Source organism: Methylophaga sp., from assembly GCF_965655755.1.
GTDB lineage: Bacteria > Pseudomonadota > Gammaproteobacteria > Nitrosococcales > Methylophagaceae > Methylophaga.
In genome coordinates this window covers 1-46,270 of sequence record NZ_CBFHHW010000008.1, presented here as the reverse complement: position 1 = coordinate 46,270, position 46,270 = coordinate 1, and the positions used below count along the sequence as shown (strand labels likewise).

Sequence of the window (46,270 nt, the reverse complement as noted above, 5' to 3'; positions counted from 1 at the left end):
TTGAGAGCCAATTAAGGAATTCTCGAAGATGACGAGTTTTCCTTGAGACTGGTGTTTTAAAAAAAGCTGAAGGTGTGACAGCGGAGCGCAATCCGAACTGGATTTCCTGAGAATACCCACGATGATTGTTGTTTACCAAAATCGCGTGATTTCGAGTTAAGATTATTGAAAATAAGGGAGATGTTTTGATCTGAGATAAGGTTGGTACCGAGGGCGAGAATCGAACTCGCACTTCCGAAGAAACCGGATTTTGAATCCGGCGCGTCTACCAGTTCCGCCACCCCGGCAACCTTAAGAGCGAAATTATAACGTCCCCACATGCTGATTGGAAGCCTCAATCTGATTAATGTTGAGTATTTAGCCCTAAGCGACTGATTATTTGTCAGATTCACGGATTCAACCTCCTTGATTCAAAAGCTTTACTGCGAAAACGCTGCTCTGTAGACGGACATTTTGCTATGATCGCGCTCATGAAAATGAGCAGAGCCCGATGAAAACAAGCGACTTCCGATTTGATCTGCCTGATGAGCTGATCGCCCAATATCCATCAACCGATCGAACTGCCAGCCGGCTTCTCGCCCTAAATGGGAACAACGGTGACCTTCAAGACCTTGGGTTTACCGACTTGCTAGATCAACTTGATGAGAAAGATCTATTGGTCTTCAATAATACCAAGGTGATACCAGCTCGATTGTTAGGACAAAAAGAAACAGGCGGTAAAGTTGAGGTATTAGTTGAGCGGGTGTTGGACCATGAACGTGTTTTAGCACACGTCAAAAGTAGCAAATCACCTGGCAGGGGCAGACGATTGTTTCTTGAGAATACCTTAGAGGCTGAAGTCGTCAATCGTCATGACGCGTTGTTTGAGTTACGCTTTTTGAATACAGATTCGGTCGTTGAAACACTGGAATCCTTTGGGCGTATGCCACTTCCACCTTATATCGAACGTGATGTGGACAAAGCCGATCGGGATCGTTACCAAACGGTCTATGCAAAGCACCGTGGTGCTGTTGCAGCACCTACGGCAGGACTTCATTTTGACGCGTCTTTATTAGCCGAAATTAGCGCGATGGGAATTGAAACCGCCGAGCTGACGTTGCATGTCGGGGCTGGTACCTTTCAACCTGTCAGAGTGGATGATATTCGTTCACATCAAATGCACAGCGAAATCATTGAAGTGACAGAAAAGGTCTGTCAACAAGTAAAAGCCGCTCGTGAGCGTGGTGGCCGAGTTATTGCTGTTGGCACGACCAGTGTTAGAGCATTGGAATCCGCTTCACAATCGGGCGAAATCAAACCATTTGAGGGCGAAACGGATATCTTTATCTATCCCGGTTATACATTTAAAAGTGTTGATGCGATGGTGACAAATTTTCACCTGTCAGAATCAACCTTATTAATGCTGGTATCAGCCTTTGCTGGCAGAGCACATATACTGAACGCTTATCAGCACGCTGTTGCGCAGCGATATCGCTTTTTTAGCTATGGCGACGCCATGTTTATTACAAGGAAAATTGATGACATCACTGGATAATATTCGCTTCGTGCTTGTCGGGACGACGCATCCCGGTAATATCGGTGCGGCTGCCCGGGCTATGAAAACGATGGGATTATCAAACCTGCATTTGGTTTCGCCGAAGATTTATCCGAGTGCAGAGGCGACTGCTCGTGCCTCCGGGGCCGATGATATTCTGCATAAGGCCCAAGTCCATGACAGTCTCGATTCTGCCTTGGTCGGGTGTCATTACGCCTTTGCAATGAGTGCACGTTTACGTCATCTTCATGTACCGGTAATGAACCCTCGTGAAACCGTAGAACAACTTGAAAAGTTCGATGACAACACTCATATTGCTATTGTGTTCGGAAGAGAACATTCAGGTTTGTCCAATGAAGAATTGGATCGATGTCAGTACCTGGTCAATATCCCGGCGAACCCTGACTATAGCTCACTTAACTTGGCTGCAGCCGTTCAGGTTTTGGCGTATGAATTGAAAATGAGCTTTCAGCCTCAAATTAATTTCGGCCGGGTGGGTGAAGAACGTGAGGCCATTACCAATGATGATTTGGCTCACCTTTATGAGCATTTCGAACGTTCTCTGACGACCATCGGTTTTCTGGATCCTGATAACCCGCGTAATCTGATGCGTCGTATCAAGCGTCTGTTCAACCGCACAGATATGGATAAAAACGAACTGCACATTATGCATGGCATTTTGCGCGCCGCTGAAACCAAAGCGAGGAGCAACAATGAGTGAAAACATAAGCCGCTGGGCACGCTTCAAAGAAGATATTAACTGTGTCTTTGACCGGGACCCTGCAGCACGAAATGTGTTTGAGATTGTGACTACGTATCCAGGCGTTCACGCTATCCAGCTTCATCGTCTAAATCACTGGTTATGGCGCTCAAAGCTCAAATGGCTGGCAAAGTTTATTTCTACCCTGGGCCGTTGGGTAACGGGTATCGAGATACATCCAGGTGCTAAGATTGGCAGACGCTTCTTTATTGACCACGGCATGGGTGTTGTAATTGGTGAGACAGCTGAAATAGGTGATGACTGCACGCTATATCATGGTGTGACTTTGGGTGGTACCTCATGGAAAGAAGGGAAACGCCACCCGACATTAGGAAACGATATTGTTGTCGGTGCCGGAGCTAAAGTCTTAGGTCCGATTACGTTGAATGATGGCGCCCGTGTCGGTTCCAATGCGGTGGTGGTCAAAGATGTTGCCAGCGGTGAAACCGTTGTAGGTATTCCGGGAAGAGTCGTAAAAACCAACCTTACTGAAGACCAAAAACAACAGCAAAAACTGGCCCAGTCAGTGGGCTTTGATGCATACGGTACATCAGGGAAAACAGTCGATCCGGTAGCCAATGCCATTCATGGCTTGATTGAGCATATCCATGCGATGGATAAGCGCGTTGATGTCATGTGTCAGACCATACAGCGACTGGGTGGTGAACTACCGGAAGGTGTTGAAATGCCTGAACTTAAAGACTGTGAACTATCAGAAGAAAGTGATGATTCAAAAAGTTGACTAAAATAGTCAGGCATGTAAAATTACAGGATGAATTTATTACGGATTAACTGATGCGTTTAACCACAAAAGGGCGCTACGCGGTAACAGCCATGCTCGACCTCAGCCTTAACTACGGTTCTGGTGCGATCACACTGGCTGATATCTCAGAAAGACAAGGTATTTCTCTGTCTTATCTGGAGCAATTGTTTGCCCGCTTGCGTAAACAAGGTTTGGTGAGCAGTTCCCGTGGTCCTGGTGGCGGTTATCGTCTCAGTCGCACTGCCGAGAATATTACCGTTTTGGATGTCATCTCAGCTGTAGATGAAAAAGTTGACAGCACGCAATGTGAAGGACGAAAAAACTGTCATAGTGATGAGAAATGTCTCAGTCATGAACTATGGCAGAGCCTGAGTGATCAAATCCGTGTGTATTTGGATGGCATCACATTAGCTGCGGTGGTAAGCACATACGAACAGAAACGCAGCGGCGATCAAGTCATTCAGTTCGACGTCGTATAAGCAGGTTTCCCATTGGCTTTTACCTATCTCGACAATAATGCCGGGGCAGGCCTCGCAGAAGGTGTGCTGGACGCAATGCTCCCTTACCTGCAGCAACAGCAGGGCAATCCTTCCAGCAGTCATCGTTTTGGCCGTTATGCCCATTCCGCTCTGGATAAAGCACGGCAACAAGTAGCTAATCTGGTTAATGCTGATCCGTCGCAGGTTATTTTTACAAGCGGTGGTACGGAAGCGAATAATCAGGCTTTGGCTGGAGTCGCAGAACTCTACCAAGACGGAAAAATCTTGGTTGGTGCCACCGAACATCCAGCTATGTTGGAACCGGCACAGCGGCTTCAGCGGCATGGTTTTGATGTCGAGCTGATTCCTGTGAATTCAGCCGGAGTGATTGATGCTGACACTTTAGAAGCTATGATTGACGACACAACCCGATTGGTTTCGGTGATGTGGGCGAACAATGAAACCGGCGTGATTCAGGATATTCCCGGACTTTCGGCAGTATGCAAAGACAAGGGCGTGCCTATGGTCTGTGATGCTGTGCAGGCAGCAGGCAAACTCTCTCTTGATTTCAAGGCTTCAGGTGTCGATATGATGACCTTGTCAGCGCATAAGTTTGGTGGTCCCAAAGGCATTGGCGCGTTGATTGTATCTCCGGAGCTTAACTGGCCCGGTTATATTCTCGGCGGTGGTCAGGAAGAAGATAAACGCAGTGGTACCGAGAATGTGGCCGCTATTGTTGGTTTCGGTATGGCGGCAGATTATGTGTCAGCCAATCTCAGTGCCTATCAGACGCACTGTCAAATGTTGCGTGACTTACTGGAAAAGCGCTTACATGAGATTGTGGGTGTGACGATATTTGCTGAGCAGAGTGAGCGGTTGCCCAATACAGTATTTTTTGCCCTGCAGGGGTTTGATTCTGACACCATGTTAATGGCACTGGACAAACAAGGCTTTGCTGTATCAAGTGGTTCCGCATGTGGTACCGGCAGACAAACACCGAGCCATGTCCTGAAAGCGATGCAAGTTGATGATTTAACTGCTTTAGGTGCAGTTCGCGTGAGCTTTTCCATGCAAAATACTGTCGAACAGGTAGAACAACTGACAACGGCGTTGGCAAAAGAAGCCGAACGCTTTAACCATTTAATGAACAGGTGAAACATGATTACTTTAACTGAATCTGCTATCAATCGCGTTCGCGATATGATGACCAAACGTGAATCAGGTATCGGTTTACGTATCGGTGTAGTCAAAAGTGGCTGTTCCGGTTACAGCTATGCGTTGGATTATGCTGATGAATTGGGTAACGGCGATGTGATACTCGAACGAGGCGATGTCAAAGTTGTTGTTAACGAGGAAGCTATGCCCATGCTTGAAGGTATGGAGCTGGACTTTGTTAAAGAAGGCTTAAATCAGAGCTTTAAGTTCAGAAACCCTAATGTTACATCTGAATGTGGTTGTGGCGAGAGCTTTAGCGTTACCAAATAAGATTGAAGCTTGCAGGGTTGTTTTAGCCCTGCAAGCGCTCCATTAAATAGCATAAACAATCCTGCTTAATCACTCTTTCGTTCAAGGTCATCATTGATGGCATAGTCGGCCGTTTAAATAACAGTTCCTGATTATGTAGTTCAAAGAAACGCTCACTCACATCTTCACCGTATTCATCACGGGCCTCCACAGGCAATTGCGTTATATTATCCACCCTCCCAATCGCTGTGCCTGCCGGTACTTCAAAGAAATTCATTTTTTCCAGATCCCGATCCAGTAACAACGGCACAGCAATATCATCAAAACTAAATCTAATGTCCTGTTTCACTTTTACCTGCGCCACGGTATGAAACAAATCGATATCCTGCGGATGAACCGGCGTTTTCGGTAGTTCGGCGAGATTCAGGCAGCTGTCAATGAAATCAAACGCATGTTTGACGCCATATGTCTGGTCAGGACGGCCACATTCCAGAGTCACAGCCGGACAAATTTCAGCAAAAGCGGCTGATTGAACCCCTTTTGGGCTGGTGAAATAAACAACAAAGCGAGCAAACAGGGTTGCCAGTTGCTGGTAGGCTGGATCCAATCGGTTAATACAACCATAGTGAGGATTCAGACCGGTATTATTGTGAATATCAACGCTCGCGAATAAATCATGATCCGCCATCACATCCACAATTTGCTGTGCCATTCTGGTCTCATCATTGGCTGCGTATTCGGTACCCGGCCAGATACGGTTGAAATCCGCCTGACCATCAAGTCGCCGCTGTCCCTCTCTGGCGGCCTGTACATTACCGAAGAAGATGGAAACGTTGCGCGGTAACATTTTTGATTGATATTTCTTCAATAATGACTGAACGGCAAGGAGTCCGGTAGTTTCATTCCCGTGCAGCATGACCGAAATGAACAGCGTGTTGTTTTGCTTGCCTTTGAGATGGAGCAGGGTCGGCGTTGGCAATATCTGATATAAATCCTGTGGCGATACATCAAGCAATGCGTCGGGCAGGCTATCCAGTTGTTGCAATAAATTAGTGGTTATATCGGCCATTCGCTTACCACCTCACCTTGCTGTTGATGAAATAAATATTGTTTTGTCAGTTTTTGGAAATCCTTACCATGCTTAGCGATATAGGCTTGTTGCCAGTCACTTCCGGTCTGACGCTTTTCTACCCGTTTTTCAATGATGGCGAGATAATGATCTTTTTCAGATGCCAGAATATTGAGTTTATCGAGACCTTGCGCCGCGAGTGGTAACAATTCATCCAGAATATGCTTCTGAAGTCGTTGATGCTGACCATCGAAATCAACAATGTTTGTATCCAGACCATAACGTGCAGCTTTATAGAAATTGTCACGGGCATCGCTGAAAGCAACTTCAACGCCTCTGGCAATTAAGCGATCACATAAGGCATGGCTGAGACCAAAATAAAATACCGCATTTGCGAGCATATCTTTGATAGTAGGACCTGCAGCGGGTGTGCGGTGTTCAATTCGCACATGCGGTCTGCCACCATTAAAGCCAACAATAGGCCTATTCCAGCGCCAGATCGTACCGTTATGAAGACGTAGATAGTCCAGATTATCTGAAGCTGGGCCCAGATCGACAGGTAGTAATACCGGGAAGTGGGCCAGGTTTTCTTCAAAGCATTCAAATATGGAATGGCGGGCATAATCGCTACCAAAACTCACGCGCTTAACAGGGCCGTGTGCCGCACCATCAAAGCCACCTGATTCGATTGCTTGCTCAAATAAAGGAATACGTGTTTCCTGCCATAAACTATGGCCGAACAGAAAGGGTGAATTAGCTGAAACGGCGACAACTGCCGCCGATGCCATTATGGATGCATTATAGAAATGATGCGCTATATTCAATGGTATTTGAGTGTGTAATTGTAATGAGGTCGCGGCTGATTCCAGCATCACGTCATGATGAGTCAGTTTAAGATGCTCTTCACCACTGATATCCAGCTTCACCGGCTGCCCGCGTGAAGCCAGAATTTGCTCATTCAGTGCACGGTAACGATTCAAGTCTGACATATTGAACGGGTTGAGATCATCTTGTTTCAGGGTCGGTAATATCCCCGTCATCAGTAACTCACTGTTCAGTTTCTGGGCTTGCTGGCTGGCATTGGACCAGGCATTCTGTAATTGTGTATGCAAACGACTGAAACAATTGCCTGTGAGTGGCAACGGCTCAGTATTAAATTCGATATTGAATTTGGCCAGTTCTGCATCAACCATCGGGTCCTGCAGCATCTTAAGAAAAGCATCGTTAATAGGTGCAGGGCGCATCGTTGGATCAATTAGCCAGGCTTCCAGCTCCAACCCGGCATAACGAGTGTCATTCTGATGCTGTATGCGAGCAAAAATCTGCTCAAGACGCTGCGTCTCATCCTGCAAACGCAAACGAAACGTGTCGAAGTCTTTTGTAACAAAATCCGCACCTGCAATTTCTTGGCCCATGGAGGGACACCTTATAATTGCTCTCTTGAGTGTAGCTTATAGCAGGCTTCGTTTTGTTGCCAACTTCTCACATTCATTGGGTAAATGCCTGACTACTGCTATGATCTGCGCATGAAAAAATCTGCCAATTTAGAATTTGATGCCGCGCATATCTGGCATCCCTATACCAGTGTTGCTCATCCGCCTGTGCTACATGAGGTGGCCTCAGCCAAAGGGGTCAGACTGACCCTGGCAGATGGTCGTGAGATTATCGATGGAATGTCATCCTGGTGGTCAGCCATTCACGGATACAATCATCCACGTCTCAATCAGGCGGCTCAGGAGCAGCTGGAAAAAATGTCGCATGTCATGTTCGGCGGCTTAACTCATGAACCGGCCGTCAATCTGGCGAGAAAGCTCATCGAAATTACTGATGAAAGTCTGCAATATGTGTTTCTGGCTGACTCGGGGTCGATATCAGTGGAAGTGGCAATCAAAATGGCCATTCAACACTGGTTTGCTCAGGGGAAAAAACAAAAACAACGTTTGTTGACCATCAAAAATGGATACCATGGCGATACTTTTGGGGCGATGTCGGCATGTGACCCGGTTAACGGTATGCATTCGATGTTTGAAAATGTATTATCCAAACATCTGTTTGCGCCAGCGCCTGAATGTCAGCATGATGAGGATTGGCAGGATTCAGATATTGCTGAATTTAAAACCTTGATCTCTGAGCACCATCATGAACTTGCTGCTGTCATTCTTGAACCTTTAGTTCAGGGGGCCGGAGGCATGCGAGTTTATTGCCCAGAATACTTACGTCAGGTAAGGGCCTTGTGTGATGAGTTTGGTGTATTGTTGATCTTTGATGAAATTGCTACTGGCTTCGGTCGAACAGGCAGCTTGTTTGCCTATGAACAGGCTGGCATCGTGCCCGATATCTTGTGTTTGGGGAAGGCCTTAACCGGGGGGTACATGACATTGGCAGCGACAATCTGTAATCAAAAGGTGGCAGATGGCATTGCCTCAGATGGTAGCGGTGTTTTGATGCATGGTCCGACCTTTATGGCCAATCCATTGGCTTGTCGAGTTGCTGTGGAGAGTATTGAACTGCTTATGGAATCCGACTGGCAAGGGAATGTCGCCAGAATTGCTCAGCAGTTAGAGACGGAACTCCGACCTTATGAAACGCATAACATTGTGAAAGAAGTCAGGGTTAAAGGTGCGATTGGGGTTGTCGATCTCAATCAGCCTCTTGACAACTGTATGGACTGGTTGCCGTCATTTATTGTTGATCAGGGGGTCTGGATACGACCCTTCAGAACCATGATTTACATCATGCCCCCGTATGTTATTGAACAATCCGATTTAACAACGCTCACCGATGCTATTGGTCGTATGCTGGATGAAATAGCCTGTAGAAGCGGAGCCGTTAACTAAGAAAAATCCTGAGTGTATTAGCGGAAACGACTGATTCTTTTGTTTGCTTGTTTTGATTAGAGTAGCGTTACATCACCAGAAATTGTTCCGGTGGTGTAAAACAAAATTACGAGGATTTTTATCATGTGGACTAAACCAGAATATTCAGATATGCGTTTCGGCTTTGAAGTAACCATGTATATCTGCAATCGTTAAGATTACATAACTTCAGAAAAAGCCTTTGGAGCTTCGCTTCAGGGGCTTTTTTTATGAGGCAGTGTTTTTAATCGCTTTTACCAATCATAATAATAGAATTAAGTCGTTGTACCTATCTATAACCCTCGACTACAATGGCTCCTGTCAATAACGACACTTGTCCCCAATTAAAGGAGCTAATAATGTCTACACTGATTAATACAGAGGTTAAACCTTTTAAAGCAACCGCATACCACAACGGCGAATTCGTTGATGTTTCAAGCGATGATCTGAAAGGTAAATGGGCTGTATTCGTATTTTACCCAGCAGATTTCACGTTTGTTTGCCCGACTGAGCTGGGTGATGTTGCTGACCACTATGACCAACTCAAAGAAATGGGTGTTGAAGTCTATTCAGTTTCAACTGACACTCACTTCGTACATAAAGCATGGCACGATGCTTCTGAAACCATCCAGAAAATCAAATTCCCTATGATTGGTGATCCAACTGGTCGCATCAGCCGTAACTTTGAAGTAATGATTGAAGAAGATGGTGTGGCTCTGCGTGGAACTTTCATCATCGATCCTGAAGGTCAGATCAAAGCAGCAGAAATCAACGATCTGGGCATTGGCCGTAGTGCAAAAGACTTGCTGCGTAAAGTTCAGGCAGCTCAATATGTTGCTTCACACGACGGTGAAGTTTGCCCTGCCTCATGGCAGCCAGGTGAAGAAACACTTTCTCCATCACTGGATTTGGTTGGCAAAATCTAAATTGTCCTATGTTTGTCCGGGCAGTACTGCCCGGACAGCATCAGCCATTGTTAATAGATAACAGGTAAATATTATGTTGGATGCAAACATCGCCGCTCAATTAAAAAGCTACTTGGATAATGTCAAACGTCCAATCGAACTGATTGCAGCGTTGGATGACAGTGCCAAAGCTAAGGAAATGCGCGACTTATTGCAGGAAATTGCTGACATGTCGTCTCATATCAAATTCATTGAAGATGCAGACAGTAATTCGCGTAAACCGTCTTTCCAAATCAGGCAGCCACAAGGCGACGAAAAAATTCGTTTTGCTGGTATTCCCATGGGCCATGAGTTTACCTCGCTGGTTCTGGCATTGCTGCATGTGGGCGGACATCCAACCAAGCTAGATGACGAAGTGATCGAACAGATCAAAGGTCTTGAAGGTGAATATCACTTCGAAACGTATATTTCACTGTCATGCCAGAACTGTCCGGAAGTGGTGCAAGCTCTGAATGTGATGGCTGTGCATAACCCAAATATTAGTCATACCATGATCGACGGTGCTCTGTATCAGGAAGAAGTCGATAGCCGTCAAATCATGGCAGTACCTACCGTCTATCTGAATGATCAAAGCTTTGGTCAAGGCAGAATGACTTTGCCCGAAATTGTTGCCAAGCTGGATAAAGGTGCGGTGGAGCGTGAAGCTGCCAAAATTAGTCAGAAAGACGATTTTGATGTACTCATCATTGGTGGCGGTCCAGCCGGTGCATCGGCCTCTATCTATGCATCACGTAAAGGGATTCGGACTGGTATTGTTGCCGAACGCTTTGGTGGTCAGGTAATGGATACCATGGCGATTGAGAACTTTATCTCGGTCAAAGAAACGGAAGGTCCAAAGCTGGTTGCGGCATTGGAAGAGCATGTCAAAGAGTATGACGTTGATGTGATGAATCTACAGCGGGCTAAAGCGTTGACCAAAAAAGATAAAATGGTCGAAGTGGAACTTGAAAGTGGTGCTACCTTAAGCAGTAAAACCGTTATTCTCGCAACAGGTGCCCGTTGGAGACAATTGGGTGTCCCCGGTGAAGATGAATATCGAGGCCATGGTGTAGCGTATTGCCCGCACTGCGATGGTCCCTTGTTTAAAGGTAAGCCAGTTGCTGTCATAGGTGGCGGAAACTCTGGCGTGGAAGCAGCAATTGACTTGGCTGGCATCGTTGGCCACGTGACGCTGATTGAGTTTGATGGTGAGCTGAAAGCGGATGCGGTATTGCAGAAAAAGCTGTTCTCACTGGATAACGTCACTATTTTAACCGGTGCTCAGACAACTGAAATTACCGGTTCTGACGGCAAAGTCAGTGGGTTGGTCTATATTGATCGCGCTACGGAGCAGGAACACACTCTGGACTTGAATGCGGTATTTGTTCAGATTGGTTTGTTACCAAATACTGACTGGCTGGAAGGCACCATTGATTTGAGCAAATTTGGTGAGATTGAAATTGACAATCATGGTCAGACATCGCTGCCAGGTGTATTTGCTGCCGGAGACGTAACCACCATTCCATATAAGCAGATCATTATGGCTATGGGAGATGGTGCCCGAGCTGCATTAGGCGCTTTTGATTACATTATCCGTCATGATTTTGATGATGAAGAAACAGAAGCTGCATAACGTCTATATCTAAGCCTTGTCTTCATGAGCCTCGTCGACCAGCTCCAGCAGGTTGACGAGGTTCATTTTTATGGCGAGTCTTGTTAATTCAATATCACTGCTGACACCCAGCTTTTTCTTAATGATGTAGTGTGAGTTTGAGACGGTTTTCGGGCTGATATTCAGCAACTCTGCGATTGCCTGACTCGATTTCGCATCGACCAATAATCGTAGAATTTCGAATTCCCTCACTGTGAGCTCATCCAGCGCTGCCTGCTCCTGACCGAGTTTTTCCATTGCCAGCGCCTGCGCAATGTCAGCGCTCAAAGTGTGTTTATTATTGGCGACTTCAGCAATCGCTCTGATCAATTCTTCAGGATCACTGCTTTTAGTGATGTAACCAAGCGCGCCTGCACGCGTAGCCTGTAGGGCAAAACTGGGGTTTTGATGCATACTAAAAACCAGAATTCGGGCTTTATTGTCATATTGACGAATCCGCTCAATCGCTTTCAAACCACTTTGTCCCGGTAAGGAAATATCCATCACCACAATATCGGGTTGATGCTGTTTGTACTGACTGTAGGCTTCATTGCCATCACAGGCTTCGGCAATAACTTCAAGGTTATCCTGTTTTTGCAACAGCGAACGGTAGCCTTCACGGACAATGGCATGGTCATCGACCAGCATGATAGTGATTGTGTTATTCATTGTTATTTGGTTCTGAAGGTGAATAATTGTTGACCGGAAGGGTTACGGTAACGATAAGGCCACCCGTCTTTTCGGTACCCAGAGAAAAGGTTCCCCCCAAGGCGGTGACACGTTCGTGTATACCCAGTAAACCGATGCCCAGTGTGTTAGAAAATGATTTGGTATCGGCGATACCATCATCACGTATTAACAGTGTGACTGAGTCTGAAGCAGATAGCTTCAGCATAATATCAGCCTGTGTTGCATTGGCGTGCTTGGCAATATTAGTTAAACACTCCTGCACAATACGATAAATATTTACCGGTATCGGTTCGGGCAATTCATCTACTAAGGGATCAACAGTGATTCCATAATGGGTCTGTTCACCACTGCGTTGATTCCAACTACGAATTAATTGTTGCAAGCTGGTTGTAAGTCCTAAGTCGTCGACTTCCGCTGGACGTAGCCGTGTTAAGAGATTACGCAGAGCGGTCATCATATGGGTGGTGATATGACTGATGGAATTCACCTCTTCTAATAACGCAGGGCAGTCTTTTTTGGCTGTCTGTGCAATGGAGGTGGTCATAGCATTGATACCCGCGAGACACTGACCAAATTCATCATGTAATTCTCGGGTGATGTAGCGGTGCTCTTCCTCCTGTGCATTCATCAATTTCAATGCCAATCGTTTATTTTCAGCCAATGTATCTTGCTGAGAACTGACGAGTGCATTAATGGCCTGACTGGTTCGTTTCCATTCTGCGATTTCAAATGCCGGTAAACGTAAACTCAGTTCACCTTCGCGCATTTTTTCCAGTCCTTTTACGATATGGTGAGCCGGTTTTAACATCCGGCCAATGGTGAAAAAGACTAAAAAACATAAAACAAGAATGGTGGCAGTCATCACCCCGGTCACAGCACGCAGGTTGCTCCAGGCTCTGGCCGTTTCCATGTGTGTATTGAGACTCACCAATACAGTACCGTACTTGATGGCATTGAAATTGACCGATTCCCGTACTTCTAGATCCGGGGTGAAAAATTGTTTGTAAAATGCAGCAAACCAGGCTGGATATTTTTTTTCTGGCTCGACAATGTCATTACATAAACTACGCTGACGACTTTGTGTTCGTGATAGAAACTGGGTGCAGGATCCCGGCACACCGCCTATGCCTCGCCATAAATTCACATCGGGAAAAGAGCGGGAAAAATCATAACGCTGAAACATATCCAGCAGTTGTTGACGTGTCTGACGTTCAATACGTTTCGCAGTTTGCTCAGCCTCAAAAACCGATTGTTGATTTGTCTGATACAACACATACCACGCACTGCATAACAGACAAATGACAGCGATAATTAAAATTCGCACTAAAAGTTGGGCTTGCAGATTCATCTGTGTTTCACAGGTCAAAAGTTTCTTCTAGTCTAGGCACTTAGCGACTTTCTTGAAAGATGTTTAATTAGGTCGGGCAAATTGCCCGTAAATGAAGGGCATATATCTGATGTCAATCATCCTGTGAAAGCGTTTAATAGATGGGTCTCAACACATGGACGTCTAGACCTGCCTGGATAAAGATGACTTTTTTCAATCATGCTTGGTAGAGTAGTCCTGCAATAAAAAATATACGAGGGGAGAGAACATGGCTGAATCTCAGCTTTTACATACAGCAAGAGAACATGCGCTGGCTTTGGAAAGTGTGGTCAACGACGTCGTTGTTGGTCAACAACAGGCGATTCGTTTGATACTGATTGCATTACACGCCCGCGGTCACGTCTTGCTGGAAGGTGGTGTTGGTGTCGGTAAAACCACATTGCTCAGAGCTTTCTCGAAAGCATTGGGTGGTGCATTTGGTCGTATCGAAGGGAGTGTCGACTTAATGCCGAACGATCTACTTTACAGTGCGTGGGTGAATGCTGATGGTAAACCGGTCATCGACCCCGGCCCGCTGATTGCGCAAGGTGAAGATACGGCGGTGTTCTTTTTTAATGAGATCAACCGGGCCAGACCACAAGTGCAGTCTTTACTGTTAAGAGCAATGGCTGAGCGCAGTGTTGATGCATTTGGTAAAGAGTTTCGTTTCCCGCACATGGTGGTGTTTGCTGATAGAAATGCGGTTGAAAAAGAAGAAACCTTTGAACTCAGTGCCGCAGCCCGTGATCGGTTCCTGTTTGAGATTAATATCAGTCGTCCCACCGAGGATGATATCCGCCGTAAATTGATTTTTGATCCGGCTTTTCATGATGTGGATGCCTTGCTATCGAGTATAGGCGAACCGCTACTAGACTATCGCGATCTGAATCAGTTAGATCGGGAAATTCAGCAATCTATTTTTGTTTCCCCCGAAATTGAAAACTATGTGGTTCGTCTGTGGGATGCTAGCTGGGAGCCGCATGAGCTGGGTATCGAACTGGAAGATATTTATGTTGAGGATCTCGTCGTTGCTGGAGCCAGTGTACGCGGTATGTCTGCAATGGTCAGAGCAGCAAAAGTCGCTGCCTGGTTAGAAGGGCGAGATCATGTGCTACCGGATGATATTCATACCGTGTTACTACCGACAATGACGCATCGTGTGTTCCTGTCACCAGTCTATGAAGGGCGTCGCGAGCAGATAATGCCTCTGTTTGTGCGTGCGCTTCGTGATCATATCGCTACACCGTAATCGTTATGGCTATTAGAAACCTGCAACCGCAGGAGTTTGTTTACCGGTTTCCCGATAAGGTGTTCGGGCATGTCCCCGGCGCGCATAGTGGTACTGCTCTGGGGAGTGGTGATCGTTTTGCCGGTTTTGCGGACTTGTTTGATTATCCGGATCCAAGACGACTGGATATACGCGCCAGCCTCCGTAGTCAGGCGGCGGATATTAGTCAGAATGAACGCCAGCGCTGGTTGGTTAAGCGTTATCAGCAACGGGCGTCAATTACGCTCTGGCTGTTGGCGGATATCAGTAAGTCGATGTCTGTTGCCAGTGTTAATCACGAACGGTTGGCCAAACTTGCGCATATGATCGCGCATAGTGGTATTGGTCGGGGTGATCGGTTTGCGATGGCAGCCTTTGATTCTGTCTGGCGTCAGGATGTCACCATCATGCCGACCACACAACGTAGTATGCCTGCGTTTGCAGCAGAGAAAATTATGACAGCCAAAGAAGCGGCATCACCGGGTGCGGATGGACTGTCTCAGGCTGCTGAGTTAGTCAACAATAAACGTGCGATGGTGTTTTTGGCATCGGATTTTTGCTACGACTTGAGTCTGGTGGAGAAAAGTCTGCGGAAACTCTCTCAATACACTGTTATTCCAATCGTCTGGCGCCATGATGATGTGGATCATTTTCCTTCGCATGCGGGATGGGCGGAAACGCGTGATGCCGAGACCGGTCAACGCCATAGCGTCTGGATGCGTCCGGGGATGAAAAAACGCTGGCAACAACGCATGGACGATCACTTCTCACAACTGACCGAGTGTTTTATGCGTTATCGGATCAGGCCGTTATTTGTCGATGGTGATATCACGCCGCAGCAATTGACTGAATATTTTTACGCCATGAAAAAATCATAGGGATGCATACGATGCGTTTTTTAGCCCTGTTCTTAACTTTATTATCGTTACCGGTTTATGCGGTAGATACCAAAATCACCTTGGACCGTAGTTGGGGCCTGTTGATTGGTGATCAAATTACCGCTTCTATTGAATTACCTGTCGCTGTGTCAGACCTTGACGCACACTCCTTACCACAGCATGACAAACGCTATGGGCACTGGCTGTATTTATATGACAGTGAAATGGCAGGCCAGCAGATGCAGCTTCACTTCCAGATTATTAATGTACCCGCTGAAAACCGGCAAGTGGCGACACCTGAATTACAGTTACGTACTAAAGAAGGTGAGTTTATTACGGTCCCTTCAGTGCCGATGCAAATTGGTTCTTTCCTCGGGCAGAAGGACACGCAGGATAACCTCAATCCACGCGGTGATATCAGCTTGCAGCCGCAGAGTAATGAGGCACTGACTTTACGTCTATGGGTTTCTTTTGTCGTTTTGCTGGTGGCGGTTTTAATCTGGTTGATTTGGCACTTTGGTTTTCGCCCTCGTGAGCGATTGCCCTTTGCTACCGCTATGTTCGAGCTTAATAAAATGCGACTTCTCGGACGTAAGGATGCGGACAATGCCAGCCGAAGTTTGCATAAAGCGTTCAACCGCAGTGCAGGCAGGGTGGTCATTAATAGCCACCTCGACAAACTATGGGACAAATGTCCGTGGTTAGCACCCTTAGAGGCCGACATTGAAAGCTTTTACCAGCAATCGGCAGCCCATTTTTTCAGTCCTGATGGTGCTGAACAGAAAGATTTTTACCAGATTCTAGAGCTGGCTAAAGCTTGCCGGGCGAGGGAGCGAGTGGCATGACGCTATTGGGTCTGGAATGGTTTCAGCCATGGTTACTGGCCTTATTACCGCTAGCCTTATTACCATGGTTTAATCATAACCTCGACAAAACCGTTGCCTGGGTCAGTCTGGTCCCGACCGATCCCATGTCCAGACTGATCAGCATCCTATTGAAAGTGTTGTCATCATTAGTGATTGCTGCTTTATTACTGGCTTTAGCAGGACCCAATCTGCCTGAGCAGAAAGTGGAACGTGTTGGTGAGGGGGCTGAAATCGTCTTACTGTTGGACCGGAGCCGGAGTATGGATGCGCCTTTTGCTGTTAAAACACAGGCAGCAGTAATCAGTGTCGGCGGTGATGACTCCAAGCGAAACGTGGCGCGTGATTATCTGACTGAATTTGTGAAAAACCGCCCGGATGATCGGTTTGGGTTTGTGTTTTTCAGTACCAAGGCGATTAATTTGCTTCCCTTAACCTATGACAAAGAATCTATTCTCGCCACTATCAATGCCAATGCTTTAGGAAAAGGGTTGTCTGACACCAATATGGCGGAAGCTTTATTGAGTAGTGCCAGAATGTTTGAAGACCAGGCCTATCGCGGCTCACGTATTGTCCTGCTAGTGTCGGATGGTGGCCAGCAATTAAGTGATGAAGCCAAGGAACAAATCAGTCGGCTGTATAAAGACATGAACCTGAGTATCTACTGGATTTATCTGAAATCCAATCAGGAAATGAGTCTGCATGAAGGTGATAACGATAATCTGCTCTGGGTTGATATACCTGAACGGAAACTGCATAAGTTTTTCCAGTCTATCGGTGTGCCATATCGTGCGTTTGAGGCGGGATCATTAGAAGCGTTTGCGGAAGCATTAGCTGAAATTGACAGGCAGCATTATCAAACCTTGATTGTAGAAGAAACGCTACCGCACGAACCTAAATCTGATTTGTTGCTATGGATTGCGATGTTAGCAATGTTGTTATTGGCTGCATCCCACCTTTACACCTTCTGGGGAGTGAGAAAAGCCCATGAATAAATTTTTACTCAGTGCACGCTGGTTATTGAATTTGCTTATTATTTTAAGTGCGATCAGCCTGCTTGTTACATCAATGATGTTATGGCAAAAACAACAAGTCGATGCTTACATTGCTGATCCAACTTCGTTTGAAGAGGTGCCCGATGCGCCAGAGGCACAGTTTACGCATGCCATTCAGCTTGAGCGGAAAGGTGAACATGATCTGGCGTTAGATAAATGGACGCAGGTCTTAGGCATAAAAGATCCTGAGTTGTTACCCGCCGCTTATTACAATCGAGGCAACATCAATCTACGCGAAGCTTTATCCATGACTGCATCGGATGGTCGTCAGATACCATTGGTTGAATTAGCCAAGCAGGACTATCGCAGTGCATTGGCGATGCGTCCGGAGATGTGGGATGCACGCTATAACCTTGAGGTTGCATTACGCATGGTGTCGGAAGATCCGGCTAATACAGAAGACTTTGAAAAAAATGTGATCAGCAGTCAGCGTTCGATAGAGAGTAAGGGGTTTAAGGTAGACCTGCCATGATGTTGAGTTATCAGAAGCGTATTTTGCTGACAGCTGTAATTATGCTGACAGCACTCATACTGATTATGGCGGCTCTGTGGCTGCCTCAGGTACCACGTGATGTCAAAATCATGGATACCTTATTTGTGTTGGACATCACCGACAGTATGAACGTCCAAGATGCTGAACAGGATGGTGAGAAAGTAAGCCGTCTGACCTGGGCTAAAGACTTTACTCGTAAAACCATGTTGGAGATGCCCTGTGGTGCCCATGCAGGACTAGCGATATTCAGTGAATCAAGAAGTCTGATTCTGATGAATCCGGTCGAGGTCTGCTCGAGTTATCATGATCTGACGCAAATGCTGGAACAGATTGATCCGCATATGGCCTGGGCACGTTCCAGTGAGGTCTCTAAAGCGACGTATACGGCGATCCGTCAGGTTAAAAATATCGACCCTCAACCAACGATCGTGATGGTTACCGACGGACATGAGTCACCACCAATTCATGAATCTCTGTTTCCCAAATTTTCTGGAACACCGGGTGAGGTTCATGGTTTATTAGTAGGGGTGGGCGGCGAAGATCTGCTGCCGATACCTAAAACCAATGAAGCCGGTGAGATTGAAGGATTCTGGGAAGTGAATGATGTGATGCATCAGGATGTCTATGCCTCTATGCAGGCTGACACCACGGTTATCACCAATACGCCACGAACAGAACATTTATCATCTCAGAAGAAAGCGCATTTGGAAACGTTGGCAAATCGTGTGGGGTTTGCTTATGTTTCTTCACCGACCAAGCCTTCACAATTAGTTGAACAGATTCGTGATGAGTCGGAGACGCGCGAGCTGACGGTTGATTATGACTTATATGCCTGGCTGTCTGGCTTGGCGTTGATCTTAATCCTACTGGTTTATCTTCCCTATAGTTGGGTTGCAAAGACGGATGATTAAAATACAGCTTATCAGTCACACTTACCCGATATGTCGGGACTGAATTGGGCTTCTCCATTTCTTTTTTTGCTTTTACCTCTGGCTTTATTGCCATGGTTCAGTCACAACACTGAAAAAAGAGTAGCGTGGGATAAACTGCTCCCACAAGATCGTTTTTCAGCCGTCTTAATGATTCTTCATAAAGGGTTGGCGACTGCTGTTATAACCCTGTTAACACTGGCATTGGCGGGACCATTTACACCTGAACAGCAGGTTGAACGCTATCGTCAGGGTGCTGAATTTATCGTACTGCTGGATCGCAGCAGGAGCATGGATGAGATCTTTGCCCGACGTCCGTTAAACACTTTGTCGAGGGAGAGGGTGAAAATCCGCAGCAAACGTCGAGTCTCACGTGACTATCTTTTAGAGTTTGTGAAACGGCGTCCTGACGATCGTTTTGGTTATGTTCTGTTTAGTGATAAACCTACCGAAGTCTTGAGTCTGACCTATAACAAGGAAGCCATTCTGGCGACTGTGGAAGCCGGAGGGCTGGGTAAAGGTCTGTCAAAAACGAATATTTTCTCTGCTTTAAAGCTGGCAGCAGATATGTATGCCTGTGAAGATTATCGTGGTTCCCGAAATGTGTTGCTGATATCAGATGGTGGTCAGATTTTTACCGACCAACAGAAACTGTATTTGCAGCGAACGTATCCGAACATGAAACTCAACTTGTATTGGATTTATTTACGTTCGATGCGTGGCATGACTCTTGATAAAACTGCTGATGACAGTTTATTGTGGCTCGACATGCCTGAACGTAAATTACATTCTTTTTTTAAAAATCTCGAAGTGCCTTATCAGGCATTTGAGGCCGGGTCGATGGAAGAGTTTTCTGATGCGATTGATGAGATTGATCGGCAGCAATATCAAACCCTGATTGTAGAGGACACGATTCCGCACCAGTATCGCCATAACTGGTTTTTGTGGCCAGCCTTTTTGAGCCTGTTTTTACTTGCATTATCTCACCTGTATACGCTCTGGGGAGTAAGGCAAGCGCATCAGCCCAACCTCAAATAAATCACGTTTCACATTAACAGAGGTGCTTTGTTATTGTGCTAACAAAACTAATGCAGATCTTAACCATAATTTATGACGCAACAAACACCAACAACGTGGCTGGATATTTCGATTGCAGATCAACAGTGTCAGTTATGGCATAACGATCATGTCATATTCGTAGCGGCTGTCTCGACTGCACTGAACGGGGCGGGCGAACAAGAAGGAAGTGGTTGTACACCTCGTGGCTGGCATTACATTCGTGCCTGTATCGGTGAGGGTGAGCCAGTGAATTCAGTTTTTGTTGGCCGACGACCGACCGGTGAAATTTATAATTCTGATTTAGACCAACAATTTCCTGATAGAGATTGGATCTTAACTCGCATTCTCTGGCTCAGCGGCCTGGAAGTCGGGAAAAACCGATTGGGAAATGTTGATACAATGCGTCGATATATATACATCCATGGATGTCCGGATTCCCTGCCGATGGGGCAGGCACTGTCACATGGTTGTATCCGAATGCATAATCAGGATCTGCTGACTTTATTTGAACAGGTGAAACCTGGCCTGAAAGTCAGGATCCGTGAATAGGTTTCAAAACTATGACGTTAGGCCCGTTAATGGTCGATTTGCTCGGCACCAAGCTGAGTCCCGAAGAGCAGGATATTCTGCAACACCCGCTGGTTGGTGGTGTCATTTTATTCAGCCGCAATTTTGAATCTGCTGAACAAATTACTGCCCTCTGCCAGGATATTCACAAACTGCGTGAACCGCATCTTCTGATTTCAGTTGACCATGAAGGGGGAAGGGTGCAACGGTTTCGTCAGGACTTCACCCGACTTCCACCTGTGGGAGCTATCGGTAAAGACTACATGCAGCATCCAGAACGTGCTCTAGACAGGGCTGAGCAAACAGGCTGGCTAATGGCGGCAGAATTGCGTGCGGTTGGTGTTGATTTTAGTTTTGCCCCGGTGCTGGATCTTGATTACGGTGTCAGTGAAGTCATTGGTGATCGTGCTTTTCATCGCGACCCTAAAGCAGTTACCGATATTGCACGCGCCTATATTCATGGTATGAAACGCGCATGGATGTCAGCGGTGGGTAAGCATTTCCCCGGTCACGGAGCTGTCGAAGTTGATTCCCATGTAGGGCTACCCGTTGATAAGCGCCATCTGGAAGATATGTTGCAGGCAGACATGCTCCCGTTCAGACAACTCTGCCAGAAAGAGCTTGCTGGCATCATGCCTGCTCATATCGTTTATGAACAAAATGATGCCATGCCGGCAGGGTTTTCACGCTTCTGGTTGCAGGAAGTGCTGCGTGAACGTCTGGGCTTTCAGGGCGCTATTCTGAGCGATGATTTGAGTATGGAAGGCGCAGCCTTTATCGGCGGACCATTAGAAAGGGCCGAGGCTGCCTTATCAGCAGGGTGTGACATGGTGCTGGTATGCAATAATCCGGGCAGTGTCGTAAAGGTCATTGATGGTTTGAAAATAGACGCTGATCCACTTCGTCATGCGCGTCTGGTGCGATTGCATGGTCGTCATAGCCTGAGCAGAAATGAATTGTTCGCAAGTGCTGAGTGGAAACAGGCAACCAAGACTATTGCCGCGTATGCTCCGGACCCTGAAATGGAGTTAAATCTGGTATGACGAAAGTATATGTATTGTTCTTTAGCCTTTTACTTGCCACGGTAACGCATGCCGGTGTTTATTCTGCTGCGGCGGCAGAAAGTCAGAAAACAGCTAAAGGAACCAGCAGCTCTGAGACAAGTAGTCAGTCAGGTAAATTGCGAACCCCGCAGGCAACCGTAAAGCAATTTATCAGTGCTATGACGAAGTTCACCACCGGTGATGAGGAGTCAATCAAAACGGCTATAGATACGCTGGATTTATCTAAAGTTAGTCAGCTCATCCGTGACGAGCGTGGTCAGGAAACTGCCCGTTTATTATTTACCATCATACAACTGGCGGACATACCCCAATTTGCAGATATTCCATCTGAGACCGCTAAAGGCAGCTATGTATTATTCAGGAGTGAGCAGGGTAATATTGTTTTAAAACAGAATGAGCAAAAGAACTGGCTTTTCAGTAGTAAAACAGTAGATAAAGTACCTCTCATTTTTCAGGCTTTGACTGATAACCACACCATCGATACCAATGGTGACTCTGCCGTTACATTACCTACCAGTGTTCAGTTACGTTCTCAAATGCCTTCTGTGCTTAAGCAGGGATTTATTCTGGAATACTGGCAATGGTTAGGTTTGTTCCTGATCATCGTTTTGGGCTCTATTGCTGACAAAATTCTGGCCTGGGTGCTGAAATTCAATGTTGGTCGCTGGCAAAAAAAACATCCCTCATTTGAAACATTAGATAGCAATGTCTTACGTCCTTTGGGCCTTATGGCTATGGCGATAATCTGGTGGTCGGGTCTCAATATGCTGGGCTTACCGGATACTGCATTATTGATATTACTAGTGGCAGTGAAGGTGCTGGTGTCATTATCAGGGATATGGAGTGCATTCCGTGTCGTCGATATTTTTGATGCGTTATGGACCAACAAAGCTTTGCAAACCAGCAATAAGTTTGATGATCTGCTGGTGCCGATGATCAGCAAAAGCATGAAAGTGTTTGTTGTGGTGATTGGTATTGTTTTTGCCGCCGATAATTTAAATATTGATGTGACCAGTTTGCTTGCAGGTTTGGGCTTGGGTGGCCTCGCCTTTGCCTTAGCGGCTAAGGATCTTCTGGGCAACTTTTTTGGTTCTATTACTGTACTGCTGGATCGGCCGTTCAGCATTGGTGACTGGGTTGTCATCGGCGATATCGAGGGTATGGTCGAGGAGGTGGGGTTTCGCAGCACGCGAGTGCGAACGTTTTATAACTCACTGGTAACGATGCCTAACTCGATTCTGACGACGACTAAAATTGATAATATGGGCGCACGACGTTATCGGAGAATGAAAACGAATCTGGCGGTGACTTACGACACACCACCGGAACGTATTGATGCATTTTGTGAGGGCATTCGTAAGATTATTCAAATGCACCCCTACATGCGTAAAGATATGTATCAGGTCTATTTCAACGAATACGGTGCGGCTTCGCTGAATATTCTGGTGTATGTGTTCTGGGCAACGCCGGATTGGAACACGGAGCTGAGAGAACGGCATCGTTTCTTACTTGATGTCTTGCGTCTGGCTCGCCAGTTGGAAGTTGAATTTGCCTTCCCTACACAAACCCTTTATCTCAAGCGTGGCAATGTCACAGGGCCTGATGTGCAGTCGTTCAAACCCAATATGTCACAACAGGAAGCATTTGCACGAGGCCAAACAGAAGCCGAGTCCATCGTTACTCAGACCCTTGGGAGTGAAATCCCGGGCCCGGTTGAGTTTCCACGTTAATTGACAACATTCAGACAGGTTACGTTGTTACATGCCGAAACAGTTTGTTCATTTACATCTTCACACTGATTACTCATTAATCGATGGGTTAGTCAGGGTTAAACCGCTTGTTAAAGCGGTTGCTGATGCAGGTATGCCTGCCGTCGCTATTACAGATCAGCATAATTTATTTGCAGCCGTGAAAATGTTTAATGCAGCGATGCAGACGGGCGTAAAACCAATTCTGGGTGCCGATCTGCGTCTCAGGGACCCCGCAGATGCTAAAAGCAGTATTCGTTTTGTCTTGCTGTGCATGAACCTGGAAGGCTTTCATAATCTCTCACGGCTTTTATCCAGAGCGTATATGGAAGGTCAGCATCTCGGTGTGCCAATGATCGAGGCGGACTGGCTAGAGGGACAGTCAGGCGGCCTTATATGCTTATCAGGTGGTCGAGAGGGTGTTATTGGTAAGGCATTGCTCAACCATCAGAAAGAAGAAGTAGAACAGCAACTCACTTTTTGGCAAGGGTTGTTTCCGGACCGTTTTTATCTTGAATTGATTCGAACTGGCCGGGAAGATGAAGAACGTTTTCTTCGTTATGCAGTGGCACTGGCTGGAGAGAGACAGATCCCGGTTGTGGCATCAAATGATGTGCGTTTTCTGAAATCGGAGCAGTTTGAGGCGCATGAAGCTAAAGTTTGTATTCATGAGGGCCGCCAGCTTGATGATCCACGCAGGCCTCGAAATTACTCTGAGCATCAGTATCTGCGATCAGCTGAAGAGATGATCGCTTTGTTCAATGACATTCCGGAAGCGATTGATAATACCGTTGAAATTGCCAAGCGCTGTAATCTTGAATTAACGCTGGGTGAGCATTACCTGCCCGACTTTCCGGTTCCCGAGGGCATGACTATTGATGAGTTTTTTGCTGAAGAGTCATTCAAGGGATTGCAACAGCGACTGAACGTTTTATTTCCAGATGCTACCACTCGGGAAGCGAATAAAGCGCGATATGAAGAGCGGCTACAGATTGAGTTGGATGTCATCAACTCAATGGGCTTTCCCGGTTACTTTTTAATTGTTGCTGACTTTATTCAATGGGCTAAAAACAATGCTGTTCCAGTCGGGCCTGGACGGGGGTCCGGTGCCGGTTCGCTGGTGGCTTATGCACTTAATATTACGGATCTGGATCCGCTCGAGTATGACCTACTATTTGAACGCTTTCTCAATCCGGAGAGGGTATCCCTACCCGATTTTGACGTCGACTTCTGTATGGACGGTCGTGATCGCGTTATTGAGTATGTGTCACAGCACTATGGACGCGATCACGTATCACAGATCATTACCTTCGGAACCATGGCGGCTAAGGCCGTATTGCGTGATGTAGGCAGGGTATTAGGACATCCTTATGGGTTTGTTGATCAATTAGCCAAGCTGGTGCCATTTGAACTCAAAATGACCCTGACTAAGGCACTGGATCAAGAGCCCCTTCTAAAAGAACGGTATGAGAAGGAAGAGGAGGTCAAAACGCTAATTGACCTTGCACTGCAACTGGAAGGTCTGACGCGTAATGTCGGTAAACATGCCGGTGGTGTCGTTATCGCGCCGAAGAAGTTGACAGAGTACACGCCGCTTTACAGCGAACATAATGGTGCCGGTCTTGTTTCACAGTTTGATAAAGACGATGTTGAAAGTGTCGGCCTGGTCAAATTCGACTTTCTTGGTTTGAAGACTCTGACTGTCATTGACTGGGCGATGAATAATGTCAGAACGTTATTGTCTGAAGAAGAAGCCGCCAAAATTGATATTACTAACCTACCACTGGATGATAAACCAACCTTTGATTTGCTGAAACGTTGTGAAACAACAGCGGTATTTCAGCTTGAATCACGTGGCATGAAAGAGTTGGTTAAACGTCTGCAACCGGATAATTTTGAAGAAATTATTGCACTTGTTGCATTGTTCCGCCCTGGTCCATTGCAGTCAGGCATGGTCGATGACTTTGTTAACCGTAAACATGGTCGGGCCCGGGTTGATTATCCGCATCAGGATCTGGAACCGGTATTGAGTCCAACCTACGGGGTTATCGTCTATCAGGAACAGGTCATGCAGATCGCCCAGATTCTGGCTGGCTACAGTCTTGGTGGTGCCGATATGCTGCGCCGGGCAATGGGTAAGAAAAAGGCCGAAGAAATGGCGAAGCAACGTCAGATCTTTCTGGAAGGTGCTGCCGGTCGTAATATTGATGAGAAAGAAGCTGGGCCTATATTCGACCTGATGGAAAAATTTGCCGAGTACGGCTTTAATAAGTCTCACTCTGCGGCTTATGCCCTGGTTGCCTATCAGACCGCCTGGCTTAAAGCGCATTATCCATCAGCGTTCATGGCGGCTGTTTTATCAGCAGATATGGATAACACCGATAAGGTCGTGGGGCTGATCGATGAATGCCGTGATATGAAACTGACGGTGCTGCCACCTGATGTAAATCACAGCAAAATTAAATTCACCGTCGAAGACGACAGAACTATTCGATATGGTTTGGGTGCCATCAAAGGTGTCGGGGAGTCTGCTCTGGCCGGAATTGTGGCTGAGCGAGAGCAGGGCGAAGCGTTTGGGTCGCTGTTTGATTTCTGTCGGCGCGTGGATATGCGCAAAATCAATCGTCGCGTTATGGACTCGCTGGTCAAAGCGGGTGCCATGGATTCACTGGGTGGCCATCGCGGCAGTCTTGAAGCCAGTCTGACTAAGGCAATGCATATCGCTGATCAACACAGGCGTGATAAAGACAGTGGTCAAAATGATTTGTTTGGCCTCTCCCCCGGAAGTGATTCCGATAAAGAAGAACCGCTAGTGAATGCCGCCGAATGGGCAGAAGAACAGTTATTATTGGCGGAAAAAGAAACTCTGGGACTGTATCTGAGTGGTCACCCGATTGATCGCTACGAAGCGGAGCTTGCCGAGTTTATTCCCAAGAAAATTTCTGAATTGGATGCGCCTGAATCAAAAGGATATCAACGAAATGAGAAGCCTGTTCTGACAGCCGGACTGATTGTGGCGATTCGCACCATGAAATCAAAAAATGGTGGTCGCATGGCGTTCATAACGCTGGATGATCAAAGTGCGAGGCTGGAAGTCAGAGTATTTGCTGATGTTTACGATCAATATCAGAGCTTCATTCAACCCGATAAGTTAGTGGTGATTCAGGGGAAAATTGGGCAGGACAATTTCACAGGCGGTCTGGCTGGCACAGCAGAAAAAGTTTTCGATATCACTGGAGCCCGAGAGGCATTCGGCCAGGCATTGCAAATTAACATTGACAATAAAGAGCAGGCACAAGCCTGGGTCGAACAGTTAAAAACAACACTCAGTCCGTTCCGTGGGGGCGCTTTGGGACTGGAATTGATGTATCAGAATCAGACCGCAAAAGCGCTGCTCGATCTGGGTGATGATTGGCAGGTGACACCCAGTGATACCCTTATAAACCAATTAGCTACGCTGCCAGGAAACCTTGCCGTTACAATGCGGTACAAGTCCTGACGTTATAGGCGGTTTGGGTATCTGTAAAAGTAAGCCGGTTTCAGAAGATAACCCGATAGCTGCACTGGATGTTGTTTGGCTCGCATTAAGTTCGTAGCGAATCATCCAAACATTGCCCCATAGAAACAAACGGTTTCGTTTGAATAGTCTGTTCAATGTCGTCTTGCTAACTCGCTAATTTTGCCTTTTGACCAGGCTTTGCCGCGAAGACATTGATGAAAATACATTCAGATTCAGTTATCAGCGAACTTCCACAAGGAAATGATGCTGTCCCTGTTGAGGGGAGGTGATAAAACTTATCCACTGGCTGTAATAGTAGACAGGGTGGTTATAGCAGTTATTGCATGGGTAAGGACCTGTGCCAAAGACATTTCATTGGCACAAGTTTATCGTGTAGGATTAGACTCATTACTTCAAAGCACTCTATGGAGAGGACACTTACGTGGACATGACACCTTATTTCAGGCTGATGGCTGACAAAGAAGCCTCAGACATGTTCTTTTGTACAGGTACTGAACCGCACATCAAAATACAGGGTGTTATTCGGCCGGTAGGAACACAAAAGCTTGCTCCGGGCGATGTTAAAGATATGGCTTATTCGTTGATGGATGGGCAGCAGGCGAAAGAATTCGAAGAAACCATGGAAATGAACTTCGCCGTCCCTCTTAAAGGTGTTGGCCGGTTCCGGGTCAATATCTTCAAGCAACGCGGCGAATGTTCTATAGTCATTCGTTACATTAAAACCGATATTCCACATTTTGAAGACATGAACCTGCCCGCAATTTTAGGTGATATTGTTCAGGAGCAACGTGGCTTGATATTAGTGGTTGGTTCGACTGGTTCCGGTAAGTCAACAACCCTCGCATCGATGATTGGTCATCGAAACCGTAACTCCAGCTCTCATATTCTCACCATAGAAGACCCGCTTGAATTTGTGCATCATCATGAACGCTCTATCGTGCAGCAACGTGAAGTTGGTATCGATACCTTATCCTATGAAAATGCATTGAAAAATGCATTGCGTGAAGCGCCCGATGTCATTCTCATTGGTGAGATTCGTGATATGGAAACGATGAAACATGCCATAAACTACGCAGAAACAGGCCATTTATGTCTTGCCACGCTTCACTCGAATAATGCCAACCAAGCATTGGATCGTATCGTAAACTTTTTCCCGGAAACATTACATCGTCAATTATTAATGGATTTGTCGCTGAATCTACGCGCAATTGTATCTCAGCGCTTATTGCCGACGGTAGATGGCAGCGCACGCGTACCTGCAGTAGAAATCATGCTGAATTCGCCGTATGTAGCTGAACTTATCAATAAAGGTGAAATCGGCGGCATCAAGGATGCAATGAAAGAGACCAATGAACCGGGAACTATTACGTTTGATCAGGCACTGATAAAACTATTAAACGACGGTAAAATTACAGAACAAGAAGCGTTACGTAATGCAGACTCACGCAATGACTTGAGTCTTGCTATTCGCCTGGGTGAGGGGGCGATGGACGGTGACGACGACGACGAATTAATTCTCAACTAAGTTTTGCCCTGCGGCAACGTGTATAATCCGAAAAATTTGAATTTAAGGTAAACCTGATGCAGTTAAATTTCCTTGACTACGAACAGCCGATCGCTGAGCTGGAAGCCAAGATTGATGAGTTGCGTTACATGAGCAACGACAGTGACCTCAATATCACTGAAGAAATTCAAAAATTAAAGGAAAAAAGTGCGTCACTGACCAAGTCAATCTTTGCCTCACTGACGCCTTGGCAAGTAACGCAGATGGCGCGTCATCCTCAACGCCCCTACACACTGGATTACATCAACCACATCATCACCGACTTTGAAGAAATGCATGGTGACCGAACCTATGGTGATGATTCGGCTTTAGTGGCCGGTTTGGGTCGTTTAAATGGTCGCCCGGTCGCTGTGATTGGACACCAGAAAGGGCGTGATACAAAAGAAAAAGTTGCCCGGAATTTCGGCATGCCACGCCCGGAAGGCTACCGTAAAGCGCTGCGAATTATGAAAATGGCAGAACGTTTTGGTTTACCTGTTATTACATTTATTGATACGCCCGGCGCCTATCCTGGCATTGGTGCTGAAGAACGTGGTCAGAGTGAAGCGATTGCCCGTAACTTATTTGAAATGGCGCAATTAAAAACACCTATCATTAGTACAGTGATTGGCGAGGGTGGTTCTGGTGGTGCTCTGGCAGTTGGTGTCGCCGATCATCTAATGATGCTTGAGTACAGCATTTATTCTGTTATCTCGCCGGAAGGATGTGCGTCCATCTTATGGAAAAGTGCTGAAAAAGCTTCAGATGCCGCGGCAACACTGGGGGTCACTTCAAGTCGTCTCAAAGAACTCAAGCTTATTGATGAGATTGTTCCTGAACCGCTCGGTGGTGCTCATCGTGATGTTGAAACTATGGCGGCAGATGTGAAAAAATCGATTGAAGCCAAAATCAAAGAACTTGAGTCCGTATCCAGTGATAATTTAGTCAAGCGTCGTCAGCAACGTCTGCTGAGTTACGGCGAATTTGAGGGATAAGCGCAGGGGTGGCTTTTAACCCCCAACAAGTCATTGTCGATCTGATTAAATCGGTCGCTGACCGTTCTATATGTATTGCATACAGTGGCGGCGTGGACTCACATGTTTTACTGCACCTGCTGGCATCATCTAACCACCCGCAACTCTCCGGTATTAGAGCGATTCATATCGACCATGGTTTACAGGATGATTCAGCTCAATGGGCGAAACACTGTGCTACAGTCGCTTCCGATCTGGGGATTCAATTCGAATCGATTAAAGCGTCTGTTGAAAATATTAACGACCTAGGTACTGAAGCAGCGGCGAGGCAAGCACGCTACCAGTCATTTGAAGAAGCGCTTTCGGATAATGAAGTACTGCTTACAGCGCAACATCAGCACGATCAGGCAGAAACGCTCATGTTGCAACTATTACGCGGGGCTGGGCCAACTGGCTTGAGCGGGATGAAAACAGAGTCGAAACTCCATGACTTAACCATCATCCGACCTTTGTTAAGACTCAGCAAGGCAGATATTCTAGAGTATGCCGAGTTACACCAACTTGATTGGATCGACGACCCCAGCAATATTGATCTGAACTACAATCGAAATTACCTCCGCCATAAAATCTTTCCGGAACTCGAAAAACGATGGCCTGCTGCAGATAAAACGCTCAGCCGCAGTGCTGACCATTGTCGAGAAGCAGCGGAACTCATTCAAGAGTTGGCACGGCTTGATGCAGAGAACGTCTGTATTAACCGACATGATGAAATATCAATATCAGCACTGACACAATTAACACAAGCCAGGCAGCGTAATGTTCTGCGCTTTGCAATCGAACAATCGGCTTTACCTTTACCGTCAACTGTCATTTTACAACGTGTGATTGATGAGATTTGTATGGCGGCAGCAGATAAAACACCCCATGTTCATTGGACGGGTGCTGAAATTCGTCGTTATCGTGACACGCTGTTGATTCAAGCTGAACCTAGGACACACGCTGAGCAACACGAACAAATATTGAATAACACGGCAGATATTGAATTAGTTGATGGTCGCCGGCTCAAATGGCAACAGCGTTCAGGAGAGGGCTTGAAAGAGAATGTGGTTAAAAGCCCACTATTACTCAAATTTCGAGAAGGTGGAGAAAAAATTCGCTTGCAGGGACATTCACAACATAAGTCACTTAAACAGCTATTTCAGGAGTGGGGGGTTCCGCACTGGAAGCGGGGAACCATCCCGCTGATTTTTGTGGATCATGAATTAGTTGCTGTGGTTGGCTATGGCTACGCTGAGCACTACGCTGCTGATATTGGTGAGAAAGGCTGGTTGCCTTATCTGGAACAGGCGCAATAAACCATTTTTTGATTGAGAGAAACGGCCAATTCTGATAATTTATACGGTATTTTGAGCGCAGCCATTCTGGCCGCGTCGTGTTTATTGAATTCTCCATAATATGACTAAATTTATTTTTGTCACTGGTGGTGTTGTTTCGTCTCTCGGTAAGGGAATCGCGGCGGCATCACTGGCTGCTATTCTTGAAGCAAGAGGCCTGAAAGTCACTCTGGTCAAGCTTGATCCCTACATCAATGTCGATCCGGGCACTATGAGTCCGCTTCAGCATGGTGAGGTTTTCGTGACAGAGGACGGTGCCGAAACCGATCTGGACTTGGGTCACTATGAACGCTTCATCGATGCGGATATGACAAGCCGCAATAACCATACTACTGGTCAAATTTATGAGAATGTTATCCGCAAAGAACGTCGCGGTGAATATTTGGGTAATACCGTTCAGGTCATTCCTCATATTACGGATGAAATTAAACGCTGCATATTTGAAGGTGCCGATGATGTGGATGTCGCACTTATCGAGATTGGTGGTACCGTCGGTGATATTGAGTCTCTACCCTTTCTAGAAACCATTCGTCAGATGGCGACCGAATTGGGCCGGGATCGTGCTTTGTTCCTGCATCTGACGCTAGTGCCGTATATCGCATCAGCCGGTGAAATTAAAACCAAACCTACTCAGCATTCGGTTAAAGAGCTGCGAACAATTGGTATTCAACCCGATGTGTTGGTCTGTCGTATGGACAGACCGTTACCGGAGTCGGAACGCCGCAAAATTGCATTGTTCACCAACGTGCCTGAAAAGTCTGTGGTGTCATGTGTTGATGTCGACAGTATTTACAAAATTCCGATGGAACTGCATCGACAGGGCTTGGATGACATTGTTGTTAAACAACTCGGATTGGATGCCAAACCAGCTGATTTGAGCCAGTGGCAACAGGTGTATGAAAATTTGAGTAATCCACTTGGCGAAGTTGATATCGCTATGGTCGGTAAGTACATGGACCTGACAGAGGCTTATAAATCGCTGTCAGAATCATTGATTCATGCCAGTATTCATACCCGCACTAAGGTGAACGTCCATTACGTCGATTCTGAGCAGGTTGAGCTGCACGGAACAGACTGTATCAAAGATATGGACGCGATTCTCGTGCCAGGTGGTTTCGGTGAACGCGGTGTTGAGGGCATGATCGAAACAGCCCGTTATGCGCGTGAAAACAATATACCTTATCTTGGTATTTGTCTGGGTATGCAAGTGGCTGTGATTGAATATGCTCGCCATAAAGCGGATTTGCCGGAGGCTTATAGCACTGAGTTTAACCTTCATACGCCCGATCCCGTCATTGGTTTAATCACTGAGTGGCAAAAAAATGATGGTAGCGTAGAACAGCGTGACACAGACTCTGATTTAGGCGGCACCATGCGCTTAGGTGGCTATGCCTGTCAGCTTAAAGCCGGCAGTCTGGCCCAAAAAATCTATGGTAAGGAAGAAATTATTGAACGCCATCGTCATCGCTATGAGTTCAATAATAACTACATGGAAAAACTGGAACAGGCAGGACTGGTTTTTTCTGGCATGTCAAAGGACCAAAGCCTGGCAGAAATGATTGAAATTCCTGAACATCAGTGGTTCGTTGCCTGCCAGTTTCATCCTGAATTTACGTCTACTCCTCGCCATGGCCACCCGTTATTTGAAGGCTTTATCAACGCGGCTAATACCAATAAAAAACAGCGGGGAGACAGCTGATGCAACTGTGTGGACATGACGTCGGCGGCAAACAGCCTTTATTCCTGATTGCTGGTACCTGCGTCATTGAGAGTGAACAGATGACAATGGATGTCGCAGGTCAGTTGAAAGAAATGACCGACAAGCTCGGTATTCCATTCATCTATAAATCCTCATTTGATAAGGCCAACCGTACTTCAACTAAAAGTTATCGCGGCCCCGGTGTCGAAGCCGGTTTGGCGATTCTTGAGAAAGTTAAAAAAGAATTTGGCTTGCCTGTGCTGACCGATGTCCATGAAGATACGCCTCTGGCAGAGGTTGCCAGTGTGGTCGATGTGTTGCAGACGCCTGCTTTTTTATGTCGTCAAACCAATTTTATCGTTAACGTGGCGAGCCAAGGCTTACCGGTCAACATTAAAAAGGGTCAGTTTCTGGCGCCCTGGGATATGCAGCATGTGGCAGCGAAAGCCAAATCTACCGGCAATGAACAGATTATGTTGTGTGAACGAGGCACCTCATTCGGTTACAACACCCTAATTTCAGATATGCGTGCTTTGCCGCAAATGCGCCACATGGATTGCCCGGTTGTGTTTGATGCTACCCATTCAGTTCAACAGCCCGGAGGTCAGGGTGGTGCTTCCGGCGGTCAACGTGAGTTTGTACCTGTTTTAGCGCGGGCGGCGGTAGCCACCGGTGTTGCGGGCATTTTCATGGAAACGCATCCGGATCCGGAAAAAGCATTGAGCGATGGCCCTAATTCATGGCCATTACATAAACTGTCTGCCTTGCTTGAAACCTTGCAGGCCATTGACGCAACAGTCAAACAACAGGACTTTATTGAAGACGAGCTTTTAGCTGGCCGTTAAGTCCAATAAACCAGTTAAGATTCTTATACGGGAGCAGAGCATTGAGCAAAATCATTGATGTAAAAGCACGAGAAATTCTCGACTCACGCGGTAACCCTACGGTAGAAGCCGATGTAGTACTTGAAAGTGGTGCAATGGGGCGTGCAGCAGTGCCATCAGGCGCCTCGACCGGTGAACGCGAAGCCGTTGAATTACGTGATGGCGATAGGCAACGATACTTAGGTAAAGGCGTATTAAATGCGGTTGCTGCAGTAAATGGTGAGCTACGTGAGGCCGTGTTGGGTATGGAAGCAACCAATCAACGTGCTTTGGATGACAAGCTGATTGCAACTGATGGCACAGAGAATAAAAGTCGTCTTGGTGCCAATGCTTTACTGGCTGTTTCTATGGCGACCGCTCGCGCTGCTGCGGCGGATGCTAAAAAACCGCTCTACAAATATCTGGCAACAGATGGTGACACTGTGATGCCTGTTCCGATGATGAATATCATTAATGGTGGTTCTCATGCAGATAACAGTGTCGATCTTCAAGAGTTCATGATCATGCCTGTTGGCGCTGCAAACATCAGCGAAGCAATTCGCTATGGCGCGGAAGTTTTTCATGAGTTGAAGAAAGTGCTGAACAGCCGTGGATTAAATACAGCCGTGGGCGATGAAGGTGGTTTTGCGCCGGATTTACCGTCGAACGAAGCCGCGATTGATGTAATCCTCGAAGCCATCAAAAATGCAGGCTATGAGCCGGGTAAAGATATTATGTTGGCGCTTGATGCTGCCAGTTCTGAATTCTACAAAGATGGTCAGTATGTGCTGGCATCTGAAAATCGTTCCTTAAGTTCAGCAGAGTTCACTGACTTACTGGCTGACTGGGTTGAACGTTTCCCTATCATCAGCATTGAAGATGGAATGGATGAAAATGACTGGGACGGTTGGAAACTTCTGACTGAAAAGATTGGTGATAAAGTTCAACTGGTCGGTGATGACCTGTTCGTCACCAATCCGAAAATTCTGCAACAGGGGATAGATCGGGGCGTCGCTAACTCGATCCTGATCAAAGTGAATCAAATCGGTACCTTGTCTGAAACATTGGATGCGATCAATCTTGCTAAAGCAAACGGCTATACCGCTGTTGTGTCCCATCGCAGTGGTGAAACAGAAGATACAACGATTGCCGATCTGGCTGTGGCTACCAATGCCGGTCAAATCAAGACAGGTTCTCTGTCGCGTTCAGATCGTGTTGCTAAATATAATCAATTGCTGCGTATTGAAGCAGAGCTGGGCAATGCTGCTAGCTACCCGGGTATGAAGGCATTTAACCTGAACTGAACAATGCCTTATGATTAAACCCGTTATGATTGTTTTGACCATTTTGATGGTGTTGTTGCAATACCGACTCTGGTTAAGCCATGACGGGTTACCCTCGCTGCTTCGCTTACATCAGCAGGTAGAGAAACAAAAACTCGATAATGAACAGTTGGTTGAACGCAATCAGGTACTTGCCGCAGAGGTACAGGATCTGAAAAGTGGTCTGGATGCATTAGAAGAACGTGCTCGAAGTGAGCTGGGCATGGTCAAGCCAGGTGAAACTTTTTTCCATGTCATAGAAGACACTGATGAACAGGACTGAAAAAGTCTGGGCTGTCGTTCCCGCTGCAGGTATCGGCAGTCGGATGCAGTCTGAGGTCCCCAAGCAATACCTCAAAATCGGTCATAAAACCATCCTTCAGCACACACTGGAGCGACTTGCCTCTCATGCCGATATTGAAGGTATTGTGGTGGCTTTAGCAAAACACGATTCCTGGTGGCCTGAACTCGACATAAATCTATCTTGCCAATTGCTTATCGCTGACGGTGGAGAGACACGATCCGATTCAGTTTTGAATGCCCTCACCATGCTCTCTCAAGTCAATACCGATGATCCGTGGGTATTAGTTCATGATGCGGCTAGACCCTGTTTACGCCATGATGATATTGATCACATGTTACAAACATTATTGACACATCAGGTCGGCGGAATATTAGGCATACCTGTGACCGATACTGTAAAACGGGTTGATGCTACCAACACAATTATTGAAACGGTTTCCCGGGAAGGGCTCTGGCGGGCGGCGACGCCACAGATGTTCCACCTGCAACAGCTCAAAAAGGCGATTACAACAGCTACAGAGCAGGGAGTAAGCGTGACTGATGAAGCCGGAGCGATCGAGTTGGCAGGTTGGGAACCGATGATGGTAGAAGGGCATAGTGATAATATCAAAATTACTATTCCACAAGATTTAGCTTTGGCGCAGTTATACCTGCAACAACAGGCGGGAGAGCAATAATGCGAATTGGGCATGGTTACGATGTACACCGATTTATTAAAAACCGACCATTAATTATCGGTGGCGTCACGATTCCCCATTCGCATGGCCTCGAAGCCCATTCTGATGGTGATGTACTCATTCACGCTGTTTGTGATGCATTGCTGGGTGCGGCCGGTTTATGGGATATCGGTCATCATTTTCCTGACGATGATGATGCATTCAAAGATATCGACAGCCGCGTCTTATTACGCCGTGTCGTTGCCGATATTTCAGCACTGGGCTGGAAGATCAGTAATGTCGATGTCACGGTGATCGCCCAATCACCGAAACTGGCCCCGTTTATACCGGAAATGCGCTCGTTGTTGGCGGATGATATGGGTGTTACCAACTCAGATGTTAATATCAAAGCAACGACAACAGAACAACTTGGTTTTGTTGGGCGAAAAGAGGGCATCGCTGCCCACGCCGTCACCTTAATCCATAAGGCGGGATGAGTTGCGCCAGTTTAATTTCAGTGAACTGGCCCGAGCCAACATCTCTGCAACGCAATGCAAAGCCAATATTAGGCAGCAGCCTGATCACTTTCAGGTTAATGAAAAGATCCCTTTCGAACCTCAGGGGGAAGGTGGGCACGCCATGCTGTTAATTGAAAAAACAGGCAGCAATACAGACTGGATAGCGAAACAATTAGCGCGGTTTGCAGGCGTGGATGATGTCGCTGTCGGTTATGCAGGCATGAAGGATCGTCATGCCGTTACGACTCAATGGTTCAGCGTTAATCTTGAAGGTCATGATGAGCCTGACTGGTCAGCGTTTGCTGAAGATAGTTGTATCGTCAAAACAATCACTCGTCATAATAAAAAGCTAAAACGCGGCGTGTTGTCGGGCAACTTTTTCCATCTTTGTCTGAGTGATGTCAAAGGGGATAAAGATACTTGGCAAAAAAATCTAGAATCGATTCAACAGCATGGCGTGCCTAATTATTTCGCTGAACAACGATTTGGTCATCACTACGGTAATCTTGAAAAGGCAGATCGCTGGTTCGTAGAGAATAAAAAACCAAAAAAACGCCAGCAGCGTAGTATTTTTCTATCCGCCGCACGCTCCTGGCTTTTTAATCTGGTGTTATCTGAACGCGTTAAAACAAATACCTGGCAAAAGCATATCAAAGGTGATGTGATGCAACTTGCCGGTACACGCAGTAGTTATTTTGAAGCAGATGACACTGATGATTCGATAGCTTCTCGTCTTGAACAGTTTGATATTCATCCGACCGGACCTTTATGGGGGCGGGGAGAAGCGTTAACACGATCTGCTAGCTTAGAGCTGGAAAAAGGTGTATTAGCTAACTGGTCTGATTGGCAACAAGGGCTGGAACGGGCCGGCTTAAAGCAAGAACGTCGCGCTTTGCGCTTGCATCCAGAAGAGTGTAACTGGCAATTTGAAGAACCCGATCAATTACAACTCTCCTTTTATCTCCCGGCGGGCTCCTATGCGACTGCTGTATTACGTGAATTAGCGATAGTTACCGATATCAGCCAACGGAACTCTGATTCCAATCTGCCGCTCTCATTTAATAATAGAGATGACCAGGACTGAGTGATGCTGAAAAAAAGTCTATATTTAAGCTACTTGCTTGTATTGCTACCAATGCTGGCAATAGCGGAAAGCTGGCAGGCAAAAAGTAGCGATAATCAAACAGCGGTTATCGAACTTTTCACTGCTGAAGGCTGTGGTTTATGTCCCGCAGCGCATCGGTGGGTGAAACGATTACCTGAGCATGGAATAACCGATACTAATCTTATTGTCCTTGCCTTCCACATTGACTATCTGGACGATAAAAAGGCCTGGGTCGACAAATTTGCCAAACCTTTATTCTCCGATCGCCAAAGACAACTAGCCAGACTGAATCTTTATCAAACCGTATTCACACCTGAGCTATTCTTCAGTGGTGAGGTTGTTCATAACTGGGAAGACCTCGGTATTGAGGCAATAGAGTTTATCAATAGCCTGGAACCAGAAGCCGATATCACCCTGGAAGCTGACAAAATGAGTCAGCAACTGAAACTCACAGCGGATATTGATGTGAAAGGCGACGAAAACCGTCAGCATGCCAAGCTATACTTTGCTGTAACGGAAGACAATATCATCAGTGAGGTTCGTGGAGGTGATAATATGGGTGCCATTTTTAATCACCAAAATCTTGTTCGTCGCTGGTTAGGACCCTTTAATCTTAACCACGAGGGTCAGACTAAAGTGGAGACCGAGTTGGAATTGTCTTCGGACTGGAAGCTGCATGATCTTTCAATTGTAGCTATTGTTCAAAACCTTAATGACGGCTTTACCCTGCAGGGAATATCACTGCCGCTAGCAGAATAAAAAAGAATGGAATATCTACCAATATTTGTTGATTTAAAACAGCAAGACTGTCTTGTTGTCGGTGGTGGAGACATCGCTGCCCGAAAAGCGGGTGTATTACTTAAAGCTCAGGCACATGTGACTATCGTTGCTCCGGCTATTTCTAATAGCACACAAAATCTGGTTAATAACGGAGAAGTGACTTGGATAGAAGCACATTTTGAACCATCTCATGTAAAACAACAGCGATTAATTCTGACAGCAACCGATGACGAAGCGGTTAACGCTCAAGTACATACTGCTGCTCAAGAAAAAAACATTCTGGTTAATGTGGCTGATGATCCGAGTAAGTGTGATTTTATATTGGCTTCTATCTTGGATCGCTCACCGATTATTGTCGCTGTCTCGAGTGGTGGTGAATCTCCGATACTTGCCAGAAGCCTGCGAGCCAGATTGGAAACCTTAATCCCACCAAGCTATAGCCAATTAGGGCAATTAGTAGGGCGCTATCGTGATGCGGTAAAAGTAAAATTTAGCAAGCTTAGTCAAAGACGACGTTTTTGGGAGTCAGTTCTGGAGGGCCCGGTTGCTGATCATATGCTGGCAGGTCGTGACGAATTAGCTGAAAAAACGCTGCTAAGAAAACTGGCTGATCCAGACAGTGACAATTTGAAACGAGGTGAAGTTTATTTAGTAGGGGCAGGTCCGGGTGACCCCGAGTTATTAACCTTTAAGGCCTTACGTCTGATGCAACAGGCTGATGTTGTGTTTTACGACAGACTCGTCAGTAAAGAGATCTTGTCTTTGGTGCGTAAAGAAGCTGAATTAATTTACGTCGGTAAACAGCGAGCCTGGCACGCTGTTCGCCAGGAAGAAATTAATCAACTTCTGTTAGATCATGCAAAACAGGGTAAGCGGGTTTTACGTTTAAAAGGGGGGGATCCCTTTATTTTTGGTCGTGGCGGAGAAGAAATCGACACTTTGGCTGATGAAAAAATTCCGTTTCAAGTTGTGCCGGGCATTACCGCTGCATCGGGTTGTGCTAGCTATGCGGGTATTCCGTTAACACATCGAGATTATGCACAAAGCTGTGTCTTTGTTACCGGACAGCTTAAAGAAGGTGAGCTGGTTTTGAACTGGTCGAGTCTGGTACAGCCGCGACAGACTGTTGTTGTCTACATGGGCTTGGCAGGCTTGCCGCAATTGAGTCAACAATTACAGGCGCATGGCATGCCTTCGGATATGCCTGCGGCTTTGGTCCAACAGGGAACAACAGAAAACCAGAAAGTTTGGGTAAGCACGATTTCAGAGCTGCCTGGAATCGCAGAAAAAGAACAACCCGTCGCGCCTACGCTGGTGATTATTGGTGAAGTGACGAAGCTACACAACAACCTCGCGTGGTTTAAAACTGGTTTATAACAGCCAGTTTTGATGGTTGCTATCAGCCTTTTTAATAAAATACATGGTCATTATAATTTTTAAGCAACTGTTATTAATAAGCTTTATTGGTTGGCATCCTCTGTGCTTTGTATAACTGGGTTTATTTACCATAACTATAATTAAAGTACTTCGGGAGAGAAATTAGTAATGCAAGTACCACACAAAAAAAAGGCGTTAAGCCTGATGCTCGCTTCGGCTTTGCTTACTGGATCAGCATTTGCTGCTGACGATGATGTAGAGCTGAGTAATATCCAGGTTATTGGCACGACGCCGATGCACGGCGTGGGTTTACCAGAGGATGAAATTCCAGCCAATATTCAATCGGCTACTGACGAAGACGTTGAACGCATTCAAGGTCTTGATATTTCAGATTTTATGAATAAAACGTTGGGTAGCGTCAGTCTGAATCAGGCACAAAACAATCCTTTCCAGCCAGATTTGAAATTCCGTGGTTTTACCGCGTCGCCATTAGTCGGTAATTCACAAGGGCTGTCTGTATACATGGACGGCATCCGAATCAATGAACCTTTTGGCGATGCAATCAATTTCGAATTGATCCCAGAATCTGCAATTGCCAGCATGAATCTGATTCCCGGTTCTAACCCCGTATTTGGCTTGAATACGCTGGGTGGTGCTTTGTCTATCCAGACAAAAAATGGCTTTACGCATGCAGGACATAGCCTGGAAGCGTATACCGGTTCATTTGGTCGTGATTCCGGTACCATTGAAAGTGGTGGTAGTGATGGGAATTTTGCTTATTACGTAACGGGTTCTATTACCAAAGAAGATGGCTGGCGTGACTTCTCACCTTCACGTGTTGAGCAATTCTTTTCTAAGTTGAGCTATGCCAACGAAGACTCCACTCTCGACTTTGGTATCACCGCCGTTGATAGTGATCTCAATGGTAATGGTGCTTCGCCTACTGAACTCGTTGCAATGGATCGTGAGGCCGTTTTCACACATCCTGATAACACACAAAACGAATTACGGATGTTTACCCTAAACGGTTCACATTGGCTGGATGATACAACAATGCTGTCCGCCAATACCTATTACCGCCGCAGCGATCGAAGCACCTTTAATGGTGATGGATCGGAATTGTCGGTCATTGGTGGTCAAATAGGTGAAGACGAAGATGGTGCAGAGGGCGTTTTTGATGGTGATGATGAAGTGTTACCGGTTGGCGCTGCGGCATTAGGATTCAATAATGGTGATGATGTTGCACTGAATAATACGAGTAAAACTGAACAGGACAGCTATGGTTTTGGGTTACAAACTACATTTCTAGATGATCTGTTTGGTCGAAAGAACCAACTCATTGTCGGTGCCAGTTACGATAAGTCTGATGTGAAATACACTTCACAATCTGAGATTGCTCGTTTCACATCATCGCGCGGTACCGATGGGACAGGGTATATTATTGATGAAACCGTGGTCGATGGAGATATTGATACCGAGACCTTCAGTTTATTCTTTAGTAACACACATTCTTTCACTGATCGTCTTGCGGTAACTCTTGCGGGTCGCTATAACCATATTGATGTTGATATTTCGGGTACGAGTATGGGCGGCGATCAGAATCTTAATCCAACAGGGCATGACAATGTGTTCGCCCGTTTTAACCCGTCGTTGGGTGTGACCTATGCGTTCAAAGAAAACCTGACAGGTTATGCCAACTACAGTGAGTCAAATCGTGCGCCATCGCCATCTGAGCTGACCTGTGCAAACTCTGACAGTGATGACGAAGATCTAGAGTGCGCATTGCCAAACTCATTTCTTGCTGATCCGCCATTGGATGATATTGTTGCCAGAACCATTGAAGCTGGGCTTCGTGGCACAAACGGAAACGTGAATTGGAATGCCGGTGTTTTCTATACCAATCTGGAAGATGATTTATTTTTCTTCCCATCTGTTGAAGATGATGATGGGCTTGATCCTCGGCTCAACACGGGCTCGTTTGACAATATAGGAAATACATCACGAGCAGGATTGGAACTTGGTGCTGACGGAAGTGTTGATAAATTGACTTGGTTTGCAAATTATTCATACGTTCGAGCTGCATTCGAAGATGAACTGTCATATGCACGTGCCGTAGGCGAAGATAATGTTCAAACATTCAATGTGGATAAAGGGGATCGTTTACCAGGTATTCCTGCCCACAACATTAAAATTGGTGCAGATTATTCCTTTACTCAAAAATTAGCATTGGGCTTCACAGCCTCATACCATTCAAGTCAGTACTACCGTGGTGATGAAGCAAATGTTGATAAAAAGATTGGTCATTACAAAGTTGTAAATCTTCATGGCCGTTATCATGCGACCAAGAACTTACAGTTCTTTGCCAAAGTGGATAACGTGTTTGACAGTGAATACGAAACATTTGGTCTTTATGGTGAACCTGATGAGGCCCCTGGCTTTGACTTTGAAGACCCACGCTTTGTCGGTGCCGGCGCACCAAGAGCAGGGTGGATAGGTTTCAAGCTAACCTTGTAACGTAGTGACTTAATCACTTGGGCTGTCTTCGGACAGCCCATTTTTTTTGGGATGTAGAATGAAAAACGTTTTGGCCGCATGCATGTTCATGTTACCGCTGAGTGTGTTAGCGAATGAATCGGACTATTTTGAACGTTGCATGCAAAATGTACTCAAGGAACAACCGGGACAAGTTTTAAAAGTAGAATTAAAGCTGGAAAATGAGCATGAAGTCTATGAATTCAATGTGCGGGCTATGGATGGCACAGATTGGGATTTAGAATGTCAAAAAAAATCTGGCGACATTCTTGAGAAAGAACAAGAGGTGGCTCACCCCAATCACCCTCGGTTTAAACAGCATGTAACAATCAATGAACGTGAAGCACGTGTGATTGCTTTATCGAAGTTTTCTGGTGAAATTGTTGAAGTCGAGTATGAAATTGAAGCTAACGGTAATGCGACCTATGAATTTGATATTGATACCGATAAAGGTGAACAAATTAAAATAGAAATCGATGCTGGCAGCGGCGAAGTGGTTGAAATCAACCATGAGCTCTGGCAAGTCGGTCTTGAATAAAAGTTTACTCTCGACCGCAGTTCCGGCATCTGGCCGGGCTGCGGTTTTTTATTGAAACCGTAAAGACAGATCTACAGCCTTGATGTCTTTAGTTAAAGCGCCCACTGAGATACGATCAACACCTGTTTCAGCAATGTCACGAACATTCGATAAACTGATACCCCCTGATGCTTCAAGTTGCGCCTGTCCCTGATTGATCACTACAGCTTGTTTAAGCTGTTCCGTATTAAAGTTATCCAGTAACACAATATCGGCATTGGCTGATAATGCTTGTTGTAATTCGTCTAGGTTTTCAACCTCCACTTCCACTGCGATATCTGGATGCAGGTTTTTGGCCTGGTGGACCGCAGCGCTAATAGAACCTGCCGAATTGATATGATTTTCTTTAATAAGAATGCCATCATAAAGGCCGAAACGATGATTGAAGCAACTGCCACAACGTACGGCATACTTCTGTGCAACACGCCAGCCCGGTATCGTTTTACGGGTGTCCAGGATTTTTACAGCCAAACCCGAGACAGCATCGGCATAGCGTTTAGATAACGTTGCCGTAGCAGATAATGTCTGTAAAAAATTCATTGCCGTTCTCTCACCCGTCAGTATCGCTCGAGCAGGTCCAGTTAATGTACAGATGACACTGTCAGCAGTGAGATTGTCTGCATCGACTGCATGCCACTCAATCGAAATACGATCATCAATTTGTGCAAATACTGCGGTAAACCAGTCCCGACCACACAATGTCGCATTTTCACGTGTGATTAATTTGGCTGTCGCGATTGAATCAGCCGGGATTAGCGCGGCGGTGAGATCCTGTTGACCAATATCTTCGAGCAGGGCAAGCTTAACTTGTGATTCGATAAAGGCAGCAGGTAAGGGATTTTCAATTGTCATGAGCTTCAAACTATCTGTGAAACGTAATAGGTTAACGTTTGTTTGCGTTTAATGCTATTTGATAGGAATGATTGAGTGAAGATAGATATACAAACAGGCTTACTTGCTTGTGCTGAGTTTAAGTTGTCACCTAACTGTGATGAGCGGCCTAATGCTGACGATATAACAGGCATTGTGATTCACAATATCAGTTTACCGCCAAATGAGTTTGGTGCTGGGTTCATTGATGATTTGTTTTTAAATCAATTGGATTGCGATGCGCACCCCTATTTCGAGCAATTGCGTGAGTTAAAAGTATCATCACATCTGTTAATTCGACGTAATGGTGAGTTGGTACAGTTTGTACCTTTTCACATGAGAGCCTGGCATGCAGGACAATCTGAGTGGCAGGGACGTGAGCGCTGTAATGATTTTACTGTAGGGATCGAATTGGAAGGGTGTGATGAAAAACCGTTTGAGAATCAACAATATCAGGCTCTGGCAGCTGTTATAGAAACCTTATGTGAGACCTATTCAGAATTAACGCATCATCGAATAATAGGGCATGAGCACATCGCTCCAGGCAGGAAAACCGATCCTGGACCCCATTTTGAATGGGATTATCTCAATCAATTATTGCAGATAAGAGCATAAAAAAACCGCCCTTAGGCGGTTTTTTTTATGCTTCAATGTAAATGATTACTGAGTAATGGCAATCAATTCAATATCAAAGATTAAGGTTTCGTTAGGGCCAATTAGCTGACCAGCACCTTGAGGACCATAAGCCAGGTTAGCTGGAACGACGATACGCCATTTGCCACCTTCCTTCATCATTTGTAACGTTTCCTGCCAACCTTGGATGACACCGTTTACAGGGAAAGTAGCAGGTTCCCCTCGGTCGTATGAACTGTCAAAAACAGTGCCGTCAAGTAAGGTGCCTCTGTAGTGGGCAATGACTTTGTCATTTTCAGCTGGTGTAGCACCATCACCTTCTTTAATAACTTCGTACTGAAGGCCACTATCGGTTGTTACCACGCCTTCTTTCTTGGCATTTTCTGCCATGTAGGTTTTGGCTTGCTCTTGCTTCTCATTCATGACCTTAGCCATTTCTTTCGCTTTTTGTGCCTGGAAATCCTGAATGACTTTTTCAGCGCTTGCTTGATCAAGCTGTGGTTGCTTACCCGCCATCATGTCTGCCACGCCGGCTTTGAATGCTTCAAGATCGAGTTCAACACCTTCCTGCATCATATTTTGTCCGACCTGAATGCCAAAGATGTAACTGAGTTTTTGTTTTTCCGTATCTAAGGTGGTGGCGTGATCATCAGCCATTACGTTTGCTCCAAATAATAAGGGTAGAAAAGCGAGTGTCTTTAAATTCATTAATATTCTCTCAATGTGTGATTTATATTCAAGTTGTTTCGCTGAATTTAGTACAATTCAAGGGTCGTAAAGTTCATCACCATACCCGAATTCACAGGATTTTTCACTGGTGTCTTTAGAGTAGCTGAGCAAAACACTTGGTTATTCGTTTAATTGATACTATAATAGTACCAATTAGGAGGGCGATTAATGCTGCGCATGGGAAAATTAACAGATTACGGTATTGTGCTGATGAGCTATCTCGCGGCCAACCGTAATATACAACACAGTGCACATACCATTGCAGATGCTGTAATGATGCCGTTGCCTACAGTGAGAAAAGTACTGAAATCACTTTCACATGCTGGTCTGCTTAATTCTGAGCGCGGTGTTATGGGTGGATATAGTTTGAGTCGTTCACCGGACATTATTTCAGTAGCTCAGATCATCACCGCGATTGAGGGGCCTATCGCGTTGACTGAATGTGTTAGTGATGAGAGCCATTGTGAACAAGAAACGCACTGTGCAGTCCAAACTAACTGGACACGAATTAATAATGCGGTTTTCCACGCGCTGGATGAAGTGAAACTAGCCGATATGCTAGGACCGCACAATGAAGTGGGGATAAGCCCAATAAAATTTTACTCATCAGCAACTAAGATGAGTGCTGCAACAATACAGGATGGTGAGTTCCATGACTGAGCAAAGTCAACAACTTGAATCGATTACACAGAAAGAATACAAGGCTGGTTTCGTTACCGACATTGAAGCGGATAGTCTGCCGCCAGGTCTTAATGAGGATGTCGTACGACAGATCTCGCTTATTAAGGGAGAGCCTGAGTGGATGCTCGAGTGGCGCCTGAAAGCGTATCGACATTGGCTAACGATGGATACGCCTGAATGGGCTCATGTCCACTATCCAGAAATTGACTATCAAGACGTGAGTTATTATTCAGCGCCAAAGAAAAAAACGGATGGTCCTAAAAGCCTCGATGAGGTCGATCCTGAATTGCTTGAGACTTATGAAAAATTAGGTGTTCCGCTCGATGAGAGAGCTCGGTTAGCTGGGGTTGCAGTTGATGCTGTATTCGATAGTGTTTCTGTATCAAACACATTCAAGGATAAGCTTGCAGAGGAGGGGATTTTATTTATGCCTATCTCTGAAGCTATCCAGGAGCACCCTGAGTTGGTAAAAAAATACATCGGCAGTGTGGTCCCACATAAAGATAACTTCTATGCGGCATTAAACTCAGCTGTATTTACTGATGGCTCATTTGTGTATATTCCAAAAGGCGTGCGTTGCCCAATGGAGCTATCTACCTATTTCCGTATCAATGCGGCCAATACAGGACAGTTCGAACGGACATTAATCATCGCCGATGATGATGCTTATGTGAGCTATCTGGAAGGCTGTACTGC

At 46.0% G+C, this 46,270-nt stretch carries 43 protein-coding genes, 1 tRNA gene and 1 pseudogene; 38 read left to right on the top strand and 7 right to left on the bottom strand.

Annotated features, from left to right (window positions below; all coding sequences use genetic code 11):
* Window positions 1–202: 202 nt before the first annotated feature.
* A tRNA-Leu gene (locus tag ACTF5U_RS04515) sits at window positions 203–287 on the bottom strand.
* Window positions 288–490: 203 nt separating this feature from the next.
* Between ACTF5U_RS04515 and queA the strand changes: the two genes are divergently transcribed.
* From queA to ACTF5U_RS04485, 6 genes are read left to right on the top strand one after another with little or no spacing between them, the layout of a single operon-like run.
* Window positions 491–1,534 carry a tRNA preQ1(34) S-adenosylmethionine ribosyltransferase-isomerase QueA gene (gene queA, locus ACTF5U_RS04510; protein ID WP_438970449.1) on the top strand — a complete coding sequence of 348 codons (1,044 nt, stop codon included), beginning with the start codon at window positions 491–493 and terminating at the stop codon, window positions 1,532–1,534.
* Window positions 1,518–2,255 (top strand): RNA methyltransferase, encoded by a 738-nt coding sequence (locus ACTF5U_RS04505; RefSeq protein ID WP_438970448.1) that lies wholly within the window; start codon window positions 1,518–1,520, stop codon window positions 2,253–2,255. The genes queA and ACTF5U_RS04505 overlap by 17 nt, the downstream gene beginning before the upstream one ends.
* Window positions 2,248–3,036, top strand: a complete 789-nt coding sequence (cysE, locus tag ACTF5U_RS04500; RefSeq protein WP_438970447.1) for a serine O-acetyltransferase — start codon at window positions 2,248–2,250, stop codon at window positions 3,034–3,036. Before ACTF5U_RS04505 ends, cysE begins: the two co-directional genes overlap by 8 nt.
* Before the next feature lie 53 nt (window positions 3,037–3,089).
* The gene (locus tag ACTF5U_RS04495; protein WP_438970446.1) at window positions 3,090–3,536 is read left to right on the top strand and encodes an Rrf2 family transcriptional regulator; all 447 of its coding nucleotides are present in this window, start codon (window positions 3,090–3,092) and stop codon (window positions 3,534–3,536) included.
* A 12-nt stretch (window positions 3,537–3,548) separates the two neighbouring features.
* On the top strand, window positions 3,549–4,691 hold the full coding sequence (locus ACTF5U_RS04490; protein WP_438970445.1) for a cysteine desulfurase family protein: 1,143 nt from the start codon (window positions 3,549–3,551) through the stop codon (window positions 4,689–4,691).
* A gap of 3 nt (window positions 4,692–4,694) precedes the next feature.
* A complete protein-coding gene (locus ACTF5U_RS04485) occupies window positions 4,695–5,021 on the top strand; it encodes a HesB/IscA family protein (RefSeq protein ID WP_438970444.1) in 327 nt (108 codons plus the stop codon).
* A gap of 22 nt (window positions 5,022–5,043) precedes the next feature.
* Here the strand turns inward: ACTF5U_RS04485 and ACTF5U_RS04480 are convergent, their stop codons facing one another.
* Together ACTF5U_RS04480 and ACTF5U_RS04475 are read right to left on the bottom strand one after the other, a co-directional pair.
* On the bottom strand, window positions 5,044–6,069 hold the full coding sequence (locus tag ACTF5U_RS04480; RefSeq protein ID WP_438970443.1) for a M14 family metallopeptidase: 1,026 nt from the start codon (window positions 6,067–6,069) through the stop codon (window positions 5,044–5,046).
* Entirely contained in the window at window positions 6,057–7,484 is a 1,428-nt protein-coding gene (locus ACTF5U_RS04475; RefSeq protein ID WP_438970442.1) for a glutamate--cysteine ligase, read from the bottom strand. The genes ACTF5U_RS04480 and ACTF5U_RS04475 overlap by 13 nt, the downstream gene beginning before the upstream one ends.
* Window positions 7,485–7,595: 111 nt before the next feature.
* Here ACTF5U_RS04475 and bioA point away from each other — a divergent pair, with 111 nt between their 5' ends.
* From bioA to ahpF, 4 genes are all read left to right on the top strand, one after another.
* Window positions 7,596–8,906: an adenosylmethionine--8-amino-7-oxononanoate transaminase gene (gene bioA / locus ACTF5U_RS04470; RefSeq protein WP_438970441.1), complete on the top strand. Its 1,311-nt coding sequence runs from the start codon at window positions 7,596–7,598 to the stop codon at window positions 8,904–8,906.
* Between the two features lie 123 nt (window positions 8,907–9,029).
* Entirely contained in the window at window positions 9,030–9,101 is a 72-nt protein-coding gene (gene pqqA, locus ACTF5U_RS04465; RefSeq protein ID WP_081443609.1) for a pyrroloquinoline quinone precursor peptide PqqA, read from the top strand.
* Window positions 9,102–9,283: 182 nt separating this feature from the next.
* The gene (gene ahpC, locus ACTF5U_RS04460) at window positions 9,284–9,850 is read left to right on the top strand and encodes an alkyl hydroperoxide reductase subunit C (RefSeq protein WP_438970440.1); all 567 of its coding nucleotides are present in this window, start codon (window positions 9,284–9,286) and stop codon (window positions 9,848–9,850) included.
* 73 nt (window positions 9,851–9,923) lie between these two features.
* Window positions 9,924–11,501, top strand: a complete 1,578-nt coding sequence (gene ahpF, locus ACTF5U_RS04455; RefSeq protein ID WP_438970439.1) for an alkyl hydroperoxide reductase subunit F — start codon at window positions 9,924–9,926, stop codon at window positions 11,499–11,501.
* A 9-nt stretch (window positions 11,502–11,510) separates the two neighbouring features.
* Here ahpF and ACTF5U_RS04450 read toward each other — a convergent pair whose 3' ends face one another.
* Both ACTF5U_RS04450 and ACTF5U_RS04445 read right to left on the bottom strand, forming a co-directional pair.
* Window positions 11,511–12,188, bottom strand: a complete 678-nt coding sequence (locus ACTF5U_RS04450; protein ID WP_438970438.1) for a response regulator — start codon at window positions 12,186–12,188, stop codon at window positions 11,511–11,513.
* Entirely contained in the window at window positions 12,181–13,557 is a 1,377-nt protein-coding gene (locus tag ACTF5U_RS04445) for a histidine kinase (protein WP_438970437.1), read from the bottom strand. The genes ACTF5U_RS04450 and ACTF5U_RS04445 overlap by 8 nt, the downstream gene beginning before the upstream one ends.
* Window positions 13,558–13,804: 247 nt before the next feature.
* Between ACTF5U_RS04445 and ACTF5U_RS04440 the strand changes: the two genes are divergently transcribed.
* The 25 genes from ACTF5U_RS04440 to ACTF5U_RS04320 all read left to right on the top strand — a co-directional run bounded on the left by ACTF5U_RS04440 (window position 13,805) and on the right by ACTF5U_RS04320 (window position 42,622).
* Window positions 13,805–14,824, top strand: a complete 1,020-nt coding sequence (locus ACTF5U_RS04440; RefSeq protein ID WP_438970436.1) for an AAA family ATPase — start codon at window positions 13,805–13,807, stop codon at window positions 14,822–14,824.
* 5 nt (window positions 14,825–14,829) lie between these two features.
* Window positions 14,830–15,720 (top strand): DUF58 domain-containing protein, encoded by an 891-nt coding sequence (locus ACTF5U_RS04435; protein ID WP_438970435.1) that lies wholly within the window; start codon window positions 14,830–14,832, stop codon window positions 15,718–15,720.
* A gap of 11 nt (window positions 15,721–15,731) precedes the next feature.
* Window positions 15,732–16,565: a hypothetical protein gene (locus ACTF5U_RS04430; protein WP_438970434.1), complete on the top strand. Its 834-nt coding sequence runs from the start codon at window positions 15,732–15,734 to the stop codon at window positions 16,563–16,565.
* Window positions 16,562–17,578, top strand: coding sequence for a vWA domain-containing protein (locus ACTF5U_RS04425; RefSeq protein ID WP_438970433.1), 1,017 nt, complete (start codon window positions 16,562–16,564; stop codon window positions 17,576–17,578). Before ACTF5U_RS04430 ends, ACTF5U_RS04425 begins: the two co-directional genes overlap by 4 nt.
* Entirely contained in the window at window positions 17,571–18,110 is a 540-nt protein-coding gene (locus ACTF5U_RS04420) for an MxaK protein (RefSeq protein WP_438970432.1), read from the top strand. Before ACTF5U_RS04425 ends, ACTF5U_RS04420 begins: the two co-directional genes overlap by 8 nt.
* Complete coding sequence (locus ACTF5U_RS04415) at window positions 18,107–19,042, top strand: VWA domain-containing protein (protein WP_438970431.1); 936 nt, start codon at window positions 18,107–18,109, stop codon at window positions 19,040–19,042. The genes ACTF5U_RS04420 and ACTF5U_RS04415 overlap by 4 nt, the downstream gene beginning before the upstream one ends.
* Before the next feature lie 168 nt (window positions 19,043–19,210).
* Window positions 19,211–20,098 carry a vWA domain-containing protein gene (locus ACTF5U_RS04410; RefSeq protein ID WP_438970430.1) on the top strand — a complete coding sequence of 296 codons (888 nt, stop codon included), beginning with the start codon at window positions 19,211–19,213 and terminating at the stop codon, window positions 20,096–20,098.
* Between the two features lie 72 nt (window positions 20,099–20,170).
* Window positions 20,171–20,668: a L,D-transpeptidase family protein gene (locus ACTF5U_RS04405; protein ID WP_438970429.1), complete on the top strand. Its 498-nt coding sequence runs from the start codon at window positions 20,171–20,173 to the stop codon at window positions 20,666–20,668.
* Between the two features lie 11 nt (window positions 20,669–20,679).
* Window positions 20,680–21,729 (top strand): beta-N-acetylhexosaminidase, encoded by a 1,050-nt coding sequence (gene nagZ, locus ACTF5U_RS04400; RefSeq protein WP_438970428.1) that lies wholly within the window; start codon window positions 20,680–20,682, stop codon window positions 21,727–21,729.
* The gene (locus ACTF5U_RS04395) at window positions 21,726–23,480 is read left to right on the top strand and encodes a mechanosensitive ion channel family protein (RefSeq protein WP_438970427.1); all 1,755 of its coding nucleotides are present in this window, start codon (window positions 21,726–21,728) and stop codon (window positions 23,478–23,480) included. Before nagZ ends, ACTF5U_RS04395 begins: the two co-directional genes overlap by 4 nt.
* A 31-nt stretch (window positions 23,481–23,511) precedes the next feature.
* Window positions 23,512–26,997, top strand: a complete 3,486-nt coding sequence (dnaE, locus tag ACTF5U_RS04390) for a DNA polymerase III subunit alpha (RefSeq protein WP_438970426.1) — start codon at window positions 23,512–23,514, stop codon at window positions 26,995–26,997.
* Window positions 26,998–27,439: 442 nt separating this feature from the next.
* Window positions 27,440–28,543 carry a PilT/PilU family type 4a pilus ATPase gene (locus tag ACTF5U_RS04385; RefSeq protein ID WP_438970425.1) on the top strand — a complete coding sequence of 368 codons (1,104 nt, stop codon included), beginning with the start codon at window positions 27,440–27,442 and terminating at the stop codon, window positions 28,541–28,543.
* 56 nt (window positions 28,544–28,599) lie between these two features.
* Window positions 28,600–29,556: an acetyl-CoA carboxylase carboxyl transferase subunit alpha gene (gene accA / locus ACTF5U_RS04380; RefSeq protein WP_438970424.1), complete on the top strand. Its 957-nt coding sequence runs from the start codon at window positions 28,600–28,602 to the stop codon at window positions 29,554–29,556.
* A gap of 8 nt (window positions 29,557–29,564) precedes the next feature.
* A complete protein-coding gene (gene tilS, locus ACTF5U_RS04375) occupies window positions 29,565–30,890 on the top strand; it encodes a tRNA lysidine(34) synthetase TilS (RefSeq protein ID WP_438970423.1) in 1,326 nt (441 codons plus the stop codon).
* Between the two features lie 100 nt (window positions 30,891–30,990).
* A complete protein-coding gene (locus ACTF5U_RS04370; protein WP_438970422.1) occupies window positions 30,991–32,628 on the top strand; it encodes a CTP synthase in 1,638 nt (545 codons plus the stop codon).
* The gene (gene kdsA, locus ACTF5U_RS04365; RefSeq protein WP_438970421.1) at window positions 32,628–33,473 is read left to right on the top strand and encodes a 3-deoxy-8-phosphooctulonate synthase; all 846 of its coding nucleotides are present in this window, start codon (window positions 32,628–32,630) and stop codon (window positions 33,471–33,473) included. Before ACTF5U_RS04370 ends, kdsA begins: the two co-directional genes overlap by 1 nt.
* Window positions 33,474–33,514: 41 nt before the next feature.
* A complete protein-coding gene (gene eno / locus ACTF5U_RS04360; RefSeq protein ID WP_438970420.1) occupies window positions 33,515–34,795 on the top strand; it encodes a phosphopyruvate hydratase in 1,281 nt (426 codons plus the stop codon).
* A 10-nt stretch (window positions 34,796–34,805) separates the two neighbouring features.
* Window positions 34,806–35,096, top strand: coding sequence for a cell division protein FtsB (gene ftsB, locus ACTF5U_RS04355; protein ID WP_438970419.1), 291 nt, complete (start codon window positions 34,806–34,808; stop codon window positions 35,094–35,096).
* Window positions 35,083–35,793 carry a 2-C-methyl-D-erythritol 4-phosphate cytidylyltransferase gene (gene ispD / locus ACTF5U_RS04350; RefSeq protein WP_438970418.1) on the top strand — a complete coding sequence of 237 codons (711 nt, stop codon included), beginning with the start codon at window positions 35,083–35,085 and terminating at the stop codon, window positions 35,791–35,793. The genes ftsB and ispD overlap by 14 nt, the downstream gene beginning before the upstream one ends.
* A complete protein-coding gene (gene ispF, locus ACTF5U_RS04345; RefSeq protein ID WP_438970417.1) occupies window positions 35,793–36,269 on the top strand; it encodes a 2-C-methyl-D-erythritol 2,4-cyclodiphosphate synthase in 477 nt (158 codons plus the stop codon). The genes ispD and ispF overlap by 1 nt, the downstream gene beginning before the upstream one ends.
* 1 nt (window position 36,270) lies before the next feature.
* Complete coding sequence (truD, locus tag ACTF5U_RS04340) at window positions 36,271–37,374, top strand: tRNA pseudouridine(13) synthase TruD (protein WP_438970416.1); 1,104 nt, start codon at window positions 36,271–36,273, stop codon at window positions 37,372–37,374.
* Window positions 37,375–37,377: 3 nt separating this feature from the next.
* Window positions 37,378–38,154, top strand: coding sequence for a DUF1223 domain-containing protein (locus tag ACTF5U_RS04335; protein WP_438970415.1), 777 nt, complete (start codon window positions 37,378–37,380; stop codon window positions 38,152–38,154).
* Between the two features lie 6 nt (window positions 38,155–38,160).
* Window positions 38,161–39,552: a siroheme synthase CysG gene (cysG, locus tag ACTF5U_RS04330; protein ID WP_438970414.1), complete on the top strand. Its 1,392-nt coding sequence runs from the start codon at window positions 38,161–38,163 to the stop codon at window positions 39,550–39,552.
* A gap of 168 nt (window positions 39,553–39,720) precedes the next feature.
* On the top strand, window positions 39,721–42,066 hold the full coding sequence (locus ACTF5U_RS04325; protein WP_438970413.1) for a TonB-dependent receptor: 2,346 nt from the start codon (window positions 39,721–39,723) through the stop codon (window positions 42,064–42,066).
* Between the two features lie 58 nt (window positions 42,067–42,124).
* Window positions 42,125–42,622, top strand: coding sequence for a PepSY domain-containing protein (locus ACTF5U_RS04320; protein WP_438970412.1), 498 nt, complete (start codon window positions 42,125–42,127; stop codon window positions 42,620–42,622).
* Between the two features lie 48 nt (window positions 42,623–42,670).
* On the opposite strand, the gene nadC is transcribed toward ACTF5U_RS04320, so the two are convergent.
* A complete protein-coding gene (gene nadC, locus ACTF5U_RS04315; RefSeq protein WP_438970411.1) occupies window positions 42,671–43,513 on the bottom strand; it encodes a carboxylating nicotinate-nucleotide diphosphorylase in 843 nt (280 codons plus the stop codon).
* 75 nt (window positions 43,514–43,588) lie between these two features.
* Between nadC and ampD the strand changes: the two genes are divergently transcribed.
* Window positions 43,589–44,146, top strand: coding sequence for a 1,6-anhydro-N-acetylmuramyl-L-alanine amidase AmpD (ampD, locus tag ACTF5U_RS04310; RefSeq protein WP_438970410.1), 558 nt, complete (start codon window positions 43,589–43,591; stop codon window positions 44,144–44,146).
* A 45-nt stretch (window positions 44,147–44,191) separates the two neighbouring features.
* On the opposite strand, the gene ACTF5U_RS04305 is transcribed toward ampD, so the two are convergent.
* Complete coding sequence (locus ACTF5U_RS04305) at window positions 44,192–44,872, bottom strand: FKBP-type peptidyl-prolyl cis-trans isomerase (RefSeq protein ID WP_438970409.1); 681 nt, start codon at window positions 44,870–44,872, stop codon at window positions 44,192–44,194.
* Between the two features lie 198 nt (window positions 44,873–45,070).
* On the opposite strand from ACTF5U_RS04305, the gene ACTF5U_RS04300 reads away from it, so the two are divergent.
* A complete protein-coding gene (locus ACTF5U_RS04300; protein WP_438970408.1) occupies window positions 45,071–45,553 on the top strand; it encodes an SUF system Fe-S cluster assembly regulator in 483 nt (160 codons plus the stop codon).
* Window positions 45,546–46,270: pseudogene (locus ACTF5U_RS04295) on the top strand (Fe-S cluster assembly protein SufB); the annotation flags it as partial. The gene ACTF5U_RS04300 and the pseudogene ACTF5U_RS04295, both read left to right, overlap by 8 nt.

Bases quoted from the DNA above. Each gene is read 5' to 3' on its own strand.
- ACTF5U_RS04395 (WP_438970427.1), top strand. From the start codon at position 21,726: ATGACGAAAGTATATGTATTGTTCTTTAGCCTTTTACTTGCCACGGTA.
- ACTF5U_RS04415 (WP_438970431.1), top strand. From the start codon at position 18,107: ATGATGTTGAGTTATCAGAAGCGTATTTTGCTGACAGCTGTAATTATG.
- ACTF5U_RS04450 (WP_438970438.1), bottom strand. From the start codon at position 12,188: ATGAATAACACAATCACTATCATGCTGGTCGATGACCATGCCATTGTC.
- queA (WP_438970449.1), top strand. From the start codon at position 491: ATGAAAACAAGCGACTTCCGATTTGATCTGCCTGATGAGCTGATCGCC.
- ACTF5U_RS04445 (WP_438970437.1), bottom strand. From the start codon at position 13,557: ATGAATCTGCAAGCCCAACTTTTAGTGCGAATTTTAATTATCGCTGTC.
- ACTF5U_RS04475 (WP_438970442.1), bottom strand. From the start codon at position 7,484: ATGGGCCAAGAAATTGCAGGTGCGGATTTTGTTACAAAAGACTTCGAC.
- ACTF5U_RS04320 (WP_438970412.1), top strand. From the start codon at position 42,125: ATGAAAAACGTTTTGGCCGCATGCATGTTCATGTTACCGCTGAGTGTG.
- kdsA (WP_438970421.1), top strand. From the start codon at position 32,628: ATGCAACTGTGTGGACATGACGTCGGCGGCAAACAGCCTTTATTCCTG.
- ACTF5U_RS04430 (WP_438970434.1), top strand. From the start codon at position 15,732: ATGCGTTTTTTAGCCCTGTTCTTAACTTTATTATCGTTACCGGTTTAT.
- ACTF5U_RS04300 (WP_438970408.1), top strand. From the start codon at position 45,071: ATGGGAAAATTAACAGATTACGGTATTGTGCTGATGAGCTATCTCGCG.
- ACTF5U_RS04305 (WP_438970409.1), bottom strand. From the start codon at position 44,872: ATGAATTTAAAGACACTCGCTTTTCTACCCTTATTATTTGGAGCAAAC.
- ACTF5U_RS04495 (WP_438970446.1), top strand. From the start codon at position 3,090: ATGCGTTTAACCACAAAAGGGCGCTACGCGGTAACAGCCATGCTCGAC.
- ahpC (WP_438970440.1), top strand. From the start codon at position 9,284: ATGTCTACACTGATTAATACAGAGGTTAAACCTTTTAAAGCAACCGCA.
- ACTF5U_RS04405 (WP_438970429.1), top strand. From the start codon at position 20,171: ATGACGCAACAAACACCAACAACGTGGCTGGATATTTCGATTGCAGAT.
- ACTF5U_RS04435 (WP_438970435.1), top strand. From the start codon at position 14,830: ATGGCTATTAGAAACCTGCAACCGCAGGAGTTTGTTTACCGGTTTCCC.
- ACTF5U_RS04370 (WP_438970422.1), top strand. From the start codon at position 30,991: ATGACTAAATTTATTTTTGTCACTGGTGGTGTTGTTTCGTCTCTCGGT.
- ACTF5U_RS04425 (WP_438970433.1), top strand. From the start codon at position 16,562: ATGACGCTATTGGGTCTGGAATGGTTTCAGCCATGGTTACTGGCCTTA.
- ACTF5U_RS04420 (WP_438970432.1), top strand. From the start codon at position 17,571: ATGAATAAATTTTTACTCAGTGCACGCTGGTTATTGAATTTGCTTATT.
- ACTF5U_RS04335 (WP_438970415.1), top strand. From the start codon at position 37,378: ATGCTGAAAAAAAGTCTATATTTAAGCTACTTGCTTGTATTGCTACCA.
- ACTF5U_RS04480 (WP_438970443.1), bottom strand. From the start codon at position 6,069: ATGGCCGATATAACCACTAATTTATTGCAACAACTGGATAGCCTGCCC.
- cysG (WP_438970414.1), top strand. From the start codon at position 38,161: ATGGAATATCTACCAATATTTGTTGATTTAAAACAGCAAGACTGTCTT.
- ftsB (WP_438970419.1), top strand. From the start codon at position 34,806: ATGATTAAACCCGTTATGATTGTTTTGACCATTTTGATGGTGTTGTTG.
- ispF (WP_438970417.1), top strand. From the start codon at position 35,793: ATGCGAATTGGGCATGGTTACGATGTACACCGATTTATTAAAAACCGA.
- nagZ (WP_438970428.1), top strand. From the start codon at position 20,680: ATGACGTTAGGCCCGTTAATGGTCGATTTGCTCGGCACCAAGCTGAGT.
- nadC (WP_438970411.1), bottom strand. From the start codon at position 43,513: ATGACAATTGAAAATCCCTTACCTGCTGCCTTTATCGAATCACAAGTT.
- ACTF5U_RS04485 (WP_438970444.1), top strand. From the start codon at position 4,695: ATGATTACTTTAACTGAATCTGCTATCAATCGCGTTCGCGATATGATG.
- ispD (WP_438970418.1), top strand. From the start codon at position 35,083: ATGAACAGGACTGAAAAAGTCTGGGCTGTCGTTCCCGCTGCAGGTATC.
- accA (WP_438970424.1), top strand. From the start codon at position 28,600: ATGCAGTTAAATTTCCTTGACTACGAACAGCCGATCGCTGAGCTGGAA.
- ACTF5U_RS04325 (WP_438970413.1), top strand. From the start codon at position 39,721: ATGCAAGTACCACACAAAAAAAAGGCGTTAAGCCTGATGCTCGCTTCG.
- ACTF5U_RS04505 (WP_438970448.1), top strand. From the start codon at position 1,518: ATGACATCACTGGATAATATTCGCTTCGTGCTTGTCGGGACGACGCAT.
- cysE (WP_438970447.1), top strand. From the start codon at position 2,248: ATGAGTGAAAACATAAGCCGCTGGGCACGCTTCAAAGAAGATATTAAC.
- bioA (WP_438970441.1), top strand. From the start codon at position 7,596: ATGAAAAAATCTGCCAATTTAGAATTTGATGCCGCGCATATCTGGCAT.
- ACTF5U_RS04440 (WP_438970436.1), top strand. From the start codon at position 13,805: ATGGCTGAATCTCAGCTTTTACATACAGCAAGAGAACATGCGCTGGCT.
- dnaE (WP_438970426.1), top strand. From the start codon at position 23,512: ATGCCGAAACAGTTTGTTCATTTACATCTTCACACTGATTACTCATTA.
- ACTF5U_RS04410 (WP_438970430.1), top strand. From the start codon at position 19,211: ATGATTCTTCATAAAGGGTTGGCGACTGCTGTTATAACCCTGTTAACA.
- ahpF (WP_438970439.1), top strand. From the start codon at position 9,924: ATGTTGGATGCAAACATCGCCGCTCAATTAAAAAGCTACTTGGATAAT.